Origin of the sequence: Streptomyces sp. NPDC001410 (assembly GCF_042895235.1) — a bacterium.
Classification (GTDB): domain Bacteria; phylum Actinomycetota; class Actinomycetes; order Streptomycetales; family Streptomycetaceae; genus Streptomyces.
Genome location: NZ_JBIAWE010000008.1, coordinates 204096 through 261766, shown reverse-complemented (window position 1 = coordinate 261766; position 57671 = coordinate 204096). Strand labels below are relative to the sequence as shown.

Here is a 57671-nt window from a genome sequence, read left to right as displayed (position 1 = left end):
GCGGATCAACGTCACCTTCCTCGCCGGCGAGGACCCGGACATGCGGCTGGCGGCCGCCCGCGCCGTCAAACGGCTCGGCTTCGTCCCCGTCCCGCACATCTCCGCCCGCCGGCTGCCCTCCCGGCGGCACCTGGAGGAGTTCCTGGCCGGCCTGGCGGCGGACGGCACCGCCGAGAACGTCTTCGTCGTCGGCGGCGACCCCGCCCGCCCCGAGGGCCCGTACGAGGACGCCCTCGCCGTCATCCGCACCGGGCTGCTCGAACGCCACGGCGTACGGCACGTCGGCATCAGCGGCTACCCGGAGGGCCACCCGGCGATCACCGAGCACACCCTCTGGTCGGCGCTCGGCGACAAGAGCGCCGTGCTCGGGGCACAGCGGATCGCGGGCGACGTCATCACCCAGTTCGGCTTCGACGCCGACCGGGTGCTCGGCTGGGTGGCGGACGTCCGCGCCCGGGGCGTCGCCCTGCCCGTCCGCATCGGCGTCCCCGGCCCGGCCGGCGTGCGCCGGCTGGTGACCTACGCCACCCGCTTCGGCGTCGGCACCAGCGCCTCCATCGCCCGCAAGTACGGCTTCTCGCTGACCAACCTCATGGGCACGGCCGGCCCCGACCGCTTCCTGCACGCGCTCGCCCAGGGGTACGACCCCGCACGGCACGGCGAGGTGAAGGTGCACTTCTACACCTTCGGCGGCCTGCGCACCACGGCGGAGTGGATTGCCCGCTTCCGGCGGGGAGACCGGGAGGTCTGACAGGTGGACGGCCTTCCGCTTCCGTTCGATATCTCGACGGCATGCCGGTGGGTCGGTGGCCAATTCTGATCGGTGGGCGCGTGGCCCGGCCGGACGCCCGGGACCCGCCTACCGCCCTGCTTGTTGCTCTTGCGCTGGTCATGCCAGAGCTCTATAACGTCTCCAGCAGGTATCGGCGGGGATGGCCGGAAATGGCAGTTGCCGCCGGCCAGGGGGGATCCTCGGCTCCGCCGCGATCGGCATCAGTGCCCGCAGACCGACGGAGACCGAACCATGACCGACGACGCCTATCGTGCTGCCCTGACCCGCCTGGCCGTGGACCCGGCCTTCCGCGCCGAACTCGACGGCGACACCGACGAGGTGGCGCGAAGACTCGACCTGTCGCCCGCGCAGGTCACCGAACTCCGCTCCCTCCGCGTCGAGTCCGGAACCGACGGGGGACCGGCCGCACTCGACCCCCGGCTGTCCAAGTCGTCCCTGTTCTTCGGCGGCGGGGCGCATGCGCTGGCACACCACGACGTCCCGGCCGATCACGCCGTATCGACCGATCACGTCTCCGGGGCCACGCACGACGTCTCCACGACCCACGCCGTCCCGGCGGACCAGATCTCCGGCGATCACGATGCCGGTGGCCCGGCCTCCGCCGGCCACTCGTCGGAGCTGCCGGATCCCGCCGCGGGTCAGGAGGGCGTCGGCGGCGTCGACGTGGCGTCGACCGGCCCCCACAGCCTGCTCGGCGGCCCACTGCTTGACCGGTCGCCCGCTGAACTGGCAGGCGGGCCGGGCGAGTTCGGCAACTTCGGTGACTTCGGAGGCTTCGGCGACCACGGGAACGAGGGGATTGGCGCGGACCTCGGCGGGCAGGCCGGCGGGGGTGCCGAAGGGGGCTTCGGTGACTTCGGCGCCGGGGGTGACGGCGGGTTCGGCGGAGCCGAGGGAGGCTTCGGCGGCTTCGGCGGCGGTGCCGACGGCGGCTTCGGTGACGGGGGTCCGGGCGCCGGCGGCTTCGGCGACGGTGGGTTCGGTGGCGCGGACGGTGGCTTCGGCGACGGCGGTCTGGGCACCGGCGGCTTCGGTGACGGCGGCTTCGGCCATGGCGGCTTCGGGAATGGTGGGTTCGGTGACGGCGGCCTCGGTGGTGGCGGCGTCGGTGACGGTGGGTTCGGCGACCTCGGTGGCCATGGCGGCTTCGGCGGTGCCGGTGGGGACGGCGGCTTCGGCGGTGTAGGCGGTGAAGGCGGCGGGGACGCCGGTCACTTCGGTCACGGAGGCATCTACGACCGCGACGGCGGCGATGGCGGCGGTGACAGCGGCGGCGGCGGTGGTGAGGGTGGTGGTGACCCGGAGAACACCAATCGTCCTAGTGGCGGTGGTGGCCATGGTGGTGGTGAGGGCGGTGACAGCGGCGGTGGCGGTGGTGAGGGTGGTGGCGATCCGGAGAACACCAACCGTCCCAGTGGCGGTGGTGGCCATGGCGGCGGTGGTGAAGGTGGCGGCGGCGGTGGTGAGGGTGGTGGCGATCCGGAGAACACCAACCGTCCCAGTGGCGGTGGTGGCCATGGCGGCGGTGGTGAAGGTGGCGGCGGCGGTGAGGGCGGTGGCGATCCGGAGAACACCAACCGTCCCAGTGGCGGTGGTGGCCATGGCGGCGGTGACAGTGGCGGCGACGGAAACGGCGGAAGCAGCCAGGAGAACATCGGTCGGCGTCCCGGCGGTGTCGGTGAGCCCGGCGGTGGTAACCGCATCATCGTCCAGGGCGGCCTGCCCTCGGGCGAGGGCGGCAGCGGTGATCACATCATCGTCCAGGGCGGCCTGACCGCCTCCGGCCTTGGAAACGCCGCCACGCACCTGCCGGACTCCGGCCCAGCCGCGGAAGGCGGCGCAGGCTTCGACGGCGGAACGTTCGCCAGCGGTTCCGGCGGGGGCTGAGCCACCGCATGCTCTGCCATGTCTGCCGCGTCCACGTGCGACGCGACTTCCCGTACTGCCTGCACTGCGGCACCCCGCGCCGGGGTGCCGCGCCGACGTCGTACGCCGCGCCCCAGTTGCGCGGCCTCGACGACCCCACGCTGCTCGTCCCGCTGACCGGCCCGGTCACCACGCTGGGCCGCGGCGAGGACAACGACGTGGTCCTGGCCGACGGCAGCGTCTCGCGCCGCCACGCCCGTGTCGTCCGCACCGCCGAGGGTTTCCGGATCGAGGATCTGGACTCCTTCAACGGCACCGCCGTCGCCGGCGTCGACCTGCACGGCGGCGCGGCCCGGCTCGCCGACGGCACCGAGTTGTCCGTGGGCGACGTACGCCTGGTGTTCGAGCAGCCCCGCGACGCCCGGATCGGCTCCCGCACGATGGTCGTCGGCACCCAGCTGACCCAACTGCCCACCGCCGGACAGGAGGACGCCCCGGAGGCGGGCGGCCCGCTCACCGCGCGCCCGCGCCGCCGTTCCGGCTGGGCCCTCAAGCAGATCCCCACCGAACGCGGCGCACCCCGCTGGGTGCTCAGCTCCACCCGTACCGGCCGCTATCTGGAACTGGACGAGCGCCAGGTCTTCCTGTGGCACGCCGTCGACGGCGAGAACACCGTACGGGACCTGCTGTTCGCCTACGCCGAGCGCTACGGCGAACTCGCCCTGCCCCGCATCGAGTCCGCGCTGGCCGCGTTCGCGGACGCCGGCCTCCTGCGTGGTCTGCCCGGCCGGCCGGAGCAGGAGCGGCCGAAGGGCTGGCGCCGGGCGGCGCGCGCGGTGTACCGGGCGCTGCTCAAGCTGGAGGTGTCCGTTCCCGGCCTCGACGGGCTGGTGACCCGGCTCTACCAGGGCTTCGGCTGGCGGCTGTTCACCCGCACCGGGGTGCTGCTCGCCTGGCTGTCGATGGCCGGCGGCCTGGTCGCGTTCTTCGCCGCCCAGGGCCGGCACCACCTGCTGGACTTCGACGGGGCGGGCGTGTGGGGCCCGGTCCTGCTGGCCGCCGGGTACATCACCGCGCTGCTCGTGCACGAACTGACGCACGCGCTGGCCGTGAAGTCGTACGGGCGCAAGGTCCGGCGCGGCGGGTTCCTGCTGATGATGGGCATGCCGTTCGCGTTCGTGGACACCAGCGACATGTGGTTCGGCTCCCGCTGGTCCCGGGTCGTCGTGGCCCTGTCCGGGCCGCTGTCCACGGCGGCGCTGGCCGGCTGGTGCGCCACGGGCGCGGCCCTGCTGCCCGCCGGACCCGCCTCGGCCGTCCTCTACCACCTGGCCTTCGGCCTCTACCTGAACACCCTCTACAACTTCAACCCGCTGATGCCGCTGGACGGTTACCAGGCGCTGACCGACGCGCTGCGGGTGCCCCGGCTGCGCGAGGAGGCGAGCGCCTACTTCCGTACCGGCCTGTGGCGCGACCTGCGCGCGGGCAACCGGCCGGGGCCCCGCCAGGCGGGCATGGCCGCCTACGGCCTCGCGGTCGTCGTGGGCACCTACGGCTTCCTCGCCCTCGCCCTGCTGGCCTGGCGCTCCCGGATCGGCGACCTGCTGGAAGGCCGGCTGGCCGAGCCGTGGACCACGGTGATCGAGGCGGCCGTCGTCGCCCTGGTCGCCTTCCCGGTGTGGGCCGCCCCCGTGCGCTGGGTGCTGCGCCGGGTGCGCCGCCGGCCGGACGCCGAGGACGACGTACCGCAGGGCACCCGGACCGCCGCGCCCGTCGAGGGGACGGCATGACCGACGACGCCGGCTGGGCCGTACCCGGCTACGAGACCGTCCGCACGCTCGGCGAGGGAGCCGGAGGCCGGGTCGTCCTCGCCCGGCACACCGCGACCGGCGTGCCCGTCGCGGTCAAGTACCTGGGCGAACGTCTGCGCACGGACCGCGAGTTCCTGGCCAGGTTCCGGGCCGAGGCCCGGCTGCTCGGTGAGCTGCGGCACCCGTGCGTGGTGCGGCTGTACGAGTACGTCGAGGCACGCGCCGGTGCCGCGATCGTGATGGAGGCGGTGGACGGCGTCAGCCTGCGCCACCTGCTGCGCCGGCACGGGGCGACCGGCCCCGAGGCCGCGCTCGTCCTGCTCAAGGGCTCCCTGCTCGGGCTGGGCGCGGCCCACACCGCCGGGGTGGTGCACCGCGACTACAAGCCGGAGAACGTCCTGGTGCGCGCCGACGGCACCAGCGCGCTGGCCGACTTCGGCATCGCGGTGCGCAGCGGCCGGGAGACCGAGGCCGCCGGCACGCCCGCCTACATGGCGCCCGAGCAGTGGGACGGCGAGCCGGCCGGCCCGGCCGCCGACGTCTACGCGGCCTCCGTGGTGTTCTTCGAGTGCCTGACCGGACGGCGCCCGTTCCCCGCCGACGACCTGATGGCCCTGCGCCTGCAGCACCTGCGCGCACCGGCCCCGCTGGACGACGTGCCCGCACCGGTGCGGGGGCTGCTGCGCGCGGGCCTGGCGAAGGACCCGGCGGACCGGCCCGGCGTCGAGGCCTTCCTCGCCGACCTGGAACGGGCCGCCACCGAGGGATACGGCGCGGGCTGGGAGGAGCGCGGCCGCCGTCGGCTCGCCGAACTCGCCGCGCTGCTCGCCCTGTTGTTCCCGTTCACCACGACCGCGACGCTCGACGGCTCGGCCACCGCACTCACCCTGCTGGGCCGGTTGAAGCGCGGCGGATGGAAGGTGGCGACCGGCGGGGTGGCCGCGCTGGCGGTCGTCGCGGGCGGAGCGACGTATGCGACGGGCCGCCCGCACGAGACGTCGACGACGGTGGCGAGTTCGACCCCCACACCACTCAACTCGCCCACAAAACCCAGTACCTCCCCGTTCCCTTCCTCGTCCACTTCGCCGAGCAGCCTCCCGCCCACGGCCGACACCACCCCCTCGGCCAGCCCGTCGTCCTCGCCCACACCATCCACGGACACGACCGCACCGGCCGGGACCCCGACCACCGCGGCTCCCAGCGCGGCCACGCCCGGCGACATCACCATCACCATCGGCTCATGGCAGCGCGGGCAGAAACCGGGCACGCTCGTCGCGTCCGTGACCGTCGAGACGACGGGTACCGGACCGCTGACCGTCACCGCGAACTACTACGTCGACACCCCCGCCGACCCGTACGGCTCCCAGTCCCAGCCCCTGTCCGGGAGCACCTGGTACGACCTGACCTTCGAGGCGGACTTCTCCAACCACCCGTGCCGGGGGACCTGGGACGTCACGCTCAGCAGCGACCCGGCGGCCGCCAACGGCCCCCAGACGGCCTCCCTGGACGCACCGCCGTGCTGAACTCCGCCCGACGAGAACGGATACGGATCGACATGACGACAGCCACCACAGTGGCCGGCCGGCCCCTGTCCGGCTGGTCACGGGACACACGCTTCGGCACCTGGCACGTCTTGCTCCCGGATGCTTCCGGCGATCCGGTGCTTGGGGCGCTGCGCATCGACCCGGCCCTGTTCGAACCGCACGGCACCCGCGAACGTCTGGCGGCCACGGTGCTCGCAACGGCGAAGCTCCGGCTGCCCGGGCTGCTCGGCACGGTCGACCTCGTGGCCGAGGCCGGCGAGGTGTGGCTGCTCACGGCCCGCCCACCGGCCCCCGCGCTCGCCGACGTCCTGTCCGCCGACGGCCCCCGCGCGGACGCGGGCAGCGTGGCGAGCATCCTCAACGAGACCGCACAGACCCTGCTGGCCCTGCACACGGCAGGCCTCGCCCACGGCTCCCTCGGCCCGGAGACCGTGGTCCTCACACCGGACGGCGTGGCCCTGCTGTCCGAGGCGGGACTGAGCGCAGTACTGGGCGACGCGCCGCACACCGAACCCCTGGCGGCGGACAGGGGTGGCGCAGCGGTCGTGCCCTTGTCGGGTGATCTTCAGCGCCCGGTCCGGGCGGACACGGGCGCGGCGGTCGTTCCCCTGCCGGGCGATCTTCAGCGCCCGGACCGGGCGGACACCGACGCGGTGGTCGTGCCCCTGCCGGGCGGCGTCCTTCCGCACCCGGACCGCCGGGCAGCCGACACCGCGGCCTGGGCCGGCCTGGCCCGCACCCTCGGCGCCGCCTGGACGCAGGCCGGAACCCCCGCGGCGGCGCTCTTCGCCCACTGCGCCACCATCGCCGAGTCCGAGGGTCTTGCGGCGGCCCGGGCCGCGCTCGTGGCCGGGCGCGCGGCACTCCCGGCGGACTTCCTGCGTCGTACGGCACTGCGCGCGGCGGCAGCAGCATCGACTCCGCGGTTCGCCGCACCGGCCGCACCACCGCCACCCCCGACTCCAGCGGCTCCTGAGAGCCCGGCCCCACCGGAGGACCGTCACCCGGCGCCGAAGCTCACGACGCCCCCCGCTCCACGCCCGGCAGCCGGAGAGCCCACTGCCCCCACATCAGACACGACAGCCCCGGACCAGCGAGCCACGGCACCTCACCCCTCGGCAGCGGCCGGGCGTCTCACCGCCGCAGCAGCCGCCGACCAATTGGCTGCTTCGGCAGTCGCCGAGCAACTCACCGCTTCGGCAGCCGCCAGGCACCTCACCGCCCCAGCCGCCACCGACCAGCTCACCACCTTGGCAGCCGCCGACCAGCTCACCCCTTCGGGGGCCGCCGAGCATCTCACCGCCGCAGCAGCGGCCGAGCAACTCGCCACGTCGGCGCTTGCCGAGCAACTGGCCACCTCGGCACCCACCGACCAGTTCACTACGTCAGCCGCCACCGACCAGCTCACCGCCCCAGCCGCCGCCGACCAGCTCACCCCTTCGGCAGTCGCCGAGCATCTCACCGCCGCAGTAGCGGCCGAGCAACTGGCCACGTCGGCACCCACCGACCAGCTCATCGCCTCAGCAGCGGCCAAGAAGCTCTCTACGCCAGCCGCCGCCGACCAGCTCACCACCCCCGGCCGCGCCCACCGCTCCACCACCCCCGACACCCAAGCCACCACCCCCGACACTCAGGCCACCGTCCTAGGCGAGCGCCACCGTGTCACCTCGCCCCCGGTACCCGTCGGGGAGGACTCCGGCGAGATCCTGCTCCGTTTCGGACCCGGGGTGCCTGCCGACGAGCAGGACGTGCTGCGAGCCCGGTGGCGTACCGAAGCCGCCGTACCCGCGCGGCAGCGCCCGCGGCGAAGACGCCGGGGCTGGGTCATCAGCACCGGAGTCGTGGCGATCGCCGCCGTCCTGCTCTGGCTCCTGCTGCGCCCGACCCCCGCCCCCGCGGTCGTCGCCGTCCGGGTCCAGGCACCCGCAGGGACGCTGCACTGCGGTCAGACGGCCGACCTGGTCGGTGTCGTCACCACCGACGGACAGGGCGGACCCGTCACGTACCGATGGCTGCGCGGGGACGGCCAGGACTCGGGCGAGCTGGTCCGCGTCGCCCATCGAGGTGAGCGCCGGTTCCGGGTGCACCTGCGCTGGACGGTCCGCGGTTCCGGCCGCTTCCAGGGCACCGCCCGGCTGCGGATCGCGCACCAGCGGACCCCGATGGAGGCCAAGGCGAGCTTCACCTACGTCTGTCCCTGAGGCCCCTGAAGCCTCCGGACGCCAGGCCTGCCGTGGCGAGGGACGGCCAGGGCACGCCGTCGGATCCCTGGCCGGCCCCAGGTACGTGTCGGATTTTCGCCAGCGGACGCGCCCCGCGCTGGTCGATCCTGGACGCATGCAGACAGGGACGCACATCGACCGGGAGCACTGCGTGCGCGCCGTGCAGTCCAAGGACGCGCGGTTCGACGGGTGGTTCTTCACGGCCGTCCTGACCACCCGCATCTACTGCCGGCCCAGCTGCCCGGCCGTCCCGCCCAAGCCGGAGAACATGACCTTCTACCCGAGCGCGGCCGCCTGCCAGCAGGCCGGGTTCCGGGCCTGCAAGCGCTGCCGTCCCGACACCAGCCCCGGCTCCCCGGAGTGGAACCAGCGCGCCGACCTGGTGGCCCGGGCCATGCGGCTGATCGCCGACGGGGTGGTGGACCGCGAGGGAGTCCCCGGGCTCGCCGCCCGCCTCGGCTACAGCACCCGGCAGGTGGAGCGGCAGCTGCTCGCCGAGCTGGGCGCCGGCCCCCTCGCGCTGGCCCGTGCCCAGCGCGCCCAGACCGCCCGGATCCTCGTGGAGACGACCCCGCTGCCCATGGCGGACATCGCCTTCGCGGCCGGCTTCTCCTCCATCCGCACCTTCAACGACACCGTCCGCGAGGTCTTCGCCCTGTCCCCGAGCGAGCTGCGCACCCGGGCGCCGAAGGGCCGGACCAATGCCCCGGGCACCCCAGGGACCCTCGCGCTGCGGCTGCCGTTCCGGGCACCGCTCAACCCCGACAACCTCTTCGGCCACCTGGCCGCCACGGCCGTACCGGGCGTGGAGGAGTGGCGGGACGGCGCGTACCGGCGCACGCTGCGGCTGCCGTACGGACACGGAATCGTCGCCCTCACCCCGAAGCCCGACCACATCGCCTGCCGCCTCACGCTCAGCGACCTGCGTGATCTGACCGTGGCCGGCAGCCGCTGCCGGCGCATGCTCGACCTGGACGCCGACCCGGTGGCGGTCGACGACCACCTGCGCACGGACCCGTTCCTCGCGCCCCTGGTCGACAAGGCGCCGGGCCGCCGGGTGCCGCGCACGGTCGACGAGGCCGAGTTCGCCGTCCGGGCCGTGCTCGGGCAGCAGGTCTCCACGGCGGCCGCCCGTACCCATGCGGCCCGCCTGGTCGCCGCCCACGGCAAGCCGCTGGACGATCCCGAGGGCGGGCTCACCCACCTCTTCCCGTCCCCCGAGGCGCTGGCCGCCGTGGACCCGGAGACCCTGGCCATGCCCCGTACCCGGCGCACCACCTTCACCACCCTCGTCCGTCAACTGGCCGACGGCACACTCCACCTGGGTGTGGAGTCCGACTGGGCAGAAGCCCGCGCACGCCTGCTCGACCTGCCCGGCTTCGGTCCCTGGACGGTCGACGTCATCGCCATGCGCGCCCTCGGCGACCCCGACGCCTTCCTCGCCACCGACCTGGGAATCCGGCGCGCCGCGGGGGAGTTGGGCCTGCCCGCCACTCCGGCCGCGCTCACCGCCCGCGCCGAGGCCTGGCGCCCCTGGCGGGCCTACGCGGTCCAGTACCTGTGGGCGACCGACAGCCACCCGATCAATTTCCTGCCCGTGTAAGGATCTCCGCGAGATGAGCGACATGAGCGACATGAGCGAGACGAAACGGCACACCGTCGTCGACAGCCCCTACGGCCCCCTCACCCTCGTCGCCGACGACGGCGTCCTGTGCGGCCTGTACATGACCGACCAGCGCCACCGCCCGCCGGAGGAGACCTTCGGCAGCCTCGACGACACCCCCTTCGCGGACGCCGAGAAGCAGCTGGCTGCCTACTTCGCGGGCGAGTTGACCGAGTTCACTCTCGAACTCCGTCTGAACGGAACCCCGTTCCAGCGCAGCGTGTGGGACCAGCTGACCCGCATCCCGTACGGCGAGACCCGCTCCTACGGCGAACTCGCCGAGGCCCTCGGCAACCCCGGGGCGTCTCGCGCGGTCGGCCTCGCCAACGGCAAGAACCCGATCGGCATCATCGTGCCCTGCCACCGCGTCATCGGAGCGGGCGGCGACCTCACCGGCTACGGCGGCGGCCTGGACCGCAAGCGCCGCCTGCTGGACTTCGAGCGGGGGACGGCCCTGTTCTAGCTGTCACCCGGTCCAGCCGGAGATGCCGCCCAGCGGGCTGCAGTTGTTCGGGCGGGCAAGTCGTGGCCAGGTCGTCGCTTTCGGATCGCCGCGCGGGCCCCACACGCTGGACACCCGCAACATTCCGCGCACGTTGGATCCACGCGGCAATACCGGCGAACAACCGCTCCATCTCCGGAGTGGCAGGACCGTTGGGCAACTTGCCCTTGTCGGCAGGCTGCCGGAACACGGTCCCCTCACCCCATATGAACCACGTCTCGGGCTCGTCGTCCGACATCCCGTCCCATTCCTCGTGGCGTTCCGGCTCTACAGGGTGCGCAGCAGTACGGGCAGCGCGGTGCCGATGGGTTCGCGGATCACCTCGTCGGCGACTTCGTCGTACGGTGTCGGCTCGGCGTTGACGATGACGAGCCGTGCCCCGTGGTCGGCGGCGATGCCGGCGAGTCCGGCGGCGGGCTGCACCTGGAGACTGGTTCCGACGGCGATGAACACGGTGCAGGCCTTGGCGATGGAGAGTGCCTCCCCGAGGACGACGGGGTCCAGCCTCTGGCCGAACATGACGGTCGCCGACTTGAGGATCCCGCCGCACTCCAGGCAGGGCGGGTCCTCCTCCCCGGCCTCCACCCGGGCCAGCGCGTCCTCCATCGACCCACGGACGTGACACTTCGTGCACACAACGCCGCGCGCAGTGCCGTGCAGCTCCAGCACCTTGCGGGCGGGCATCCCGGCGAGCTGGTGCAGCCCGTCCACGTTCTGCGTGATCACCCGCACCGGGATCCCGGACTTCTCCAGCTCGGCAACGGCGAGGTGCGCGGCGTTCGGCTCGGCCTTCAGGGTCCGGTTCTTGCGCCGCATCTGCCAAGAGCGTCGGCGGATCTCCGGGTCGCGCATGTAGTACTCGTACGTCACGAGCTTCTCGGCTTCCGGATCCCGCCGCCACAAACCGTTGGGACCGCGGTAATCAGGGATGCCGGAGTCAGTGGAGATGCCGGCACCACTGAGGATGGCGACGAGTGGCCTGCTCATGCGCCGAGAGTAGAACGCCTGCCTGGTCGGAGCGAGTGGATATCGGGTGGCTCCTCGGACGACCGTCGACTGCGCCGCCTGCCCCCGTGCCGCGTGGAACAGCCTGGAAACAGCTACTTCGGGGTGGGGCAGACCCTCCCGAGGTATTCAGAACGTCGAGGGGGGACGTGAAACAGGGAGGAAGCATGCCCTGGAATCTGAGCGGTACATACCTGGAGAGCTGCAACTGCGACGTGGTGTGCCCCTGCACCACCTCGGGCCTCACCGCACCGGGCGACCACGAGCGTTGCCAGGTGACCTTGGCGTTCCACGTGGGCAGCGGGAGCGTGGACGACGTGGACGTCTCCGACCACAGCGTCGCCGTCTTCATCGACGCACCCCAGGTGATGGCCGAGGGCGGCTGGCAGGTCGCGCTCTACGTCGACGCTTCGGCCGACGAGAGTCAGGCGGAGGCGCTGGGCAAGGTCTTCTCCGGCCAGGCCGGTGGGCCGACGGCGGCGCTCACTCCGCTCATCGGCGAGGTCCTCGGCGTGGAGCGCGCCCCCATCGACTACCGCGACGACGGCCGCCGCCACGCCGCGCGGGTGGGCGACGTCATCGACATCGAGATCGAGGACCAGGTCGCCCCGCAGTTCGGCGAGGACGGTCCGGTGATGGGCCTGACCGGCATGTTCCACCCTGCGAACAGCACGCTGACGGTCGCCCGGTCCACCCGGGCGACGGGCGACGGCGTGTACGGCCGGTCCTGGGACTTCACCGGCGGCAACGGACACTCGGCCCCCTTCACGTGGTGAGCATGACCGATGGGCCGGTCACCGGCCGCCGCTGGGCGCGCCCTGCCGGGCTTGTGCTGGTCGCTGCGGCCATCGCGTGGATCTGGGTGGTGACGCGCTGGGGAGGTATGCAGGCGACGGCCGGCACCATGGGCCTTGGGCTGCCCGCTTTTCTGGTCGTGTGGACGCTGATGATGGCCGCGATGATGCTGCCCTCAACGGCGCCCGTCGCTGGGCTGTATGCGCGCACCATCACGGTGCACCGGTCGAGGCGCATGCTCGTTTTCACTGTCGCCTACCTGCTCGTCTGGGCCGCGGCCGGGCTGCCGGCGTACACGCTGGCCGTGGGCCTGGGCCGGGCGGCGACCCTCCCCGCGGCGGCAGGGACCGCAGTGGCCGCGGCCGTGTTCGCCGTCGGTGGCGTCTACCAGCTCACGCCCCTCAAAGACCGCTGTCTGGCGAGGTGCCGCTCGCCGATCGGGCTGATGCTTCGCTACGCCTCGTACCCAGGGCCCTCTCGCGATCTGCGTGCCGGAGCCCACCACGGTGCCTTCTGCCTGGGCTGCTGCTGGTCGCTCATGCTGCTGTTGTCGGCGTTCGGTCTGATGAACCTGTGGGCCATGGTGGCACTGGCCGCCGTGATCACCGCTGAGAAGCTCGCTCCGGCCGGCCGCATGGTGGCCCGTGTGGTGGGCATCGCCTCGATCGCTCTGGCAGTCGCCGTCTTCTGGGTCCCGGCGCTGGCTCCGGGGCTCACCGACGGCGGTATGGCCGGTATGTGAAGAGTGCTGCGCCTGCGCTACGTCACCCTCGTTCAGTGTGTCAGTGGGACGCAATCACGCATGACCTTGCGGGCCAGCGCCTGTTTGGGAAGGCGGAGTTCGTCTTCGATGCGGCTTCGGTCGGGCTCGTCGAGCGTGATCGTCGCGCTGCGTGTCGGGGCATGGGCCAGTCGTGCCATGCGCAGGGTTTCGGACGGGAAGCCGGCAGCGCCGACCACGGTCCCCATGCCCTCGAAGTCGGTGTCCTCGTCACGGCCCCGCTGTTCGCGCAGGCTCTCGGCATAGCGGGCGGCCTTGTCCCAGAGTTCCTCCTGTGCGGCTGTCGTGGAACGGTGGCCCGTGAGCGTCCGGGTCTCGATGGCCAGGCGATGCACTTCCATGCCGACCGCGGCCGCCAGGCGCCGGTCCTGCAATGCGGCGATGGCTGCCTCGGTGGAAGCCGTACGAGCGGCCACGTCGTCCGCATCGAACTCCGCACGGCGTGTGACCGGCAGGGTGAGCCACAGCAGCAGGTGGGCCGTCGCGGTCGCCGCCGCCCTCGGGAGCCACAGCACCCACTCACCCGTCCGGGTCCGGGCGTTGAAGCGCGCTGCGCCCCCTTCCACTTTGCCCGCGTTCCAGGAAAGAGCAGAGACACTCGACGTGATGGATGCGTTGTTTCTGGCTCGCATCGTCAGGGCTGCAGTGTTGAGAGACTCGAGTGCGGTACCGACAAATGCGTTGCGTCGAAGATCGTGACCAGCGAGGTGCCCCAGAGCGTGGGCAACGGCGGCAATCGGCTGCTGGGCGGGGTGGGCGGCCCAGAGCGGGAGACCGAGGACAAGGCACCGCTTGCGGCGTACACCGTAGTGGGTGACGGTCACGGAGAATTCCGGACCGAGCTGGACCGCGTCGAAGCGTCGCACCCCGGCTGCGTCCGCCATGCGGTCCAACAGATCGAACAGGACGGGGGCGTCCGCGTGCCGCAGCGTGGGCAGTTCAGCATCCAACCTGCCGGGACGCGGGCGCAGCGGAAGAGCCAGGCCCAGCAATACCAAGCCCAGCATTGGCTGAATGACCGTGCGGAACCCGAGCACGATCAGCAGCACGCCGCCGATGAACAGTCCCGCCGTCACGAGATGGACCATGGCGGCGACGGCGTACGCGGCGACAGTCGCACACCTGACCAGGGCAGGGCTTTCGGGTGGAGTCTGTCGGGCACTGTCCACGGGTCCCCCTTCGGCGATGAGCGCTCGGTGTCGCTCAGACGTGCGTCGAGCTGACCAGTACGGCGGCCGACCGGCAAGCCGTCTGAGCAAGATCTGAGCTGTGCCCCGAACACCCCACCACGACGTCACCCAGCTGCTGCCGCTGCCGGACGCGGTCCCGCCCATCAGGGGCCTACGGGGGTGCCGCGTCGCAAGCCCCGGCGCCTGTACGCCCCCTCAGCCGAGCCAAGCCCACCGCACCCCCGCCACCACCCCCAGCGCCAGCGCCGGCGTCATCCAGCCCCACCCCGCCAACCGCCGTACAGACGGCAGCAGTCGCAGGGCCGGTACCGCGGCGGCGGCCGTGAGCGTCAGGACGCAGGACAGCTCGATCGCGGCGTACGCCTGGTCGTCCCAGGGGCCCGACGGGCGGATGGTCAGCGCGGTCCAGCAGAAGAGCGCGGCGGTGAGGGTGAGCAGGGTCAGGGGCACGGCGAGGACCAGGCGGACGCAGCCGCGGTCGTCGTCCGGGTGGGCGGGGTGGGGCATCGGTGTGGCGCGTTCCTTGCGGGCGGTGGAGTGGACCATTTCGGTGCGGGGCTCCGGATGCTAGCGTCCCGCATGGCCCGGGTGGCCGTCGTACAAGTACCGCCAAGTACCGCCGGAACGGGAACGACCGACGCGTGCCTCGTCCTACTGCCGTGCTCGCATTCCGAGTTCGGCCAGGTGGGCGAGAACGGGGAGGGCCGCGGCGATCGTGTGCTGCTCCTCGGGCGTCAACTCGCCGATCAGGGGCCGTAGATGACGGGCCCGGTCCTTGTGCCGGGCCTGGCCGATCTTCCGGCCCTCCTCGGTGATGTGCACGAGGACGGCACGGCCGTCGGTCGGGTCGGGGCGGCGTTCCACGAGTCCGTCCCGTTCCAGCCGGGTCACCAGCTGGGTGATGCCCGGCTGGCTCAACTGCTCCGTCCTGACCAGGTCCGTCAGCCGTGTCGGACCCCTGAAGGCCAGCGTGTCCAGCACCGACAGCGTCGTGAACGACAGCTTCTGCACGGAGGCGAGCCGGATGTAGAAGCGGTTGAAGTTCTCGATCGCCCTGGTGAGGTCGTCGACGTCCAAGTCGGCTTCGTGGCTGGTGTTCTGAGGAGAGGTCACCCTGGAAATGTATCCCATGCTTATATAAGGTCGTGATGCACCACGTCCCCGCCCCGCGGTGATGTGTGGTCCGGCATCGCACCTCGGCGCAACGGCGCGTCAACCACCCAGCAGCGCAAGGTGAGGGACACATCTATGACTGTGCGCATCGGCATCAACGGTTTTGGACGCATCGGCCGCAACGTCTTCCGCGCGATGGCCGCGCGCGGCTCGGAGTTGGAGATCGTCGCCGTCAACGACCTCGGTGACGTCGACACCATGGCCCATCTGCTGGCCTACGACTCGATCCTGGGCCGCTTCCCGGAAGAGATCGCCGCCGAACCGGGCGCGATCCGGGTGGGCAGCCGGACGATCAAGGTGCTGGCCGAGCGGGACCCGGGCGCCCTGCCCTGGGGCGACCTCGGCGTGGACATCGTGATCGAGTCCACCGGCATCTTCACCGACGCCGCCCGGGCGCGCGCCCACGTCGACGGCGGTGCGAAGAAGGTCATCATCGCGGCCCCGGCCAGCGGTGAGGACATCACGGTCGTGCTCGGAGTCAACGAGGACGCCTATGACCCGGAGCGCCACACGATCATCTCCAACGCCTCCTGCACCACCAACTGCCTCGCCGTGCTGGCCAAGGTGCTGCACGAGAGCGTCGGCATCGAGGCGGGCATGATGACCACCGTCCACGCCTACACCCAGGACCAGAACCTCCAGGACGCCCCGCACAAGGACCTGCGCCGTGCGCGCGCCGCAGGCCTGAACATCGTGCCGACCTCCAGCGGCGCCGCCAAGGCCATCGGCCTGGTGCTGCCCGAACTGGCCGGCCGCCTAGACGCGTTCGCCCTGCGCGTGCCCGTGCCCACCGGCTCGGTCACCGACCTGACGGTGACCCCGAGCCGGCGCACCTCCGTGGCCGAGGTGAAGGAGGCGTACGCGGCGGCCGCGGCCGGTGCCTACAAGGGCCTGCTGTCGTACACCGAGGCGCCCCTCGTCAGCACCGACATCGTGGGCGACCCCGCCTCCTGCGTCTTCGACGCCGAACTGACCCGCGTCACCGACCAGCAGGTCAAGGTGGTCGGCTGGTACGACAACGAGTGGGGTTATTCGAACCGTCTCATCGACCTCGCCCTGCTGGTCGGCGCCACCCTCTGACGCGTCGGCCGGCCACCGACGCCACCGCCGTCGTCGGCCTCCCGCGTGCCGGGCGGGACACGTCTCACGCCCCTTCGGACCATGCCACCAGGCCATGTCACAAGGACGGGAACCCATGACGTACGTGACCGGGGAATACACGGACTGCGCGCCCCTGCTCGACGACCGCGAGGCGCTCGACGGCTTCTTCGAGGAGCACGGCTACCTGTATCTGCGCGGCGTCCTCGACCGCGACCTCGTCCGGACCGCCGCGGAGCAGATGCTGGAGGGTCTGATCGCGCTGGGCGCGGCGGACCCGAAGGCCACGCTGGACGACGTCGGCATCGACTCCTTCGAGGAGGTCGACGAGGTGGCGATGCACAAGTACGTGAAGTACGACGAGTTCTGGAACCACCCCTCGACCCTCAGGGTGTTCGAGCAGGTCTTCGGCGAGCCCGTCTTCGTCTTCCGCTCCACGACCATCCGCTACTACCCCTCGGCCGCGGGCACGGAGAACCCGTCGTTCGCCCACTTGACGCCGTTCCACCAGGACGGCTTCTACATAGGCCCCAACAAGGACTTCCGCCCCACCTGGATACCGCTCATCGCGACGACCAAGGAGTCCGGCGGAGTCGCGCTCGCGGACGGCAGCCACCGGCGCGGCCCGCGCGAGCACGTCGTGCACGAGTCCTTCCGCAGGTTCGGCCACCCGGTGCGCGGCATACCCGCCGATCTGATCGGCGAGGACGAGACCCTGCGGCACTCCGCCATGGAGCCGGGCGACGTCCTGTTCCTGCACGCCTACACCTGCCACAGGTCGGTCCCGAACCTGTCCTCCCCGCCCGTCATGCGGATGTCGATGGACACCCGTGTGCAGCCGGCCGCGTCGGAGCGCGGCTTCAACGCGCTGACGCCGTGGACGGAGTCGGCGAAGGACCCCGCCAAGGGAATCATGTCCAAGATCACCGGAACCCCCAGCTCGGTTGAATAGATGACTCATCGCGAAGCACCCCCCACCGGCGCTCCCGGAACCCAGGAGCAGCCGTCCCCGCAGGAAGCCGACGGGCCCGCCGGCTTATCCACGACCGGACTGGTCGTGGTGCTCACCGGGTTCGCCCTGTCCATCGTCGACTTCTTCATCGTCAACGTGGCGCTGACCACGATCGGCCACGACCTGAACGGCGGCGAGACCGCGCTGGAGCTGGTGGTGTCCGGCTACGGCATCGCCTACGCGCTCGGGCTCGTGCTCGGCGGGCGCCTGGGCGACGCCTACGGCAGACGCCGGCTCTTCGTGTGGGGCCTGATCGCCTTCACCCTCAGCTCCGCGCTGTGCGGTGTGGCCCCGAGCGTCGGCTTCCTCATCGCCGCCCGGCTCCTGCAGGGCGCGGCCGCGGCCATGCTCGTACCGCAAGTCCTCGCGACCATCCAGGCGGCCACCGAGGGCCAGGCTCGTGCCCGCGCCATCAGCCTCTACGGCGCGACCGCGGGACTCGCGGCAGTGGCCGGGCAGATCCTCGGCGGACTGCTGGTCTCGCTGGACATCGCCGGGGTCGGCTGGCGGTCGGTCTTCCTGATCAACGTGCCCGTCGGGGTGGCCGCGCTACTCGCCGTGCGGCACATGCCGGACACCAGGGCCGAGCGCAGGCCGGGCTTCGACCTGACCGGCACCCTGCTGTTCGGGGTGGCCCTGGTCTGCGTCCTGCTGGTGATCGTGGAGGGGCAGGCGCTGGGCTGGCCGCCGTGGCTGTGGGCGCTGCCCGTGGTCGCGGCCGCCGCGGTGGTGGCGCTGGTCCGGGTCGAGCGGCGGCTGGAGGCGGAGGGCGGTTCGCCGCTGCTGCCTCCGTCGGTCCTCTCGCAGTCCGGGATGCGCAGGGGGTTGCTCGCGATGGTGCCGTTCTCGATCGGGTTCGGCAGTTTCATGTTCGTCTACGCCCTGGTCGCCCAGGACGACTTCGGTCTGGGCGGGCTGGGCTCGGGAGCGGTGCTGTCCCCGTTCGCCTCCGCCTTCTTCGTGGTCGCGCTGTTCACCCCGAAGATCGCGGCGGTCCTCGGCCGGCGCATCGTGACCCTCGGGGCCACCGTCCAGGGAGCCGGACTGCTGCTGATGGCGCTGCTGATCGGGGTCACCTGGCCGGACGTCCCGGTCGTCCTGGTGCTGGCCGTGCTGGCCCTCACCGGCGTCGGACAGGCCCTGATCGGGCCCACCCTGTTCCGGATGATCCTCGCCGACGTCCCGCCCGCCCAGGCCGGCATGGGCAGCGGTGTGCTGGTCACCAGCCAGCAGACGGCCACCGCCCTGGGCGCGACCGTGGGCGGCACCCTCTACCTCGCCCTCGGCGACTCGATGGGCCACTCCTCGGCCGCGGTGATCGTCCTCGCCCTGCTCGCCGTCTTCTCGGTGACCATCTTCGCCATCAGCCTCAGACTGCCCGACCCCGCCTGAACCACCGGTGGCCTCCGTCCGGCTCCCCACGGGGTGGAGGCCACCGGGACCAGGGCGTACGCCCGCCCCGCACACCCCCTCCGGGTCGCAAGGACGCGGCCCGTGCCTTGCCCGCCCCAGGATGCGAGGAACGGACGGTCCCGTGCACCTACACCCCAGGACGGCCGTGGTCACCGGCGCCGCGAGCGGTATCGGTCTCGCCCTCACCGCCCGCCTCACCCGGTCCGGAGCCGAGGTGGTCATGGCGGACATCCAGGATGCCGCCCTGCACCGCCGGGCCGCCGAACTCACCGCGCGCGGCGCGCGGGTGCGCGCCGAGACCGTGGACCTCACCGACCCCCACGCGGTGACGGCCCTGGCCGAGACGGCGTACGACACGCTCGGCGATATCGACGTGGTCTGCAACAACGCCGGTGTCGTCGGCCCCGTGGGGATGCCGCTGTGGTCCGTGCCGCTGGACCGGATGCGCGAGGTGTTCGAGGTGAACCACTGGGCGCACGTCCATGTCGCCCGCGCCTTCGTGCCCCGGCTGCTGGCGAGCGGGCGGCCCGCGCACCTGGTGCACACCGCCTCCATGTCGGCGTTCGTCGTGGGCAGCGGCAGCGCGGCCTACGCCGCCTCCAAGCACGCCGACCTGGCCGTGGCCCGCAGCCTGCGGGCCGACCTCGCCGGGACCCCCGTACGGGTCTCGGTGCTCTGCCCCGGCCGGGTCGACACCCCGATGGTCTGCGGGCTCGCCGCGCCACGGGACGCGACCGGCGACACGACGGTCTCGGCCGAGCTGGTGGCCGAGACCGTGTGGGACGCGCTGGGCTCCGACCGCTTCTACCTGTTCACGAACGCCGACGCGCCCACCCGGCTGCGCGACCAGTTCGACGACGTACGGCGCCACCTGACCTCACCTGTCCACCCCATGCAGGAGACGCTGTGGAACGCTCCGGAACAGACTCCATAGACCCCTTAGCCGACGGCGGGTCAGGTCCCGCCGATCCCGACGACCCCGCCGGCACCGTCGACATCGAGACGGTGCGGGCGAAGTACCGCGAGGAGCGCGACAAGCGCCTGACCGCGGCCGCCGGCCGGACGTACCGGTCCGCGCGCGGGGGGCTGTCCCGCTACGCCGCCGACCCCTGCACCGAGCCGGTCGACCGGGACCCCGTCACCGACGAGGTCGACGTCGCCGTCGTCGGCGCCGGCATCGGCGGTCTGTTGGTGGGCGCACGGCTGAGCGAGACGTGCGGCTTCGAGCGGATCCGCCTGATCGACGCGGCCGGTGACGTGGGCGGGACCTGGTACTGGAACCGGTTCCCCGGGCTCCGGTGCGACGTCGAGAGCTACGTCTACCTGCCGCTGCTCGAAGAGCTGGGCACCGTGCCGACCGAGAAGTACGTGACCGGCGCAGAGATCCTCGCGCACTGCCAGGCCGTCGCCCGGCACTACGGCCTCTACCGGGACGCGCTGCTGCGGACCTCGGTCACCGAGCTGCGCTGGGACGAGGACACGGCGCACTGGCTGGTGCGCACCGACCGCGGCGACCGCTTCCGGGCCCGGTACGTGTGCATGGCGATCGGCTCGCTGCACCGGCCCAAACTCCCCTCCGTCGAGGGCATCGAGACCTTCCGCGGGCACTCCTTCCACGCCGCCCGCTGGGACTACGGCTACACCGGCGGGGGAGTCCCGGGCAGCCTCGCAAAGCTCCGGGACAAGCGGGTCGGGATCGTCGGGACGGGCGCGACGGCCGTCCAGGTGATTCCGCACCTGGCGAAGGCCGCCGCGCACACGTACGTCTTCCAGCGCACCCCGCCCGCGGTGGGCGTACGGGCCAACCGGCCGACCGACCCGGACTGGGCGAAGGGGCTCGAACCGGGCTGGCAGCAGCGGCGCATGGACAACTTCCACGCGCTGACCTCGGGAGCCGCCGCGCAGGAGGATCTCGTCGCGGACGGCTGGACGGAGATCACCGCCAGGCTCGCGGCGATCCTGCCGAAGTCCGCAGGGGCCGGCCCCGAGGACGCGGCCGACGCCGTCGAGCGCGCCGACTTCCGCAAGATGGAGGAGCTGCGGGCCCGCGTCGACGCCGTCGTCCACGACCCCGCCACCGCGGCCGCCCTGAAGCCGTACTACCGGCTGTTCTGCAAGCGGCCCTGTTTCCACGACGGTTACCTGGAGACCTTCAACCGGCCCGACGTCACCCTGGTGGACACCGAGGGCCGCGGAATCGAGCGGCTCACCGAGCACGCGGTGGTCGCGGCCGGCCGGGAGTACCCGGTGGACTGCCTGGTCTTCGCCTCGGGTTACGAGTCCGAGTACGCGGTGCCGTACACCGCCCGGGCCGGTTACGAGGTCGTGGGGCGGGACGGGCTGCGACTGTCGGAGAAGTGGGCGGACGGGGCGCGAACACTGCACGGACTGATGGTGAATCGTTTCCCTAACTGCTTCGTCCTCTCCAAGGTCCAGTCGGGCCTGCACGTCAACGTCCCGTACATGCTGGGCGAGCAGAGCCGGCACGTCGCCCACATCCTCAAGGCCGTCCAGGACCGGGGCCGGCACGTCGTGGAGGCGTCCGCCACGGGCGAGAAGGAGTGGGTCGAGGAGATCCTCCGGCTCGCGCACCGCAACCTCGACTACGCCGAGTCGTGCACCCCGGGCCTGTTCAACAACGAGGGCCGCCCGAGCGAGCTGCACGTCCTCAACGGCAGCTACGGCGGCGGCTCGATGGAGTTCGTGAACGTCCTGCGCACCTGGCGCGAGGCCGGTGACCTCGCCCATCTCGAACTGAGCGACTGACCCACCCGTCCACGCAGCAACCACGCAGCAACCACGAAGGGGGACGCAAGGCCATGGACGTCTCGCCGATACCAGGCTCCTCCGTCGGAGCCGTCGTGCACGGCGCCGACATCACCCCGGACCTCGACGACACCACCGTCGAGCGGATCTGGGCCGCACTCGACCGGCACCTGGTGCTGGTCTTCCGCGGCCACCGGGACCCCTCGAACGACGAACTGCTCGGCTTCGGGCGCCGCTTCGGGCACATCCCCAAGACCGGGCTCACCACCGGCGCCAGCCCCGACCACAACGAGATCCTGATCATCTCCAACATCGTGGAGAACGGACGGAAGATCGGCGTCGGCGACGCCGGCTGGATGGACTGGCACACCGACTACTCCTTCCGGCCCCGGGTGTCCCGGATCGGCTTCCTCGCGGCCGTGGAACTCCCCGTCTCGGGCGGCGGACAGACCCTGTTCACCGACATGTACGCGGTCTACGACTCCCTGCCCGCGCAGCTGCGCCGGCGGCTGCACGGCTACCGGGCCCGGCACGCCCTGCGCTCCGGCTACGAGGAGACCATCGAGGAGAGCTACCAGGGCGAGGTCTCCCTCGCCGGCCCCGAGGGCGGCACCGGACCGGCCGGCGCCACCGCGATCCTGCCCGAGGACGGCACCTCCACCGTCCACCCGATGATCGCCCGCAACCCGCGCACCGGCCGCCACGCCGTCTACGTCAACTCGCTCAACACCAAGCGCGTCCTGGAACTCGACCCCACCGCCGGCAAGGAACTGCTCCAGGAACTGTGCGGCTACGCCGGCGCCCCCGGGCTGACCTACGCCCACACCTGGCAGCCCGGCGACATCGTCATGTGGGACCAGCTCGGCACCATCCACGCGAAGACGCCCTTCGACCCGGCGGACCGGCGCATCCTGCGCAAGGTGGTGGCCATCTTCGACGACCCGGCGGAGCCCTGGCGAGCGGAGGCCATGGCGTGACCGTCACCCCCGCGAGCCTGCACCGCGGCCGGGACGTCACCACGCCCGGACTGCGCACTGCCCTTGACCTGCTCGACCGCCGGACCCGCCACCAGGCCGCCTACCACCTCGGCTGGATCACCGCCGCCGGCGCGCCGACCGCGGCCGACGGCGGCAAGGCCGTACGTCCCGCCCTCGCCCTCCTGTCGGCCGAGGCGGTCGGCGCGCGACCCGAGACCGCGCTGCCCGGCGCGGTCGCCGTCGAGCTGGTGCACAACTTCTCCCTGCTGCACGACGACCTGATGGACGGTGACGAGGAGCGCCGCCACCGCCGTACCGTCTGGTCGCTGTGGGGCGCCTCCAGCGCGATCCTCACCGGCGACGCGCTGCTCGCCCTCGCCCAGGAGGTGCTGCTCGACTGCGGGCTGCCCACCGCGGCACCCGCGGCCGGACTCCTCGCCCGCACCACCCGGCGGCTGATCCACGGTCAGGTCCAGGACATGGCCTTCGAACAGCGCCGGCACGTCACGGTCGAGGAATGCCTGGAGATGGCCGGCGGCAAGACCGGCGCGCTGCTGGCGGCGAGCGCCGCGATCGGTGCCCTGCTGGCCGGGGCACCGCAGTCCGCCGTGGACGCCCTCACGCTCTACGGCGAGCAGGTCGGCCTCGCCTTCCAGCTCACCGACGACGTCCTCGGCATCTGGGGCGACCCGGACACCACCGGCAAGTCGGTGCACTCCGATCTGCGCGCCCGCAAGAAGTCCCTCCCGGTCGCCTACGCGCTGGGCCAGGGCGGCACCCTCGGCGTCGAACTCGCCGCGTGGCTGGCCGCGCCCGGCGACCCCGACCCGGCGGAGCTGCGCCGCGCGGCCGACCTGATCGAGGCCGCCGGCGGCCGCGCCTGGGCCCAGGCCGAGGCGGCCCGCCGGATGGCGCTGGGCGAGGCGGCACTGCGCGGCGTCGGTCTGGAGGCCGGTGCGCGTGAGGAGCTGCTCGCGGTCGGGCGGTTCATCGTCCGCCGCGAGGTGTGAGAAGTCCGGCCGGACCAGTCCCCGTAAGCGATCTGTCAGCACTGCCGAGGACCGTGGGGGACACGGGCCGAGGCCCCGCCGCCACCCCCGAGGGCGACGGTGCCGGCAGGCAGGCCCCGGCTCCGCGGGCAGCGTCGCCCCGGAGCCCGCCTCCCGCCGTGGGCAGCGTCGCCCGCGGTCTCCCGCCACCCGTCCGCATCCGCCGTAGGGCAGCGCCGCCCGGTCGTCGTCCCGAGGGACTTGACCCGCCGCCCCACGCCACCGCCGTTTTCCCCAGCGCCCCACCACGGAGATCACCATGCCGCAGGACGTCGACTTCCGAATACCGCTGCCCGGGCGGCAGAGCCCCGACCACCGCCGCGCCGACGCCCACCAGTTGAAGTGGCCGCGTTCCCTCGGCCTCATCACCACCGAGGCCGCCGCCGCACGCCATCTGCGCGGCGCCTACGCCGACCTGGCCTCGCGCTTCTACCCGCACACCACCGGCGCCGACCTCGACCTGGGCGTCGACCTGATGTCGTGGTTCTTCCTCTTCGACGACCTCTTCGACGGACCGCGCGGCGAGGACCCGGAGGAGACCCGCAGCCTCACCGACGCGGTGGCGGCCGCCCTCGACGGCCCGCTGCCCGACACCGCACCGCCCATCGCGCACGGCTTCGCCGACATCTGGCACCGCAGCTGCGCCGACATGTCCCCCTCCTGGCGCGCACGCAGCGCACGGCACTGGCGCAACTACTTCACCGGATACGTCGACGAGGCCCTCAGCCGCTTCCACGACACCCCCTACGACTGCGCCGCCCAGTACCTGGCCGTACGCCGGCAGACCATCGGCGTCCAGCCCACCGTGGACATGGCCGAGGCCGCCGGGCACTTCGAGGTGCCCCAGCGGGTCTTCGACAGCGCGGTGCTCTCCGCGATGCTGCAGATCGCCATCGACGTCAACCTGATGTTCAACGACATCGCGTCACTGGAGAAGGAGGAGGCCCGGGGCGAGCGAAACAACCTGGTCTTCATCCTGCAGCGGGAACACGGCTGGCCGAAGGGCCGCAGCATCGCCCACCTCCAGGACGAGGTGCACGCCCGCCTCTCCCAGTACCTCCTGCTGGAGAGCTGCCTGTCCAAGGTGTGCGACATCTACGACCTCGACGCCGCCGAGCGCGAGGCCGTGGAGCGGTACCGCACCGACGCCGTGCGCACGGTGATCCGCGGCTCCTACGACTGGCACCGCTCCTCGGGCCGCTACGACGCCGAGTTCGCGGTGGCCGCCAGCGTCCAGGGCTACCTCGAAGAACTCGGCAGCAGCCGCTAGGACCCAGCCCCCCAACCACCCACCCGATGTGAGGTTGCGATGCCCCAGCAGACCTACAGCGCCGGGACGGCCCCCGGGGCGGTCCCGGTCGTCGGCCACGCCCTGCAGATGATGCGCCAGCCCGTCCGCTTCATGTCCTCGCTGTCCGCCCACGGCGACCTGGTGAAGATCAAGATAGGCCCGACCTCCGCCTACGTCCCCTGCCACCCCGGACTGCTGCGCGACGTACTGACCAATGACCGCACCTACGACAAGGGCGGCGTCTTCTACGACCGGGCCCGTGACATCGCCGGAAACGGGCTGGTCACCTGCCCGTTCAAGGACCACCGCCGACAGCGCCGGCTGATGCAGTCGGCCTTCCAGCGCTCCCAGCTCAAGCGCTACGCCACCGCCATGCACGCAGAGATCGAGGCCACCTCCGGCCGCTGGCACGACGGCATGGTCGTCGACGCCTTCCAGGAGCTGTACGGCATGGCCCTGCGCACGGTGGCCCGCACCCTGTACTCCACCCCCGTCAGCAAGGAACTCGCCGACGGTGTGGAGCGCGCCTTCGACACCGTGCTCAACGGGCTGTTCCGGCAGATGTTCCTGCCCCGCTTCCTGCGCCGCCTGCCCACCCCGGCCAACCGTCGCTACCGCCGCAACCTGGACTACCTGCACGCGACCACCCAGCGGCTCATCGACGACTACCGCCGCGACGACGCCGAACACGACGACCTGCTCTCCGCCCTGCTCGCCTCGCGCGACGAGGACGGCGGCCGGCTGGACGACACCGAGATCCACGACCAGGTCATCACCGTCATGGCGGCCGGCACCGAGACCGTCGCCGGCACCCTCACCTGGATCTTCCACCTGCTCTCCCAGCACCCCGACATCGAGGCAGCGCTGTACGAGGAGATCGACACCGTCCTCGGCGGCCGGGCACCGCAGTGGGACGACCTGCCGAACCTCTCGCTGACCGACCGGATCATCAGCGAGACCCTCCGACTGCACCCGCCGGCCTGGCTGTTCACCCGGCTCACCGCCGCCGACACCGAACTGGCGGGCCGGCACCTGCCGAAGGGGACCACCGTCGTCTTCAGCCCCGCCGCGGTGGCGCTGAACGAGGAGGCCTACCCCGACGAGCACCGCTTCGACCCCGACCGCTGGCTGCCCGACCGGGTCAACCCGCTCGCCCGGCAGGCGTTCATGCCGTTCGGCACCGGCGCCCGCAAATGCATCGGCGACCTGTACGCCCGCACCGAGGCCACCCTCGGACTCGCCACCATCCTCAGCAAGTGGCGGATCACCTGCGAGCCCGGCGCCGACGTCCGGCCGGTCCCGCTGGCCACCGTCTACCACCCCCGCAGGCTGCGGCTGCGCATCAACACCCGCACCGAGCGCCCCACGGCGGGAGCGGTCCCCTCGCCCCGCTTCGGCGGGGGTGACGCCGCGTGAGCGGGGCCGGGAAGGTCGTCCTGGCCCAGCCGCGCGGCTTCTGCGCCGGTGTACGGCGGGCGATCGGCATCGTGGAGCGGGCCCTGGACCTGCACGGCGCACCGGTGTACGTGCGCAAGGAGATCGTGCACAACCACTACATCGTCTCCGAACTGGAGAAGCGCGGCGCGGTCTTCGTGGACAGCGAGGAGGACGTCCCGCACGGCGCCGTGTGCGTCTTCTCCGCGCACGGCGTGGCCCCGGCGGTCCGGGCCGGCGCGGACCGGCGGCGGCTGGAGGTCATCGACGCCACCTGCCCGCTGGTGGCCAAGGTGCACCAGGAGGCGCTGCGCTTCGCCCGCGACGGCCGCACCATCCTGCTGGTCGGCCACGCCGGCCACGAGGAGGTCGACGGCGTCCTCGGCGAGGCGCCCGAACGCACCGTCGTGGTCGAGACGGTGGACGACGTGGCCCGGCTCGACCTCCCGGACGACACCCCGGTGGCCTTCCTGACCCAGACCACCCTGTCCTTCGACGAGACCGCCAAGGTGGTCGAGGCGCTCCGCGCGCGGTTCCGGGACATCGTCGCCCCCGGCGGTGACGACATCTGCTACGCGAGCCAGAACCGGCAGAACGCCGTCAAGGACCTGGCACACCGTCACGACCTGGTCCTCGTCGTGGGATCCGGCAACTCCAGCAACTCGCTGCGCATGGTCGAGGTGGCGCGCGAGCACGGCTGCCGGGCCCATCTCGTCCCCGACCGGGACCACTTCAAGGAGGCCTGGCTGGACGGTGTGGCGAGCATCGGCGTCAGCGCCGGGGCCAGCGCGCCCGAGGTCCTCGTCCGCGGGCTCCTCGCCCTGCTGGCCGAACTCGGCTACGGCGACGTCGAGTTGCAGCAGGCGATGCCCGAGGACGTGGTCTTCGCCATGCCGGCCCGGCTGGCCGACCCGGTCACCGGCCGGATCCCGCGCACCCCGTTGGCCGACGAGGCGCAGGTGCGATGAACCGATGGACGCAAGCGAGGAGACCCGCGTGACGACGAAGACACGCGCGCCGGAGACCAGCACCGAGAAGAGCATCGTCGAGGAGGTACGGGGCCCCGAGGATCTGCGGGCCATGTCCGTGCACCAGGTCCACCGGCTCGTACCGGAGATCCGGCGGCTGCTGGTGGACACCGTCACCCGCACCGGCGGACACCTCGGCCCCAACCTCGGGGTCGTCGAACTGTCCGTCGCCCTGCACCGCGTGTTCGAGTCCCCCCGCGACCGCATCCTGTGGGACACCAGCCACCAGTCCTACGTCCACAAGATCCTCACCGGCCGGGCCGGCGCCCTCGGCTCGCTGCGGCAGGGCGGCGGACTGTCCGGGTACCCGTGCCGGGCCGAGTCCCCGCACGACGTCATCGAGAACTCGCACGCCTCCACCGTGCTGTCCTGGGCGGCCGGCGCGGCCCGCGCGTACGGGCTGCGCGGGGACACGGACCGCGCCGTGGTGGCCGTCCTCGGCGACGGGGCGCTCACCGGGGGCATGGCCTGGGAGGCGCTGAACAACATCGCGACCGCACCCGGCCACCCGGTGATCGTGGTGCTCAACGACAACACCCGTTCCTACGGCCCCACCACCGGCGGCATCGCCGAGCACCTGGCCGCGCTGCGCACCGAGACCACCCCGGAGTGCCTGTTCGAGACCCTGGGCCTCGCGTACCTGGGTCCCGTGGACGGGCACGACATCACGGCCGTGGAGACGGCCCTGCGCCGGGCGCGACAGCTCGGCCGGTCCGTCGTCGTGCACTGCGTCACCGAGAAGGGCCGCGGGCACGCCCCGGCCGAACAGGACGAGGCGGACCGGCAGCACGCCGTGCGTCCGCTGCGCTCCGGCCGGCCGAGGGGTGACGGTTCGCCCTCCTGGACCGAAGTGTTCGGCCGGGAACTGGCCGAACTCGGCGCACAGCGGCCGGACCTGGTGGCCGTCACCGCGGCCATGCTCCACCCGACCGGCCTGACCGAGTTCGCCGCCCGCCACCCGGAGCGCACCCTCGACGTGGGCATCGCCGAACAGCACGCGGTCACCGCCGCCGCGGGCCTGGCCCTGGGCGGGATGCACCCGGTGGTGGCGATCTACGCCACCTTCCTCAACCGCGCCTTCGACCAGCTGCTCATGGACGCCGCCCTGCACCGCGCCCCGGTCACCCTGGTCCTGGACCGGGCGGGCGTCACCGGCGACGACGGCCCCTCGCACCACGGCATGTGGGACCTGTCGCTGCTGAACCTCGTCCCCGGGCTGCGGCTCGCGGCGCCCCGCGACGCCGCCACCCTGCGCCGCGCCCTGCGCGAGGCCGTCGCCGTCCACGACGGCCCGACCGCCCTGCGCTTCCCCAAGGGCACGACGGGCGAGGACATACCCGCCGTGCGCAGCGTCGGCGGGGTCGACGTGCTCCGGCGGGGGGAGCACGCGGACCTGCTCCTGGTCTCCGTCGGGGCCATGGCCGGCACCTGCCTGGAGGTCGCCGCCCTGCTCGCCCCGCAGGGCGTCGGCGTCACCGTCGTCGACCCGCGCTGGATCAAACCGGTGCCACCGGGCCTGGTCGAACTGAGCCTCGGACACCGGCTGGTCGCCACGGTCGAGGACAACGGCCGGGCCGGCGGAGCCGGGGCCGCGGTCGCCCAGGCGCTGAGCGACGCGGGCGCGCCCGCCCCGGTGCGCGTCTTCGGCCTGCCCCAGCGGTTCCTCGCCCACGGCTCCCGGCCCGAGATCCTCGAGTCCGCCGGACTCACCGCCCCCCGCATAGCCGCCGACCTGGCGGCGGCGCTGACCTACAGCCGCGCCGCCGTGCGCCCCACCCACGGTGCCGTACCCCACCCAGCCGTACCCCCACACTGAGGAGAAACGTGCCATGTCCGTCTCGCTCGGGGTGCCGACCGTGCCGCCCCGCCTCGCCCCACGCCGCGCCAGCCGGCAGATCAGGGTCGGCTCCGTCGCCGTCGGCGGCGACGCACCCGTCTCGGTCCAGTCCATGACCACGACCCCGACCGCCGACGTCGGGGCCACCCTCCAGCAGATCGCCGAACTGACCGCGGCCGGCTGCCAGATCGTCCGGGTGGCCTGCCCCTCGCAGGACGACGCGGACGCCCTGCCGGCCATCGCCCGCAAGTCCCCGATCCCCGTCGTCGCCGACATCCACTTCCAGCCCCGCTACGTCTTCGCCGCCATCGACGCCGGATGCGCGGGGGTCCGTGTCAACCCGGGCAATATCCGGCAGTTCGACGACAAGGTCAAGGAGATCGCGCGGGCTGCCGGGGACGCGGGCGTCCCGATCCGGATCGGGGTGAACGCGGGTTCCCTCGACCGGCGCCTGCTCGCCAAGTACGGCAGGGCCACTCCGCAGGCGTTGGTGGAGTCCGCGCTGTGGGAGTGCTCGCTGTTCGAGGAGCACGGCTTCCGGGACCTCAAGATCTCGGTCAAGCACAACGATCCGGTGGTCATGGTCAGCGCCTACCGGCTGCTCGCCGAGCAGTGCGACTACCCGCTCCACCTGGGCGTCACCGAGGCCGGCCCCGCCTTCCAGGGCACGATCAAGTCGGCGGTGGCCTTCGGCGCGCTGCTGAGCGAGGGCATCGGGGACACCATCCGCGTGTCGCTGTCGGCCCCGCCCGCCGAGGAGGCCAAGGTGGGCATCCAGATCCTGGAGTCGCTGAACCTGAGGCAGCGCCGGCTGGAGATCGTGTCGTGCCCGTCCTGCGGCCGCGCCCAGGTCGACGTCTACCGGCTCGCCGACGAGGTGACCGCCGGCCTGGAGGGCATGGAGGTGCCGCTGCGCGTCGCCGTCATGGGGTGTGTGGTGAACGGCCCGGGCGAGGCCCGCGAAGCCGACCTCGGCGTCGCCTCCGGCAACGGCAAGGGGCAGATCTTCGTCAAGGGAGAGGTTATCCGGATCGTGCCCGAATCGAAGATCGTGGAGACCCTCATCGACGAGGCACTCAAGCTCGCCGAGCAGAGGGAGAGGGACCAGATGAAGAGGGAGCTTCCATGACCTACGTGATCGCCCAGCCCTGCGTCGACGTCAAGGACAAGGCCTGCATCGAGGAGTGCCCCGTCGACTGCATCTACGAAGGACAGCGCGCCCTGTACATCCACCCCGACGAGTGCGTGGACTGCGGAGCCTGCGAGCCGGTCTGCCCGGTCGAGGCGATCTTCTACGAGGACGACACCCCTGCGGAGTGGGCCGAGTACAAGGCGGCGAACGCCGAGTTCTTCGACGACCTCGGCTCGCCCGGGGGCGCCGCGGCCCACGGACTGATCGACCGCGACCACCCGGTCGTCGCCGGGCAGCCGGTCCGTACGGCCTGAGTTCCGTACGGCCGGAGCGCGACCGCCGCCGGGAACGCACGGCACCCCGGCGGCGCCTAGGCCACCCGGTGGCCGTTCTCCAGCTCCGTCGTGCCCGTGCCCTGAGACAGGACGTCCAGCGCGGCCAGGACGCGGCGGCCGAGGGCGCCGGGCAGGTACTCGGGGATCTCCTCGGGGGCCACCAGACGCCAGGACAGCAGCTCCTCCTCCTGCAGCCGGATGGCCTTGAACTCGGTCTCGGGCAGGACACCCCCGTCGTACAGGTAGGCGACCAGCGGCGGCCGGCCGGTGCCGTGCACCCAGTCGACCGCCAGCAGCCGGCCGAGTTCCCGGTCCAGGCCGATCTCCTCAAGGGTCTCGCGGCGCGCCCCCTGACGGGGCGTCTCGCCGTCGTCCGACTCGATCGTGCCGCCCGGAAGGGCCCAGCCCTCACGGTAGTTGGGCTCGACGAGCAGCACGCGCCCCTCGTCGTCCCGGAAGAGCGCGGCGGCACCGGCCAGCACGCGGGGGAGGCTTGCGATGTACGTGGCGAAATCACTGGTCGTGGTCACCCAGGAAGGGTAACCAGGCACCGGACGGCTACGGCGCAGGCGACGCCAGGCGCAGGGTGCGCTCGGCCAGCGCACTGATTCGCACCCCGTCGAAACCGAACACCGCGCTCCGCACGGTGTCCTCCAGCGGGTCCTTCCACTGGGCCGGGACGGCCGCCGCACCGGTGAGCACCCCGGCCACCGAACCGGCCGTGGCGCCGTTGGAGTCGGTGTCCAGGCCGCCGCGGACGGTGAGGGCGAGGGTCCGGGTGAAGTCGCCGTCGCCGTACAGCAGCCCGGCCGTGAGGACGGCCGCGTTCGGGACGGTGTGGATCCAGCCGAGGCCGGCGGTCTCCGCGGACACCGTGGCCAGCGTCTCCTCCCAGGGCAGCCGGGTCTCGTGCAGGGACACGACCCGGCGCACGGTCCGGGCCAGCCGGCTGCTCGCCGGGATCACGGCGAGCGCGGTCTCCAGCGCCTCCCGCACCCCCGGCGCGGTGAACGCCGCCGAGATCAGCGCGGCCGCGAACATCGCGCCGTACACGCCGTTGCCGGTGTGCGAGAGCACCGCGTCCCGGCGGGCCAGCGAGGCCGCCCGGGGCGGGTCGCCGGGGCAGGTCCAGCCGTAGACGTCGGCACGGATCAGCGCGCCGATCCACTCCTGGTACGGGTTGTCGTACGTCGCCGTCAGCGGCGGCTTCAGACCGTTCGCGAGGTTGCGGTACGCCGCCCGTTCCGCGGTGAAGGTCTGCAGGTACGGCAGCCTGAGCAGCCACAGGTCGCCGACCTGCTCGGTGCTGAAGTCGAACCCGTGGGTCTCCAGCAGGTGCAGGCCGAGGACGGCGTAGTCGACGTCGTCGTCGCGGCAGCTGCCGTGGACACGGCCGCGCACGCACTGCCGCCACTCCGGGCGCAGTACGGCACTGTCGGCCGCGTCGGCGGGCTCGGGCAGGTAGTCGGTGAGCGGCAGGGCGGCGGCCTTCCGCAGATAGCCGTCGATGCGCTCGCGGGTCCACACCTCGCCCTGTTCGACCGGTTTGCCGAGCATGTTGCCCGCGATCCGGCCGAGCCAGCCCCCGTGGATGCGGTCGGCGAGGTCCGGCCCGGTGCCCTGAGTGCTCATGGCTGGGGTCTACCCGTTTTCCCAGCCGGCTCCCAGGTGCTGCCCAGGGTTCGGTCGGGGCATGACGGCGGGGGTGTCCTCCGGTTAAGGTCGCAGCGGCGCGACTGGCCCTGACGTGCGCGGGGCCCGGAGAGCAAGGGGAAAGCAAGGTGGCGGACGCTGCAGTGAACGAGACCCGCAGGGTGCTCATCGCCGCGGACAAGTTCAAGGGCTCGCTGACGGCCGTGCAGGTTGCCGAGCGGGTGACGGCCGGGCTGCGCCGGGTCGTGCCCGGCCTCGACGTCGAGGCGCTGCCCGTGGCCGACGGCGGCGACGGCACCGTGGACGCGGCGGTCGCGGCCGGTTTCGAGCGCCGGGAGATCCGGGTCGCCGGGCCGCTCGGCCAGGAGGTGACGGCCGCGTTCGCGCTGCGCGGCACCACCGCGGTGGTGGAGATGGCCGAGGCGAGCGGCCTGCAGCGGCTGCCGGCCGGTGTCTTCGCGCCGCTGACCTCCTCCACGTACGGCTCGGGAGAGCTGCTGCGGGCCGCGCTGGACGCGGGCGCGCGGACGATCGTGTTCGGCGTCGGCGGGAGCGCCACGACGGACGGCGGCGCCGGGATGCTGTCGGCGCTGGGCGCCCGGTTCCTGGACGCGGACGGGGAGCCGGTCTCGCCGGGCGGCGGCGGTCTCGCCGAGCTGGCACGCGCGGACCTGTCCGGTCTCGACCCGCGTCTGTCGGCCGTGGAGCTGGTGCTCGCCAGCGACGTCGACAACCCGCTGACCGGGCCGAAGGGCGCGCCCGCTGTGTACGGCCCGCAGAAGGGCGCCTCACCGGACGACGTGGCGACCCTGGACGCGGCGCTCGCGCACTTCGCCAAGGTCCTGGAGGCGGCCGTGGGGCCGCGTGCCGCCGAGCACGCGGCGGCACCGGGCGCCGGGGCGGCCGGCGGCATCGGCTACGGCGCGCTCCTCCTGGGCGCCCGCTTCCGGCCCGGCATCGAGGTCATGCTGGACGTGCTCGGCTTCGCTCCGGCGCTGGACCGGGCCGATCTGGTGATCACTGGCGAGGGCTCGCTGGACGAGCAGACCCTGCACGGGAAGGCGCCGGCGGGGGTCGCCGCGGCGGCCCGGGCGGCCGGCAAGGACGTCGTCGCGGTGTGCGGGCGGCTCGCTCTGCCCGAGGAGGCGCTGCACAGGGCCGGGATCGGCCGGGCGTACCCGCTGACGTCCGTGGAGCCGGACGTGGCGAAGTGCATCGCGGACGCCGGGCCGATCCTGGAGCGGGTCGCTGAGCGGATCGGTCAGGACTTCCTGCGCTGAGCGGTCGCCGCACGGCCCGTGCTACTCCAGCTCAGTCAGCTCCCCGTCCAGGTCCCGGTAGTAGCTGCCGCTGGTGAGGCCCCACACCTTCCGGTGGGCCAGCCACTGCTTCGTGATCTGGTGCAGGATCTTGGCGGGGCGCTCCCAGACCATGGAGTGTCCCGCGCCTGCCAGCTGGAACATCAGCTTGTCCGGCCCCGGGACGGCCTTGTAGAGGGCCGGGACGGAGAAGCGCAGGACCGCCGGCACCGGGAGGGCCGGCGGGGTGTTGGCCGTCCTGTCCAGTTCGCCGTGGACGATGGCGATGGGGACCTGGTTGCCGAGCACGCCGTTGTACGTCGCGGTCTGGTTGTTCCAGCCCCACCAGAAGGAGTTCCGGAACCGGTGGACGCCCTCGTGCGTGTCGTCCGGCAGCAGGGGACCCCACTTGGCGCCGACGGGGTCGCTGTCCATCATGGCGGCCCACACGGTGTCCTCGATGCCGGGTTCCCGCTGGAGCGGGCTGCCCGTCTCGCGGTCCCATGCGGTCTCGAAGCCGGTCCTGCTGTTGACGTGCATCGGGAAACCGAACATGGCCTGTGGCGGGGACACGGGCAGGTCCGTGACCCCTTTGGGGAGCCCGAACGGGTCCATGGGCTTCTCCGACCACCGTCCCAGCGGCGCGAAGACCGGGGCGAGGAAGAACAGGCTCCTGACCTCCGTGGGGTGCAGAAGGGCGTACGGACCCATGAGCGGCCCCGCGGCGGACCAGCCGATGAAGTGGATCGGCTTGTTCATGCACCGTGACCTGACGAACCTGACGACGGTGGCCAGCTCCGACCATTCGCTCTGCGAGGTGCCGAACTCGTGCGGGTACGGGGGCGTCCCGCACGCGGCCGCGAGCGGGCCCAGGACGTCGTCCCGCTGGGACGGGTTGGCGTTGCACGGGTCGTCCATCGTCAGGCGTGGCGATTTCCCGTTGCCCTGCACGTCCATCATGTACACGTCGTAGTGCTCCTTGGCCAGCTGCTGGGCCCAGCTGTACCTGATGGCGTCGTCCCCGGGCACTCCGGGAAGCACGAGGTCGTATCCGGCGAGCACCGGCACGCTTCTGCCGTGGAGCATGAGCACCGGCTCGGGGTCGTGGCCCGGTTGGGTGCCGTTCCACTCCCGGACGAAGAGGTCCACCTGCTTGTTCGGGTTGGCCGGATTGATCGACTTGTGCGCGACGGGGTAGTCCGTCTGCACGGGTCCGGGCATGGCCGTCCTCCCCTCCGCATGTCGGGATGAATGTCCGCAAATGCCCCTGTTTCTACCGTCCTCCTACCCCTGAACCGCTGCACCTCGGCAGGGAGCAGGGGTAGTTGACGGGGCAAAGGGGAGCCGAACGCAGCCCTTGAACGCGAAACGGGTGTGGCCCGAACCTCAGAGGCTCGGGCCACACCCGGTGTGTCGGTGCGGAGGGTCAGGGCAGCTGCGCCGCCCGTGCCTCCCGACGGTTGTCGCGGAAGTTGTTCACCCGGCGTGCCGTGGCGAACAGCGGGATCACCGCGCCCATGACCAGCTGCAGGGCGCAGCCCGTCTGGAGGAGCAGCTGGCCGCCCGGGGCGTCGAAGGCCCAGGCGGTCAGGAGGCCCATGGACAGGACGATCCAGGACAGCATGGCCACGGCGAGACGGCCACGCGGCTTCGGGTACTCGACCCGGCTCACCATCAGCCACGCCGTGCCCAGGATCGCCAGGAGCGTCGCCACGAAGGGCAGCTCCAGGAGCACGATCGAGACGACCGTCAGCGCGCCGAACGGGGAGGGCATGCCCTGGAACATGCCGTTCGGCACGGTCACGCACGAGAAGCGCGCCAGACGCAGCACCACCGCCAGGAGCACCACGATTGCCCCGACCGCCGCCACCTTCTGGTACGCGTCGTCCGCGACCATGCCGTAGACCAGCACGAAGTACGCGGGTGCCAGGCCGAAGCTGATCAGGTCCGAGAGGTTGTCCAGCTCGGCGCCCATGGGGGAGGAGCGGAGCTTGCGCGCCACCAGGCCGTCGAACAGGTCGAACACCGCTGCGCACAGCATCAGGATGACCGCCGTGGCCGCGCTGTTGCGCGCCATGCCGGACTCCTGGCTGTCGGTGAGGTGCGGGATCAGGATGCCGGTGGTGGTGAAGTACACCGCCATGAAGCCGCACGTGGCGTTGCCCAGCGTGAGGGTGTCCGCTATTGAGAGGCGGAGAGAGAGGGGCATCTCCTCCTCTTCGTCCACCTCGTCCGCCTCGGGCACCCAGCCCGCCTGGGTCTCCGGATCAATCACGGTCAATGCGAGTCACCCCAGCCACGGTCTTCTGGCCGACCTCGACCGCGACCTCCACGCCCTCGGGCAGGTAGAGGTCGACACGCGAGCCGAAGCGGATCAGACCGATTCGGTCGCCCTGCTCGACCTTCGTGCCCTCCGGGAGGTAGGGCACGATGCGGCGGGCCACCGCGCCGGCGATCTGGATCATCTCGATGTCGCCGAGTTCGGTGTCGAAATGCCAGACTACGCGCTCGTTGTTCTCGCTCTCCTTATTGAAAGCCGGAACAAAGCCGCCGGGGATGTGCTCGACCGACGTCACCGTGCCCGCGAGGGGCGCGCGGTTGACGTGGACGTTGAGCGGGCTCATGAAGATCGCGACCCGGGTGCGGCCGTCCTTCCAGGGCATGATGCTCTGCACCACACCGTCGGCGGGCGAGATGACGCGGCCCTGGGCGATCTCGCGCTCGGGGTCGCGGAAGAACCACAGCATGCCCGCCGCGAGCGCGGTGGCGGGCACGGCCACGGCCTTGGCGGCGCCGGAACGGCGGGCGCGGGCGAGGCTGAGGGCTGCGGTGGCGACGGTCGGGAGAAGCCACGGCGATGCTCCGCGCGCGAGGCGTACGCCGACCTGGCGGTCGCGAGGTGCAGAGGTTTGGCTGTGGGGCATGGATGACCTTCGTAGCGGATGATGCCGCGCTCTGACGGGGGACGGCGGCTTTCCCGGGATCGTACCGGGCGGGGGCTACAACTGGGCAAGCCAGGAAGCCGAGTCGGCGGCTGAAGAGTGTCTACGGGGTGTGATCTTCTTCTCGAAGAAAACACCCCGTATCCGGACAATCAGCCCTGGAATCGATACTCTTCGAGCAGCCTGCGCCCGATGATCATTTTCTGGATCTCGGCGGTACCTTCACCGATGAGCAGCATCGGAGCCTCCCGGTAGAGGCGCTCGATCTCGTACTCCTTGGAGAAGCCGTAGCCGCCGTGGATCCGGAAGGCATCCTCCACGACCTCCTTGCAGTACTCGGAGGCGAGGTACTTCGCCATCCCTGCTTCGAGGTCGTTTCTTTCCCCGGAGTCCTTTTTGCGTGCCGCGTTCACCATCATGGCATGCGCGGCCTCGACCTTGGTGCCCATCTCGGCCAGCTTGAACTGGATGGCCTGGTGCTGGGCGATCGGCTTGCCGAAGGTGTGCCGCTGCTGGGCGTACTGGACACCCAGCTCGAAGGCGCGCTGAGCGACGCCGCAGCCACGCGCCGCCACATTGACGCGGCCGACCTCCACGCCGTCCATCATTTGGTAAAAACCTCGGCCGGTGACGCCGCCGAGCACCCGGTCGGCCGGAATGCGCAGGCCGTCCATGATCAGCTCGGTGGTGTCGACGCCCTTGTAGCCCATCTTGTCGATCTTGCCCGGGATGGTGAGGCCGGGGCGGACCTCGCCGAAGCCGGGCTCCTTCTCGATCAGGAAGGTCGTCATCGACTTGTGGGGCGCCGTGCCCTCGGGGTGTCCTTCGTCACTTCGGACGAGAACGGCCACCAGGGACGAGGTGCCGCCGTTCGTCAGCCACATCTTCTGACCGTTCAGGACGTACTCGTCGCCGTCCTTGACCGCCTTCGATGTGATGGCCGACACATCGGAGCCCAGGCCCGGCTCCGACATCGAGAACGCGCCCCGGATGTCGCCGGCCGCCATGCGCGGAAGGAAGTGGTCCTTCTGCTCCTGCGTGCCGTGCTGCTTGAGCATGTACGCGACGATGAAGTGCGTGTTGATGATGCCGGACACCGACATCCAGCCGCGGGCGATCTCCTCCACGCACAGCGCGTAGGTGAGGAGCGACTCGCCCAGGCCCCCGTACTCCTCGGGGATCATCAGACCGAACAGGCCGAGTTCCTTCAGGCCGTCCACGATCTGCTGCGGGTACTCGTCGCGGTGCTCCAGCTCGGTCGCGACAGGAATGATCTCCTTGTCGACGAAGTCCCGAACCGTGGAGAGGATCTCCTGCTGGACGTCGGTCAGACCGGCGGTCTGGGCGAGACGGGCCATGGCCTACTTCTCCTGCTGCTTCAGTTCCGGGCGGCCGGGCTGCTCGCCGCCGCGCTCCTTGATGTACGTCTCGGTGGGCACCATGACCTTGCGGCGGAAGACGCACACCAGGGTGCCGTCCTGCTTGTAGCCCTTGGTCTCGACGTAGACGATGCCGCGGTCGTTCTTCGACTTCGACGGCCACTTGTCGAGGACGGTCGTCTCGCCGTAGATGGTGTCGCCGTGGAAGGTCGGCGCCACGTGCTTGAGCGACTCGATCTCCAGGTTGGCGATCGCCTTGCCGGAGATGTCCGGCACGCTCATGCCGAGCAGCAGCGAGTAGATGTAGTTCCCGACGACGACGTTCTTGCCGAAGTCCGTCGTCTTCTCCGCATAGTTGGTGTCCATGTGGAGCGGGTGGTGGTTCATGGTGAGGAGACAGAACAGGTGGTCGTCGTACTCCGTGACCGTCTTGCCCGGCCAGTGCTTGTACGTCGCCCCGACCTCGAACTCCTCGTAGGTGCGTCCGAACTGCATCGCGCTCAGGCCTCCGGGATCTCGAACTTGCTGGTGCGCTGCATGCCGGCGGCGCGTCCCTTGCCGGAGATGACCAGGGCCATCTTGCGGCTGGCCTCGTCGATCATCTCGTCGCCGAGCATCGCCGAGCCCTTCTTGCCGCCCGCCTCGGACGTGTAGTAGTCGTACGCGTCCAGGATCAGCTCGGCGTGGTCGAAGTCCTCCTGGGAGGGCGAGAAGATCTCGTTGGCCGCCTCGACCTGGCCCGGGTGCAGCACCCACTTGCCGTCGAAGCCGAGGGCCGCGGCGCGCTGGGCGACCTCGCGGTAGCCCTCGACGTTGCGGATCTGCAGGTAGGGGCCGTCGATCGCCTGGAGGTTGTTGGCGCGGGCGGCCATCAGGATCTTCATCAGGATGAAGTGGTAGGCGTCCGCCGGGTAGCCGGGCGGCTGCTCGCCCACGACGAGCGACTTCATGTTGATGGAGGCCATGAAGTCGGCCGGGCCGAAGATGATCGTCTCGACGCGCGGGGAGGCCTGCGCGATCGCGTTGACGTTGTTGAGGCCCTGCGCGTTCTCGATCTGCGCCTCGATGCCGATCTTGCCGACCTCGAAGCCCATGGTCTTCTCGATCTGCGTCAGCAGCAGGTCCAGGGCGACGATCTGCTCGGCGTTCTGGACCTTCGGCAGCATGATGCAGTCGAGGTTCTGGCCCGCGCCCTCGACGACGGTCACGACGTCGCGGTACGTCCACTCGGTCGTCCAGTCGTTGACGCGCACGACCCGCGTCTTGCCCGTCCAGTCACCCTCGTTGAGGAACTTGACGATGGTGTGCCGCGCCTCGGGCTTGGCGAGCGGTGCGCACGCGTCCTCCAGGTCCAGGAACACCTGGTCGGCCGGGAGACCCTGCGCCTTCTCCAGGAAGCGGGGGTTGCTCCCCGGCACGGCGAGGCAGGAACGCCGCGGACGAAGACGGTTGAAAGGGTGTGCGGCGGAGCCGCTCGCTGCAAGGGCGGCGGTGGGAGACGGGTGGGCGGTCATGCGGGGACCTCCAGGGGGTCGAGCTTGTTCGCTTTCCGGATCTCGTCGACGATGCGGCCGATGATCCCGGTGATGTCGAAGTCCTTCGGGGTGAAGACCGCGGCCACTCCTGCGGCCCGCAGCTGGTCGGCGTCACCATTCGGGATGATGCCACCAGCGATCACGGGTATATCTGTGGCACCGGCCACACGGAGCCGCTGAAGTACGTCCGGCACCAGCTGGGCGTGCGAGCCGGAGAGGATCGACAGGCCCACGGCGTGCACGTCCTCCGCCAGGGCGGCGTCCACGATCTGCTCGGGCGTCAGCCGGATGCCCTGGTAGACCACCTCGAAGCCGGCGTCACGCGCGCGGACGGCGATCTGCTCGGCGCCGTTGGAGTGCCCGTCCAGGCCGGGCTTGCCGACCAGGAAGCGGAGCTTGCCGACGCCCAGCTCACGGGCGGTGTCGTCCACCTTGGTGCGGACCTCGGCGAGTGCCGAGCCCGCCTCGACGGGAACGGCGATGGGAGCGGAGGAGACACCGGTCGGCGCGCGGAACTCGCCGAACACCTCCCGCAGCGCGCCCGCCCACTCGCCGGTCGTGACCCCGGCACGGGCGCACTCCAGGGTGGCCTCCATCAGGTTGTCGGTGCCCTTGGCGGCCTCCTTCAGCCGCTCCAGCGCCTTGCAGGGGCGCGGGTGGTTGAAGGGCGGCTGGTAGCGGGTGTCGCGCCAGCCTCCGATCGCCTCGACGACCCGGGCCTCGACCGCCGGGTCGACCGTCTGGATCGCGGTGTCCAGGTCGGCCGTGAGCGGGTTGGGCTCGGTGGTCTCGAAGATGTTGACGCCGACGATCTTCTCCTGGCCGGACTCGATCCGGGCCCGGCGCTCGGCGTGCGAGGAGACCAGCTGCGACTTGAGGTAGCCGGACTCGACGGCGGCCATCGCGCCGCCCATCTCCTGGATCCGGTCGATCTCGGCGAGGGACTCCTCGACGAGGGCGTTCACCTTCGCCTCGATGACGTGCGAGCCCTCGAAGATGTCCTCGTACTCCAGCAGGTCGCTCTCGTGCGCGAGGACCTGCTGGATGCGCAGCGACCACTGCTGGTCCCAGGGGCGGGGCAGGCCGAGCGCCTCGTTCCAGGCCGGCAGCTGCACGGCACGCGCGCGTGCGTCCTTGGAGAGGGTCACGGCCAGCATCTCGAGGACGATCCGCTGGACGTTGTTCTCCGGCTGGGCCTCGGTCAGGCCGAGCGAGTTGACCTGGACGCCGTAGCGGAACCGGCGCTGCTTGGGGTTCTCGATGCCGTACCGCTCACGCGTGACCTTGTCCCAGATGCGGCCGAACGCCCGCATCTTGCACATCTCCTCGACGAAGCGGACGCCCGCGTTCACGAAGAAGGAGATACGCGCGACGACGTCGCCCATGCGCTCCTGGGGCACCTGGCCGCTGTCGCGCACGGCGTCGAGGACGGCGATCGCGGTGGACATCGCGTACGCGATCTCCTGCACCGGCGTGGCCCCGGCCTCCTGCAGGTGGTAGCTGCAGATGTTGATCGGGTTCCACTTCGGGATGTGGGAGACCGTGTACGCGATCATGTCCGTCGTCAGGCGGAGCGACGGCCCGGGCGGGAAGACGTGCGTCCCCCGGGACAGGTACTCCTTGACGATGTCGTTCTGGGTCGTGCCCTGGAGCTTGGTGATGTCCGCGCCCTGCTCCTCGGCGACGACCTGGTAGAGCGCCAGCAGCCACATGGCGGTGGCGTTGATCGTCATCGAGGTGTTCATCTGCTCCAGGGGGATGTCCTGGAACAGCCGGCGCATGTCACCGAGGTGCGAGACGGGCACGCCGACCCGGCCGACCTCGCCGCGGGCGAGGATGTGGTCGGGGTCGTAGCCGGTCTGCGTCGGCAGGTCGAACGCCACCGACAGACCGGTCTGGCCCTTGGCGAGGTTGCGCCGGTACAGCTCGTTGGACGCCTCGGCCGTGGAGTGGCCGGCGTACGTCCGCATGAGCCACGGACGGTCCTTCTGACGCTCTGTCATCTAAGGCCCTCAGACGTTCCGGAAGCGGTTGATGGCGTCGATGTGCTTGGCGCGCATCTCCTCGTCGCGCACGCCCAGTCCCTCCTCGGGGGCCAGGCAGAGCACGCCGACCTTGCCCTGGTGGAGGTTGCGGTGCACGTCGTACGCGGCCTGGCCGGTCTGTTCCAGGGAGTAGACCTTCGACAGGGTCGGGTGGATCTTGCCCTTCGCGATGAGCCGGTTGGCTTCCCAGGCCTCGCGGTAGTTGGCGAAGTGCGAGCCGATGATCCGCTTCAGGGACATCCACAGGTAGCGGTTGTCGTACTCGTGGTTGTAGCCCGAGGTCGAGGCGCAGGTGACGATGGTGCCGCCCTTGCGCGTGACGTAGACCGAGGCGCCGAAGGTCTCGCGGCCGGGGTGCTCGAAGACGATGTCGACGTCCTCGCCGCCGGTGAGTTCACGGATGCGCTTGCCGAAGCGCTTCCACTCCTTGGGGTCCTGGGTGTGCTCGTCCTTCCAGAACTTGTAGCCCTCGGCGTTGCGGTCGATGATCGCCTCGGCGCCCATGGACCGGCAGATGTCCGCCTTCTGGTCGCTGGAGACGACACAGATCGGGTTGGCGCCGCCCGCGAGCGCGAACTGCGTGGCGTACGAGCCGAGTCCGCCGCTCGCGCCCCAGATCAGGACGTTGTCGCCCTGCTTCATGCCGGCGCCGTTGCGGGAGACCAGCTGGCGGTAGGCGGTCGAGTTGACCAGGCCCGGGGCCGCGGCCTCCTCCCAGCTGAGGTGCTTGGGCTTCGGCATCAGCTGGTTGGACTTGACAAGGGCGATCTCTGCCAGGCCGCCGAAGTTGGTCTCGAAGCCCCAGATGCGCTGCTCGGGGTCGAGCATCGTGTCGTTGTGGCCGTCGCTGGACTCCAGCTCGACGGACAGGCAGTGCGCGACGACCTCGTCACCGGGGTTCCAGGCGTTCACGCCGGGGCCGGTGCGCAGGACGACGCCCGCGAGGTCGGAGCCGATGATGTGGTACGGCAGGTCGTGGCGCTTGGTCAGCTCGCTGAGCCGGCCGTAGCGCTCCAGGAACCCGAAGGTGGACAGCGGCTCGAAGATCGAGGTCCACACCGAGTTGTAGTTGACCGAGGAGGCCATGACGGCCACCAGGGCCTCGCCCGGGCCCAGTTCGGGCACCGGCACCTCGTCCAGGTGGATCGACTTGCGCGGGTCCTTGTCGCGGGTCTCCAGGCCCGCGAACATCTCCGTCTCGTCCTTGTGCACGGTGATCGCGCGGTACGACTCGGGGAGCTGCAGGGCTGCGAAGTCGGCCGGCGTCGATTCCGGCGACTGGATCGCGTCCAGGATATCCTTCACGGTCACGGTATTGCCTCCGGCGGTGAGCGCCCTGAGGGAGGGGCGCTGAGGGTTCGTCGGTGCTGCTGGGAGTGCTGCTGAGGGTTTTGGGTGATGCCGTCGGTTCGGCGGGGTGGTGCTTCGGCAGCGCTTTGTGGCGCGGAAGGTTGCCTGTGACGCAGGCGTCCGGGCGCGCAGGCCATGAGCTTGCGGGGACAGCCGGCGAGCGAACGGTCTCTGCTCGCCGGCCGCCCGGACACCTTCAACGTATGACACCGCGTGTCAGGTGGCAAGGCACTGAGTGCCATGACTTCGCCTCAGATGAAATCTTTACGTAACAAATGAGCGATGATCGATCGAACGGCCTCTGAAATCTGCCGGAAAAGGGCCTCTGACATGCCAAAACGGCCACCCCGTGGGGTGGCCGTCGTCACAGCGGGAACGCGCGCCCGGAAGCGTCTCGGAGACGTCTCGGAGCGTCTCGGCGGGCCTCAGCGTTCCTTGAGTGCCTCTTCGATGGTGCGCATGACCTCGTCCAGCGGGGCGTCCGTGCGGGCGACCGTCACGAGCACCTCGCCGTGCGCGGACACCGTCGCCGGTGCCGTGGTGGCGGCCGGCCTGGCCGCCGAGCCGCGTCCGGCGCCGATGCCCGTGCCGAAGGTCTTGCGCACGATCGCGAAGGCGTGGTCGAGCTGGGCCTCCACGTCGCCCTGGCCGCCGGCCCGCAGCCAGCGCCGCAGGACGTGGTTGTGGGCCGTGACGACGGCGGAGGCGGCGACCTCGGCGAGCAGCGGGTCGTCGTTGGCGTCGTCGGCGTGCGCGTGCTCGTCGAAGTGGCCGAGCAGATAGCGGGTGAACAGTCGCTCGTAGCGGGCCACCGAGGCGATCTCCGCCTCGCGCAGGGTGGGCACCTCGCGCGTGAGCTTGTAGCGGGCGACCGAGATCTCCGGCCGGGCCGCGTACATCTTCATGACTTCCTTGATGCCACGGCACACGGTGTCGAGCGGGTGCTCGTGCGCCGGGGCGGCGTTGAGGACCGCCTCGGCACGGACGAGCGTGTCGTCGTGGTCGGGGAAGATCGCCTCTTCCTTGGAGCGGAAGTGGCGGAAGAAGGTGCGGCGGGCGACCCCGGCCGCGGCCGCGATCTCGTCGACGGTGGTCGCCTCGTACCCCTTGGTCGCGAACAGTTCCATCGCTGCGGCCGCCAGTTCTCGGCGCATTTTCAGCCGCTGGGCGGCGGCGCGACTGCCTGCGGCACTTTCCGGCGCGTCGGGCGTGGCTGGTGTACGTGAGGACTTGGCGGGCTGGGACATGACCCGAACGTACTGCATGTCCGCAGCTGGATGCGCAGGTCCGGGGTTTCCCCCGCCCGTGGAGGGCGGGGGAGTGCCGGGTCCGAAGAGCGCGGGAAAGGCCACCGGGTCCAGCAGCCCGCCCCAGTCCGCGCCCTCGGAGGCACCGTCGAACCAGTCACCGACCCCGTCAGCGGCGGGCATACTCGCGGAAGCCGCGGCCGGTCTTGCGGCCGAGGCAGCCCGCCGCCACCAGGTGCTCCAGCAGCGGGGCCGGGGCCAGGCCCGGGTCGCGGAACTCGCGGTGCAGCACCTTCTCGATCGCGAGCGAGACGTCCAGACCGACGACGTCCAGCAGCTCGAAGGGGCCCATCGGGTAGCCGCCGCCGAGCTTCATCGCGGCGTCGATGTCGTCGAGCGACGCGTAGTGCTCCTGGACCATCTTGACCGCGTTGTTCAGGTACGGGAACAGCAGCGCGTTCACGATGAACCCGGCCCGGTCGCCGCAGTCCACGGCGTGCTTCCTGACCTTCGCGCAGACCTCGCGGACGGTGGCGTGGACGTCGTCGGCCGTCAGGACGGTGCGGACGACCTCGACCAGCTTCATCGCCGGGGCCGGGTTGAAGAAGTGCATGCCGATCACGTCCTGCGGGCGCGAGGTGGCGCGGGCGCAGGCGACCACGGGCAGCGAGGAGGTGGTGGTGGCGAGGACCGCGCCCGGCTTGCAGACCTTGTCCAGCGCCGCGAACAGCTGCTGCTTGACCGCCAGGTCCTCGGCGACCGCCTCGACGGCCAGGTCGACGTCGGCGAAGGCGTCGTAGGAGCCCGCCGGGGTGATCAGGTCCAGGGTCTGGGCGGCGGCCTCGGCGGTCATCCGGCCCTTGTCGACGGAGCGCGCGAGCGACTTGCCGATCCGCGCCTTGGCGGCCTGGGCCTTCTCCTCGCTGCGGGCGGCGAGGACGACCTCGTACCCGGCCTTGGCGAAGACCTCGGCGATGCCGGAGGCCATCGTGCCCGAGCCCGCGACCCCGACGGAGCGCACGGAACGGCCCGCGACCTGGGTGTTCCCCTCGACCGGGGTCAGCGCGTCCGGCACGGTGGTGGCGCTGCCCGGCGCCTCGTACGTGTAGAAGCCGCGCCCCGACTTGCGGCCGGTCAGGCCCGCCTCGCTGAGCTGCTTCAGGATCGGGGCGGGGGCGTGCAGCCGGTCGCCGGACTCGGCGTACATGGCCTCCAGGACCGTACGCGCGGTGTCGATGCCGATGAGGTCCAGCAGGGCGAGGGGGCCCATGGGCAGGCCGCAGCCGAGCCGCATGGCCGCGTCGATGTCCTCGCGGGAGGCGTACCGGGCCTCGTACATCGCGGCGGCCTGGTTGAGGTAGCCGAACAGCAGCCCGTCCGCGACGAAGCCGGGACGGTCGCCGACCGCGACCGGCTCCTTGCCCAGCTCGATCGCGAGGTCGGTGACCGCGGCGACGGCCGGCGGCGCGGTCAGCACCGAGGAGACGACCTCGACCAGCTTCATCGCCGGGGCCGGGTTGAAGAAGTGCAGGCCGAGCACGCGCTCCGGGCGGGCCGAGTCGGCGGCGAGCCGGGTGACCGACAGGGCGTTCGTGCCGGTCGCGAGGATCGTCTCGGGGCGGACGACGGCGTCCAGGTCGCGGAAGATCTGGTGCTTGATCTCGTACGACTCCGGGGCCACCTCGATGACCAGGTCGGCGTCGGCGGCCGCGCCGATGTCGGTGGACGTGCGGACCCGGGCCAGGACGTCCGCGCGCTCCTGCTCGGTCAGCCGGCCGCGCTCCACGGCGCGGGCGGTGGCGGCCTCCAGGGCGGCGACGGACTTCGCGGCCTGGGCCTCGCTGATGTCGATGCCGATCACCTCGCGGCCGGCCTTCGCGAGGACCTCGGTGATGCCGGTGCCCATGGTGCCGAGGCCGACGACGGCGATCGTCTTGAGCGGGGACAGGGTGGTGTCGGACAGGGGAGTGGCCATCGCGGGACTCCAGGAATGAGGGTGACGACTGGGAACGCGCCGGGTGCGCCCGAAGGCGCACACCGGGGCGGAAGAGATGCGGGTGTTGTCGGGCTGCAAGCGCACACGCCCGGGAACCGTCGCCGCAGGCGTGCACACGCCCGGGAGAGGCTGATTCCGACCGGCCCTGTCCCGGAACCGGGTCGTACTGCGGTACCGATGTACCGAACCGACCATCTCACGACGGCTGCGTCACCAAACCGTCGCCAGTGGATGTGCGAGTGGGTAACTCGCTCGTCTGAGCTTAACCGGCGAGTAACGAGCGCGCCAGACCTGAGCCGGACCGAGTTTGTGATGTAGCTCCCTGCACGGGTGCGGCCCGCCTACGCTGGTCGTCGTGGACGAAGAGTTGCGATCGCTCACGGAACGCATGCGGCAGGAGTCGCACGGCTCGGCGGCGTACGAGCAGCTGGCGGCGACCGAGGACCATGACGAACTGGCGGAGGTGCTCATCGCGCCCGGACAGCCACTGTGGGCCAGGGAGCTGGCCGCGTTCCGGCTGGGCGTCGCCGGCGACCGGCGCGCCTTCGAGTCGCTGGTGCTGCTGCTCAACCACCGCGACCCGCCGCGCTGCGCCTCCGCCGCCTACGCGCTCGCCCGCCTCGGCGACCCGCGCACCGCGCGCGCGGCCGCCGCGCTCGCCACCAACGAACTGCGCGTCGCCTACGCCCTGCACCCGGTACGGCTCCTGGTCGAGCTGCACGCCCCCGAGTCCGTGCCCGCGCTGATCACCACCCTGGAGCGGCGGCTGCGCCCGCACGACCCGTACCGGCGGGTGGCGCTGGCCTGCGTGGAGGGACTCGGCACCCTGGGCGACGGCCGCGCGCGCCGGGTCCTGAACGAGGCCCTCGCGCATCCGGCGCTCGCCGAGGCGGCGGTGCACGCGCTGGCCCGCATCCCGCAGCAGAGGCAGAGGTGACGCCCGCTCACAGCTCCCTGACGTACCGCACCTCGGGGACGGCCACGCCGTCCACGTCGAAGGGCTCCTCGGCGCCGTCCGCACGGAAACCGGCCTGCTCGTAGAAGCGGCGGGCGCGCGTGTTCTCCTTCAGGACCCACAAGAACATGCGCGGGTACCCGGAGCACCGCTCGACCGACGCGGCCAGCAGCGCCCGCCCGATCCCGCTGCCCATGTGTCCGGGGTCGAGGTAGAGGGCGTACAACTCGCAGTCCCCGGTGCGCACCTCACCGTCCCGGTACGGCCCGTGCGCCGCCCACCCGACGATCCGGCCGTCCTGCTCGGCGACCAGGTTCGCCACCGTGCCGTCCCCCTGCCCGAACCATGCCCGCCGCTTCTCGGCGTCCCGCGCCACGCTGAGCGCGTCGAGGTACGGCTGCGGCATGAGCCCCCGATAGGCGTGCTGCCAGCCGCGGACACGGATCTCCGAGACGCGGTCGCAGTCGTCGAGGGTCATCGGACGTATGTGCGGAAGCGGGTTGTCCATGGCGGCACCCTAGAGACCCGCTCCCGCAGCGCGCCCCTGTTTATCCGCCCGCCACCTTCATCCGCCCACCACCGCGAGCGCCTCGACCTCCATCAGGAACTCCGGGGCGACCAAGGCGGCCACCTGGACGGCCGAGGCCGCCGGAAGGCGGTCGTCGGGTATGTGTGCGGCGCGGGCCGCGCGGATCGCCGGCAGGTGGGCGATGTCCGTGACGAAGTAGGTCAGTTTGACGACGTCCTGGAAGCCGGCCCCCGCGGCGGCCAGACAGCGCCTCAGGTTCTCGAACACCTGCCGGGCCTGCGCGGCCGGATCGCCCTCGCCGACGAGCTTGCCGTCCTCGTCCAGGGCGAGCTGGCCGGAGACGGCGACGAGGCGGCCGGTCGCGCTGACCACGTGGCTGTACTGGGCCGCGGGCGCGACCCCGTCGGGGGCGGGGATGCGGGTCGGTTCGCTCATGCGTCCCATGGTGGACCACGGGTCCGACAACGCCCCCGGTCATGCCCCCGGCCCTGCCCCCGACGGGCCGTCAGGAGCCGTTCAACGGCGGAAGCGCAGCAGGCCGTGCAGGGTCGAGCCGCGCGACGACGTCGAGGCCGCCTTGGCCTTGAGCGGCTTCGGGTCCGGGGACTTCTTGCACACCGCGTCGGCCGTGCCGGTGCCGTGCGGGACCTTGCCGCTCGTCAGATAGTCGGCCAGATACTTGTCCAGGCAGCTGTTGCCGCTCAGCGTGATGCCGTGGTTGCCGCCGCCGTCCTCGACCACCAGGCTGGAGCGGGCCAGCAGGTGATGGGCCGTCACACCGCCGGGGTACGGGGTCGCCGCGTCGTTCGTCGCCTGGAACAGCAGCGTCGGCGGCAGCTTGCCGTTGGCGATGTTCACCCGCTTCAGGGTGCCGGCCGGCCAGTATGCGCAGGGTGCATTGTACCAGGCGTTGTTCCAGGCCATGAACGGTGCCTTCGCGTACACCCCCCAGGCGTCCGTCCGCCAGCGGGTCCACGAGTGCGGCCAGGAGGCGTCACGGCACTGCACCGCCGTGTAGACGCTGTAGCCGTTGTCGCCCGAGGAGTCCACGGCGGCGAAGTGCTGGTACACCTCCACCAGCGGCTCGGCGTTCTTGTCACGGACGTAGGCCGAGAACGCCTGGGCCAGATAGGGCCAGTACCCGTTGTAGTAGCCGCCGGGGATGAAGGTGTCCTCCAGTTCGGAGGCGCCGACCTTGCCGCCGGCCGGCTTCTTCGCCAGGGCCGCCCGCATCGCGTACCACGCGGCCTCGACCTTCGCGGGGTCCTTGCCGAGCCGGTACGTGGAGTCGTACTTGGCGATCCACGCCATCAGCGCCCGGTGGCGGTCGTTGAAGGCGTAGTCCTGGGCGAGGTTGTCCTCGTACCAGATGCCGGTCGGGTTCACGATCGAGTCCAGCACCAGGCGGCGGACCCGCTCGGGGAAGAGCTTGCCGTAGACCGCGCCGAGGTAGGTGCCGTAGGAGTAGCCGAAGTAGCTGATCTTCTGCGCGCCGAGGGCCCGCCGGACCGAGTCCATGTCCTGGACCGCTTCGACGGTGTTGATGTACGGCAGCACGCTCGCGTACTTGCGGCCGCAGGCGGCGGCGAAGGACTGCGCGCGCTGCAGGTTCTTCTGCTCCAGTGCGGCCGTGGCGGGCACGGTGTCGGGACGCACCGTCCGGAAGTGGCGGGGCGAGCAGTCGAGGGCCGGGGTGCTGCGGCCCACTCCGCGCGGGTCGAAGCCGATCACGTCGTACTGCGCCGCCACGCTCTTGGGCAGCGCGGACGCGACGAACCCGGCGAGCGTCAGACCGCTGCCGCCGGGGCCGCCGGGGTTGACCAGCAGCGGGCCCTGGGACGTCGCCGCGGTGTGCGGGACGCGGGACAGGGCGAGGGTGATCTGGGTGCCGGACGGGTGCGTGTGGTCCAGCGGCACCTTCAGGGACGCGCACTGGAGCTTCGGGTAGTCGCTGGTACCGCAGGTCTTCCAGGTGAGCTTCGCCGCCGGAGCGGTGGGGGCCGCCTGCGCGGGCACGGCCGTGACCGAGCCCGCCGTCATGACGGCGGCTGCGCACAGCATCGCTGCGCGTGTCCTCATGGGTCCTCCCGGGACGGAGGGTGACGCGAACCGCGAGGGTCACGGTTCTCGCCGCATCGTCCCGAAGAGAGCGCCCTGAAGAACCCATTATGTCAATAGTTGACCCAATTGGGTCGAGGGATGCCCTCTAACGCTCTCAAAGAAGGGTGAGTTGGGTCGGCTCGGACACGGCCGGAGGCTCGGCGGCCGGCGGGGCCTCGGCCGGCCTGATCCGCCGGGCCATGCCCGCGCGGGTGGGCCCGATGCCGTACTCCTGGGCCAGCTCGTGCACCTGACGGGTGATCCGGCGCTGGTACCACTTGGGCGCGTAGGCGCCCTCCGCGTACAGCCGCTCGTAGCGGCGCACCAGGTGCGGGTGGTGCCGGCCGAGCCAGGCCATGAACCACTCCCGGGCGCCCGGCCGCAGATGCAGCACCAGAGGAGTGACCGAGGTGGCCCCGGCCGCCGCGATCGCCCGTACGGTGTCCCGAAGTTGGGCCGGGTGGTCGCTCAGGAACGGGACGACCGGCGCCATCAGCACCCCGCAGCCGATGCCGTGCTCGCCGAGGGTGCGGACGACGTCGAGGCGGCGCTCGGGCGCCGGTGTGCCCGGCTCCACCGTGCGCCACAGCTCGGTGTCCGTGAAGCCGACCGAGACCGAGATCCCCACGTCCGTCACCGCGGCCGCGCGGACCAGCAGCTCCAGATCGCGCAGGATCAGCGTGCCCTTGGTCAGGATCGAGAACGGGTTAGCGTGCTCCGTGAGGGCCGAGATGATGCCCGGCATCAGCCGGTAGCGGCCCTCGGCGCGCTGGTAGCAGTCGACGTTGGTGCCCATCGCCACGTGGTCGCCCTGCCAGCGGCGCGAGGACAGCTGGCGGCGCAGCACCTCGGGCGCGTTCACCTTCACCACGATCTGGGTGTCGAAGCCGATCCCCGTGTCGAGGTCCAGGTAGCCGTGCGTCTTGCGGGCGAAGCAGTACACGCACGCGTGCGTGCAGCCGCGGTAGGGATTGACCGTCCATTCGAACGGCATGCGCGAGGCGCCCGGCACCCGGTTCAGGACCGAGCGGGCCCGCACCTCGTGGAAGGTGATCCCGCGGAACTCCGGTGTGTCGAAGGTGCGGGTGACGACGGCGTCCGCACCGAACAGCGCGGCATCGGCGGCCCGGCCGTGACCGACCGACTCTCCGGGCCCCCCGGATTCCACGATGAGGTTCTCCCAGCGCATGACGCCTCCTCGGTAGCGCTCGCGCACAGAATAGAACATACGTTCCCATGATCGTGCGACCCCGATTTGGGTGGCCGGGCGCCGGGGTGGTTGGCTTGCTCCAACCCCGAGAAACCAGGTCCTGGAGGAACGCAATGGCGCAGGTCGAAGCCACCACGGAGCGGGTCGTCGCGGCGAACGCGGAGCAGGTGTTCGACACGCTCGCCGACTACAGCGGCACGCGGCAGCAGCTGCTGCCCGAGCACTTCAGCGAGTACGAGGTGCGCGAGGGCGGCGACGGCGAGGGCACCCTCGTCCACTGGAAGCTCCAGGCCACCAGCAAGCGCGTGCGCGACTGCCTCCTGGAGGTCACCGAGCCCAGCGACGGCGAACTCGTCGAGAAGGACCGCAACTCCTCCATGGTCACCACCTGGCGCGTCACCCCGGCCGGCGAGGGCAGCTCCCGGGTCGTCGTCACCACCACCTGGAAGGGCGCCGGCGGCATCGGCGGCTTCTTCGAGAGGACCTTCGCGCCCAAGGGTCTCGGCCGCATCTACGACGCGATCCTCGCCAACCTCGCCGCCCAGGTGGAGAAGTAAGGCCAAACTCCGGCCGGTGAAGGGGTGTTGCGCCGGCGTTGCGCCCCCTCACCGGTTCGAGTGGAACTCCGTCCCGTCCGGGATTGCACCGTAACTCGCCGTACTTGTTCGCAGTTGTCGCCTTACGCGGGAAATGTGACAGGCGCGACGAGGGGAGCCGTACGTGGGCGGGACGACTCTGGTGCAGCACGAGCCGGCCGCGACACCGGCCCCGGCGGAGACCGGCGGCGAACCTCCGACCCCCGCCCCGGCCGCCGAACTCGGCGCGCGGTGGGTGCGGTTGGTCTTCTTCGGGCTCATGCTCGCCCTGCTCCTCGCCGCGCTGGACCAGATGATCGTCGCCACCGCGCTGCCGAAGATCGTCGGCGAGCTGCACGGCCTGGACCGGATGTCCTGGGCGATCACCGCCTATCTGCTCACCTCCACCATCGGCCTGCCCGTGTACGGCAAGCTGGGCGACCTCGTCGGCCGCAAGGGCGTCTTCCAGTTCGCCATCCTGGTCTTCGTCGTCGGCTCCGCGCTCGCCGGGCGCGCGCAGAACATGGACCAGCTGATCGCCTTCCGCGCCCTCCAGGGCGTGGGCGCGGGCGGGCTCATGATCGGCGTCCAGGCGATCATCGCCGACATCGTGCCGTCCCGGCAGCGCGGCCGCTACATGGGCCTGATCGGCGCCGCCTTCGGCCTCGCCTCCGTCGCCGGACCGCTCCTCGGCGGCTACTTCACCGACCATCTCTCCTGGCGCTGGTGCTTCTACGTCAACGTCCCCTTCGGCCTGGTCACCCTGGCCGTCGTCACCGTCGTCCTCAAGCTGCCGAGGCCGCGGGTCCGCGCCCGGCTCGACGTCCTCGGAGCGCTGCTGCTCGCCGCGGCCTCCACCTGCCTGGTACTGCTGACGAGTTGGGGCGGCACCGAGTACGCCTGGCACTCCCGGGAGATCCTCGGCCTCGGCGCGGGCGCCCTCGCCGCCACCGTCCTCTTCCTCGTCGCCGAGCGCTTCGCCGCCGAACCCCTCATCCCGCTCAGGCTGTTCCGGGACTCCGTCTTCAACGTCACCGCTCTGGTCGGCCTGGTGATCGGTGTCGCCCTGTTCGGCGCGGCCAGCTATCTGCCGACCTTTCTGCAGATGGTCGACGGGGCCAGCGCCACCGAGTCCGGGCTGCTGATGCTGCCCATGATGGCCGGCATCGTCGGCGCCTCCGTCGTCGGCGGGCAGCTCATCACCGTCACCGGCCGCTACAGACTCCTCCCGCTCCTCGGCGGCGCCCTCGCCGCCGTCGGCATGTGGCTGCTCTCCCGCCTGGAGACCGACACGCCCCGGCTGCACTACAGCATCTGGATGGCCGTCCTCGGCGCCGGCATCGGCCTGGTGATGCCCGTCCTCGTCCTCGCCGTGCAGAACTCCGTGCGCCTCGCCGACCTCGGCACCGCCACCAGCGCCAACACCTACTTCCGGCAGATCGGCGGCAGCGTCGGCGCCGCCGTCTTCGGCACCCTCTTCGCGGACCGGCTGACCGACGCCCTGCACCGGGAACTGCCCCCGCGCGCGGGCGGCCGGCTGCCCGACCCCGAGTCGCTCACCCCGCAGCTCGTCCACGCGCTGCCACCGGCCCTGCGCGACGCCTACATCCGCGCCTACGCCGACGCGATGCCCCGGATCTTCCTCTACCTCGTCCCGGTGCTCGTCCTCGGCCTGCTCATCGCCTTCTTCCTCAAGGAGAAACCGCTGGTGTCCCACCACGCCACCGAGACGGAGCCCCCCGCCGTGAACGCCCAGATCCCACAGGCCCGTTCGCCGCACACCGCCGGAATCCCGGTGTGCGGCACGGTGCAGCACCCCGACGGGACCGTGGTGCCCCGCGCGGCGCTCACCCTCATCGACGTCTGCGGACAGCAGATCGGGCGCGGCGCGAGCGGCGAGGACGGACGGTACGCGCTCGCCACCCCCGGCACCGGCTCGTACGTGCTCATCGCCGCGGCGGGCGGCCACCAGCCACAGGCCGTCTCCGTCACCGTCGGCGAGCGCCCCGTCGAACTCGACGTCGTGCTCGGCGGCGCCGGACGCCTCGCGGGCAGCGTGCTCACCGCCGACGGCAGCGCCGTCCGGGACGCCACCGTCACCCTCACCAACGTGCAGGGCGAGGTCGTCGCGGCCACCCGCAGCGGCCGCGAGGGCGGTTACGTCATCACCGAACTGGTCGCCGGCGAGTACACCCTCGCCGCCAGCGCCCCCGCCTTCCGCCCCGCCGCCCTCCCGGTCACCGTCCAGGCCGCCCGGGAGACCCGGCAGGACATCGAACTCGCGGGCGGCGCCGTCCTGAAGGGCACCGTCCGGGCGAACGGCGGCCGCCCCGTGGAGGACGCCCGGGTGACGCTGCTCGACGCCGCGGGCAACGTCGTGGACACCCTTACCACAGGAGCGGACGGAACGTTCCGATTCGTGGACCTGTCCTCCGGCGAGTACACCGTCATCGCCGCAGGTTACCCACCGGTCGCAACGGTCCTCCAGGTCGCCCGCGGCGGCCGCACCGAGCGCGACCTGCAGCTGGGCCACGAAGACTGAGGGGGGCGCCCGCAGGGCGCTGAGCTGCGCGCCGGGGCGATCTGGTGAAACAAATTCCAGGATTGCCACACATCGCGACCGGCCGCCCCCGTACCGTAGTGACTGGGCGGTACAGATCGTTTGCGAACAGCCGTGGGGAGAGAGGGCCTGGGCCATGGACCGTGGCAGCGAGCGGGACGAACCTCCCGGCCGCGGCGCCGGCGACGCGGCAGCGGGCCGGGTTCCGCTGGGCGTGGTCGTCGTCGACCGTGACGGCTTGGTGTCCCACTGGAGCAGTGGCGCGCGCCGCCTGTTCGGCGTGGACCGGGAGGACGCGATCGGGCGTCCCGCAGCCGATCTGCTCCCCGTCTCCGGCGCACTGTCCGACGACCTCCCCGACGACGCGCTGCCGGACACCTACGGTCTCCACCAGGCGCGCGACAGGCACGGCCCCGACCTGGAGTCCTCCCTCGACGGCCGCACCGGCTACGCGACCGCGGGCCGCGCCCGGCTGTACCCGGACGAGGACGACCGGACCCGCATCGACGTGCTGTGGTGGGCCTACCCGCTGGTCGGCCCGGAACCCGCCCGGCTGCTGGTCCTCGCCGCCGACGCCACCCGGCTGCGCGACGAGCGCGGCTACGACGACGAGACCGCCGAACGCATCTCACCCGGCTTCGCCCGCCACACCGAACTGCCCGCCTCCGAGGAGCTGGAGCGCCGGCTCCCCGAGATCCTGCCCAACATGGGCCCGGGACTCAGCGGCCGCATCGTCTCCCAGGTCCTCGAACTCGGCTACCCCGTCCTGGAGTTCAGCCAGTACGACCGGGTGCCCGTCACCCCGTACTGGGGCGTCCCGCGCCGCCCCGGCCGCGGCCCCGCCGAACCCGTCGTACCGCAGCAGCGCACCGCCCCCGTGATCCCCACCGGCGCCGAGTACGACCTCGAGTACGCCGCCGTGCGCGAGCGGCTGGAGTTCCTCAACGAGGTCAGCTCCGGCATCGGCACCTCGCTCGACCTCGGCGAGACCATCCGCGAGGTCACCAGCGCCGCCGTACCGCGCTTCGCGGACTTCGCCGGCACCCACCTGCGCGCCGCCGTCCTGGCCGGCGAGGGCTTCCCGGACGGCCCACCGGACGCCAGCACCGTGATGTTCCGGGTGTGGGTCGAGCACAACGACGAACCGGGCCGCTGGGACGACACCGTGCCGGTCGGCGAGGCCTTCGCCTTCCCCGAGCACACCCCGTTCTACAAGTGCATGGTCACGGGCGAACCGGTCCTCATCCCGAGGGTCACCGAGGAGCTGTCCAACCGCATCTCCGGCGAGTTCGAGAAGCGCGACCTCAGGCCGCTCATCACCGACCGCTCCCTGCTCATCGTGCCGCTCAAGGCGCGCAACGTCGTGCTCGGCTTCATGGTGCTCATGCGCCGCCCCGACCGCCCGGCGTTCGACGACATGGACCGCACCACCGGCGCCGAACTCGCCGCCCGCGCGGGCCTCGTGCTCGACAACGCCCGCATGTACACGTACCAGGAGAACGTCGCCGACACCCTCCAGGACAGCATGCTGCCGCAGGTGAGCCCGCGGATGGCCGGCTGTGACGTCGCGACCCGCTATCTGCCCGGCACCCGGCTCGGCCGGATCGGCGGCGACTGGTTCGACACCATCAAGCTGCCCGGCTCGCGCACCGCCCTCGTGGTCGGCGACGTCATGGGCCACGGCCTCAACTCGGCCGCCATGATGGGCCAGTTGCGCACCGCCGTACAGACCATGGCCACCATGGAGACTCCGCCGGCCCAACTGCTGCGCAACCTGGACGACCTGGCCCGGCGGCTCGGCGAGAACTACCTCGCCACCTGCCTGTACGCGGTCTACGACCCGATCCGCGGCGAACTGCACCTCGCCAACGCCGGACACATCCCGCCCGTCCTGGTGCGCGCCGAGGACGGCCGCAGCGAACTGCTCGACCTGCCCACCGGCGCGCCCATAGGAGTCGGCGGCGTCGCGTTCGAGTCCACCGTCGTCCGCGTCTCGCCCGGCGACCGGCTGGTGCTGTGCACCGACGGACTGGTCGAGGTGCGCGGCTCCGACATCGGCGAGGGCCTCGCCGCGCTCTGCGAGTCCGCCGCCCACCCCGCGGCCTCCATGGACGTCGCCTGCGACACCATCATCCGCGCCTTCAACACCCGCGGCGGCCGCAAGGACGACGTCGCCCTGCTCATGGCCCGGCTCAACGGCATCCCCGACGACCACGTCGCCGAGTGGCACCTCGACGCCGCCCCGCACGAGGTGGCCCGGGCCCGGCGCCTGGTCCGCGACCGGCTGCTGGAGTGGGGCCTGCCGCAGACGGTGGAGACGGCGCAGTTGCTGGTCAGCGAGGTCGTCACCAACGCCGTCCAGCACGGCTCGGGCGGCCTGATCGGACTGCGGGTGGTCCGCACCGACGCCCTGCTCTTCGAGGTCACGGACGAGGAACCGGGCCTGCCCGCGATGCTCAGCACCGGACCGTACGACGAGTCGGGCCGCGGTCTGCGCGTGGTCAGCCGGCTGGCCCGCGAGTGGGGCGCCACCGCGACCGGGCACCGCAAGACCGTCTGGTTCGAACAGGCCGTCAACGGAAGGCAGTGAACCGGGGGCGCCCGCGTCCCTGGGGGTTGCCGCGGTCGGTACTTCCGGTGAAGGCGGCCTCCGGCCTCTTGCCCGACCCACTGCCGCCGCGATATCCCGATCACGGAACCGACCGTGGGGAGATCGTCATGAACGTCTCGGACAACTACCGTAACGCGTGGGAGAGTTACTGGCGCGAGACCTCCGATGCGACGGGCGAGGCGATCTGGGACTCCGATCCCTCCCTCACCGCGCAGCCGCACAGCGAGCTGCTCCTGCCGTACGCGGACACCGCGCGCACCATCGTCGACCTGGGCTGCGGCAACGGCACCCAGACCCGCTACCTCGCCACCCGGTTCGCCCGTGCCGTCGGCGTCGACCTCTCGCACGCCGCCGTCGAGCACGCCCGCCACGCCGAGAACGCCGACACCGTCGAGTTCCAGCAGCTCGACCTGACCGACACCGGCGCCGTTCGGGCCCTGCACGAGCGGCTCGGCGACAGCCATGTGTACATGAGGGCCGTCATCCACCAGAGCGAGCCGGACGCACGCGCCGCGGTGGCCGCCGCGGTCGCCGAGATCATCGGCACCGAGGGACGCGCCTTCGTCATCGAACTGACCTCCGGCTCGCGGGACGTCCTCAAACGTGCGGCCACCGGCCCGGAGGGCCCGCCGCCCAAGCTGCGCCGTGTCTTCCAGCACGGCCTCAAGCCTGCCGACGCCGACGACGAGGAGATCCCGCGGCTGCTGGGCGAGGCCGGCCTGGACGTGCTCGCGACCGGCGAGTCGGCCCTGCCGCAGACCGAGTACCTCGGCGACGGCACCCGCATCGACCTGCCGGCGCGCTGGTTCGTCCTGGCCGGGAAGTGAGCGGGCCCCAGGCCCAGGAGCACCCTCCGGCGCGGGGGGGGGGGGGGGGGGGGGCCCCCCGCCCCCCCCCCCCCCCCCCGGGCCGGGGGGGGGGGGGGGGGGGGCGCCGGCGGGGGGGGGGGGGGGGGGGAGTGGGGGGCAG

General features: G+C 71.7%; 48 protein-coding genes and 1 pseudogene (1 of these 49 only partly in view). 28 read left to right on the top strand and 21 right to left on the bottom strand.

All coding sequences use genetic code 11. The annotated features are described in order from the left end of the window. Window positions 1-751 carry the 3' portion of a methylenetetrahydrofolate reductase gene (locus tag ACFY3C_RS19475; RefSeq protein WP_390771613.1) on the top strand. Its footprint begins 125 nt before the window's first position, so only the last 751 of its 876 coding nucleotides appear in the window; its start codon lies beyond the left edge, outside the window; the stop codon is at window positions 749-751. Window positions 752-889: 138 nt separating this feature from the next. Here ACFY3C_RS19475 and ACFY3C_RS19470 read toward each other — a convergent pair whose 3' ends face one another. Next, window positions 890-2599 carry a hypothetical protein gene (locus ACFY3C_RS19470; protein WP_390771612.1) on the bottom strand — a complete coding sequence of 570 codons (1710 nt, stop codon included), beginning with the start codon at window positions 2597-2599 and terminating at the stop codon, window positions 890-892. Window positions 2600-2715: 116 nt separating this feature from the next. On the opposite strand from ACFY3C_RS19470, the gene ACFY3C_RS19465 reads away from it, so the two are divergent. The 5 genes from ACFY3C_RS19465 (at window position 2716) to ACFY3C_RS19445 (ending at window position 10362) form a co-directional block, all read left to right on the top strand. Continuing rightward, window positions 2716-4449 carry an FHA domain-containing protein gene (locus ACFY3C_RS19465; protein ID WP_390771611.1) on the top strand — a complete coding sequence of 578 codons (1734 nt, stop codon included), beginning with the start codon at window positions 2716-2718 and terminating at the stop codon, window positions 4447-4449. Further along, on the top strand, window positions 4446-5993 hold the full coding sequence (locus ACFY3C_RS19460; RefSeq protein ID WP_386576112.1) for a serine/threonine-protein kinase: 1548 nt from the start codon (window positions 4446-4448) through the stop codon (window positions 5991-5993). The genes ACFY3C_RS19465 and ACFY3C_RS19460 overlap by 4 nt, the downstream gene beginning before the upstream one ends. 32 nt (window positions 5994-6025) lie before the next feature. Beyond that, window positions 6026-8215 carry a hypothetical protein gene (locus tag ACFY3C_RS19455; protein WP_390771610.1) on the top strand — a complete coding sequence of 730 codons (2190 nt, stop codon included), beginning with the start codon at window positions 6026-6028 and terminating at the stop codon, window positions 8213-8215. Window positions 8216-8351: 136 nt separating this feature from the next. Then, a complete protein-coding gene (locus ACFY3C_RS19450) occupies window positions 8352-9839 on the top strand; it encodes an AlkA N-terminal domain-containing protein (protein ID WP_390771609.1) in 1488 nt (495 codons plus the stop codon). A 31-nt stretch (window positions 9840-9870) separates the two neighbouring features. Beyond that, a complete protein-coding gene (locus tag ACFY3C_RS19445; RefSeq protein WP_390771749.1) occupies window positions 9871-10362 on the top strand; it encodes a methylated-DNA--[protein]-cysteine S-methyltransferase in 492 nt (163 codons plus the stop codon). A 306-nt stretch (window positions 10363-10668) separates the two neighbouring features. On the opposite strand, the gene ACFY3C_RS19440 is transcribed toward ACFY3C_RS19445, so the two are convergent. Then, entirely contained in the window at window positions 10669-11388 is a 720-nt protein-coding gene (locus tag ACFY3C_RS19440) for an NAD-dependent deacetylase (protein WP_386576105.1), read from the bottom strand. Window positions 11389-11573: 185 nt separating this feature from the next. Here ACFY3C_RS19440 and ACFY3C_RS19435 point away from each other — a divergent pair, with 185 nt between their 5' ends. Both ACFY3C_RS19435 and ACFY3C_RS19430 read left to right on the top strand, forming a co-directional pair. Further along, complete coding sequence (locus ACFY3C_RS19435) at window positions 11574-12182, top strand: DUF1326 domain-containing protein (protein ID WP_390771608.1); 609 nt, start codon at window positions 11574-11576, stop codon at window positions 12180-12182. 2 nt (window positions 12183-12184) lie between these two features. Further along, entirely contained in the window at window positions 12185-12943 is a 759-nt protein-coding gene (locus ACFY3C_RS19430) for a DUF2182 domain-containing protein (RefSeq protein WP_390771607.1), read from the top strand. A 32-nt stretch (window positions 12944-12975) separates the two neighbouring features. Here ACFY3C_RS19430 and ACFY3C_RS19425 read toward each other — a convergent pair whose 3' ends face one another. Further along, window positions 12976-14070: a M48 family metallopeptidase gene (locus ACFY3C_RS19425; RefSeq protein ID WP_390771606.1), complete on the bottom strand. Its 1095-nt coding sequence runs from the start codon at window positions 14068-14070 to the stop codon at window positions 12976-12978. 199 nt (window positions 14071-14269) lie between these two features. Here ACFY3C_RS19425 and ACFY3C_RS19420 point away from each other — a divergent pair. After that, window positions 14270-14397, top strand: a pseudogene (locus ACFY3C_RS19420) (IS5/IS1182 family transposase); the annotation flags it as partial. On the opposite strand, the gene ACFY3C_RS19415 reads toward ACFY3C_RS19420, so the two are convergent. After that, window positions 14368-14718 (bottom strand): hypothetical protein, encoded by a 351-nt coding sequence (locus tag ACFY3C_RS19415; RefSeq protein ID WP_390771605.1) that lies wholly within the window; start codon window positions 14716-14718, stop codon window positions 14368-14370. The pseudogene ACFY3C_RS19420 and the gene ACFY3C_RS19415 sit on opposite strands and share 30 nt — an antisense overlap. Window positions 14719-14823: 105 nt before the next feature. Continuing rightward, complete coding sequence (locus ACFY3C_RS19410) at window positions 14824-15285, bottom strand: MarR family winged helix-turn-helix transcriptional regulator (protein WP_390771604.1); 462 nt, start codon at window positions 15283-15285, stop codon at window positions 14824-14826. 135 nt (window positions 15286-15420) lie between these two features. Here ACFY3C_RS19410 and gap point away from each other — a divergent pair, with 135 nt between their 5' ends. From gap to fdxA, 13 genes are all read left to right on the top strand, one after another. Next, window positions 15421-16425 carry a type I glyceraldehyde-3-phosphate dehydrogenase gene (gap, locus tag ACFY3C_RS19405; protein ID WP_390771603.1) on the top strand — a complete coding sequence of 335 codons (1005 nt, stop codon included), beginning with the start codon at window positions 15421-15423 and terminating at the stop codon, window positions 16423-16425. Between the two features lie 115 nt (window positions 16426-16540). Beyond that, window positions 16541-17395 (top strand): 1-deoxypentalenic acid 11-beta-hydroxylase, encoded by an 855-nt coding sequence (gene ptlH, locus ACFY3C_RS19400; RefSeq protein WP_390771602.1) that lies wholly within the window; start codon window positions 16541-16543, stop codon window positions 17393-17395. Then, the gene (locus tag ACFY3C_RS19395) at window positions 17396-18847 is read left to right on the top strand and encodes an MFS transporter (protein ID WP_390771601.1); all 1452 of its coding nucleotides are present in this window, start codon (window positions 17396-17398) and stop codon (window positions 18845-18847) included. A gap of 142 nt (window positions 18848-18989) precedes the next feature. Then, window positions 18990-19802 (top strand): 1-deoxy-11-beta-hydroxypentalenate dehydrogenase, encoded by an 813-nt coding sequence (gene ptlF / locus ACFY3C_RS19390; RefSeq protein ID WP_390771600.1) that lies wholly within the window; start codon window positions 18990-18992, stop codon window positions 19800-19802. 71 nt (window positions 19803-19873) lie between these two features. Continuing rightward, window positions 19874-21634 (top strand): neopentalenolactone/pentalenolactone D synthase, encoded by a 1761-nt coding sequence (gene ptlE / locus ACFY3C_RS19385; RefSeq protein ID WP_390771748.1) that lies wholly within the window; start codon window positions 19874-19876, stop codon window positions 21632-21634. Window positions 21635-21687: 53 nt separating this feature from the next. Further along, window positions 21688-22611, top strand: coding sequence for a neopentalenolactone/pentalenolactone F synthase (gene ptlD / locus ACFY3C_RS19380; protein WP_390771599.1), 924 nt, complete (start codon window positions 21688-21690; stop codon window positions 22609-22611). Then, window positions 22608-23621, top strand: coding sequence for a polyprenyl synthetase family protein (locus ACFY3C_RS19375; RefSeq protein WP_390771598.1), 1014 nt, complete (start codon window positions 22608-22610; stop codon window positions 23619-23621). Before ptlD ends, ACFY3C_RS19375 begins: the two co-directional genes overlap by 4 nt. Before the next feature lie 298 nt (window positions 23622-23919). Next, the gene (gene ptlA, locus ACFY3C_RS19370; protein ID WP_390771597.1) at window positions 23920-24930 is read left to right on the top strand and encodes a pentalenene synthase; all 1011 of its coding nucleotides are present in this window, start codon (window positions 23920-23922) and stop codon (window positions 24928-24930) included. Between the two features lie 39 nt (window positions 24931-24969). Next, the gene (ptlI, locus tag ACFY3C_RS19365) at window positions 24970-26367 is read left to right on the top strand and encodes a pentalenene oxygenase (protein WP_390771596.1); all 1398 of its coding nucleotides are present in this window, start codon (window positions 24970-24972) and stop codon (window positions 26365-26367) included. Then, window positions 26364-27353 carry a 4-hydroxy-3-methylbut-2-enyl diphosphate reductase gene (locus ACFY3C_RS19360; RefSeq protein ID WP_390771595.1) on the top strand — a complete coding sequence of 330 codons (990 nt, stop codon included), beginning with the start codon at window positions 26364-26366 and terminating at the stop codon, window positions 27351-27353. The genes ptlI and ACFY3C_RS19360 overlap by 4 nt, the downstream gene beginning before the upstream one ends. Window positions 27354-27381: 28 nt before the next feature. Next, window positions 27382-29229, top strand: a complete 1848-nt coding sequence (locus ACFY3C_RS19355; protein WP_390771594.1) for a 1-deoxy-D-xylulose-5-phosphate synthase — start codon at window positions 27382-27384, stop codon at window positions 29227-29229. 13 nt (window positions 29230-29242) lie between these two features. Further along, window positions 29243-30379, top strand: a complete 1137-nt coding sequence (ispG, locus tag ACFY3C_RS19350) for a flavodoxin-dependent (E)-4-hydroxy-3-methylbut-2-enyl-diphosphate synthase (RefSeq protein WP_386576090.1) — start codon at window positions 29243-29245, stop codon at window positions 30377-30379. Beyond that, window positions 30376-30696: a ferredoxin gene (gene fdxA / locus ACFY3C_RS19345; RefSeq protein ID WP_390771593.1), complete on the top strand. Its 321-nt coding sequence runs from the start codon at window positions 30376-30378 to the stop codon at window positions 30694-30696. Before ispG ends, fdxA begins: the two co-directional genes overlap by 4 nt. Before the next feature lie 56 nt (window positions 30697-30752). Here the strand turns inward: fdxA and ACFY3C_RS19340 are convergent, their stop codons facing one another. After that, a complete protein-coding gene (locus ACFY3C_RS19340) occupies window positions 30753-31247 on the bottom strand; it encodes an NUDIX domain-containing protein (RefSeq protein WP_390771592.1) in 495 nt (164 codons plus the stop codon). Window positions 31248-31275: 28 nt separating this feature from the next. Then, on the bottom strand, window positions 31276-32349 hold the full coding sequence (locus ACFY3C_RS19335; protein WP_386576087.1) for an ADP-ribosylglycohydrolase family protein: 1074 nt from the start codon (window positions 32347-32349) through the stop codon (window positions 31276-31278). Window positions 32350-32498: 149 nt separating this feature from the next. Here ACFY3C_RS19335 and ACFY3C_RS19330 point away from each other — a divergent pair, with 149 nt between their 5' ends. Further along, entirely contained in the window at window positions 32499-33650 is a 1152-nt protein-coding gene (locus ACFY3C_RS19330) for a glycerate kinase (RefSeq protein ID WP_390771591.1), read from the top strand. A gap of 21 nt (window positions 33651-33671) precedes the next feature. Here the strand turns inward: ACFY3C_RS19330 and ACFY3C_RS19325 are convergent, their stop codons facing one another. The 10 genes from ACFY3C_RS19325 to ACFY3C_RS19280 form a co-directional block, all read right to left on the bottom strand. Continuing rightward, window positions 33672-34889, bottom strand: coding sequence for an alpha/beta fold hydrolase (locus ACFY3C_RS19325; RefSeq protein ID WP_390771590.1), 1218 nt, complete (start codon window positions 34887-34889; stop codon window positions 33672-33674). Between the two features lie 205 nt (window positions 34890-35094). Then, the gene (gene pssA / locus ACFY3C_RS19320; protein ID WP_386576353.1) at window positions 35095-35913 is read right to left on the bottom strand and encodes a CDP-diacylglycerol--serine O-phosphatidyltransferase; all 819 of its coding nucleotides are present in this window, start codon (window positions 35911-35913) and stop codon (window positions 35095-35097) included. Between the two features lie 22 nt (window positions 35914-35935). Next, the gene (locus ACFY3C_RS19315) at window positions 35936-36592 is read right to left on the bottom strand and encodes a phosphatidylserine decarboxylase (protein ID WP_094220828.1); all 657 of its coding nucleotides are present in this window, start codon (window positions 36590-36592) and stop codon (window positions 35936-35938) included. A 170-nt stretch (window positions 36593-36762) separates the two neighbouring features. Further along, the gene (locus ACFY3C_RS19310) at window positions 36763-37968 is read right to left on the bottom strand and encodes an acyl-CoA dehydrogenase family protein (protein WP_386576085.1); all 1206 of its coding nucleotides are present in this window, start codon (window positions 37966-37968) and stop codon (window positions 36763-36765) included. Window positions 37969-37971: 3 nt separating this feature from the next. Further along, window positions 37972-38484, bottom strand: coding sequence for a MaoC family dehydratase (locus ACFY3C_RS19305; protein WP_019757884.1), 513 nt, complete (start codon window positions 38482-38484; stop codon window positions 37972-37974). A 5-nt stretch (window positions 38485-38489) separates the two neighbouring features. Then, on the bottom strand, window positions 38490-39503 hold the full coding sequence (locus tag ACFY3C_RS19300) for an HpcH/HpaI aldolase/citrate lyase family protein (RefSeq protein ID WP_390771589.1): 1014 nt from the start codon (window positions 39501-39503) through the stop codon (window positions 38490-38492). Further along, window positions 39500-41527, bottom strand: coding sequence for a protein meaA (locus ACFY3C_RS19295; RefSeq protein ID WP_390771588.1), 2028 nt, complete (start codon window positions 41525-41527; stop codon window positions 39500-39502). The genes ACFY3C_RS19300 and ACFY3C_RS19295 overlap by 4 nt, the downstream gene beginning before the upstream one ends. A 9-nt stretch (window positions 41528-41536) precedes the next feature. Then, window positions 41537-42874 (bottom strand): crotonyl-CoA carboxylase/reductase, encoded by a 1338-nt coding sequence (ccrA, locus tag ACFY3C_RS19290; protein WP_386576352.1) that lies wholly within the window; start codon window positions 42872-42874, stop codon window positions 41537-41539. 470 nt (window positions 42875-43344) lie between these two features. Beyond that, window positions 43345-44166, bottom strand: coding sequence for a TetR family transcriptional regulator (locus tag ACFY3C_RS19285; protein ID WP_390771587.1), 822 nt, complete (start codon window positions 44164-44166; stop codon window positions 43345-43347). Window positions 44167-44335: 169 nt separating this feature from the next. Then, window positions 44336-46141 carry a 3-hydroxyacyl-CoA dehydrogenase family protein gene (locus tag ACFY3C_RS19280; RefSeq protein ID WP_390771586.1) on the bottom strand — a complete coding sequence of 602 codons (1806 nt, stop codon included), beginning with the start codon at window positions 46139-46141 and terminating at the stop codon, window positions 44336-44338. 376 nt (window positions 46142-46517) lie between these two features. On the opposite strand from ACFY3C_RS19280, the gene ACFY3C_RS19275 reads away from it, so the two are divergent. Continuing rightward, window positions 46518-47099 (top strand): adenylosuccinate lyase, encoded by a 582-nt coding sequence (locus ACFY3C_RS19275; protein WP_390771585.1) that lies wholly within the window; start codon window positions 46518-46520, stop codon window positions 47097-47099. Between the two features lie 7 nt (window positions 47100-47106). On the opposite strand, the gene ACFY3C_RS19270 is transcribed toward ACFY3C_RS19275, so the two are convergent. From ACFY3C_RS19270 to ACFY3C_RS19255, 4 genes are all read right to left on the bottom strand, one after another. After that, the gene (locus ACFY3C_RS19270) at window positions 47107-47625 is read right to left on the bottom strand and encodes a GNAT family N-acetyltransferase (protein WP_386576078.1); all 519 of its coding nucleotides are present in this window, start codon (window positions 47623-47625) and stop codon (window positions 47107-47109) included. Between the two features lie 57 nt (window positions 47626-47682). Beyond that, window positions 47683-48081, bottom strand: a complete 399-nt coding sequence (locus ACFY3C_RS19265; protein WP_389171518.1) for a RidA family protein — start codon at window positions 48079-48081, stop codon at window positions 47683-47685. Window positions 48082-48162: 81 nt separating this feature from the next. Beyond that, the gene (locus ACFY3C_RS19260) at window positions 48163-49725 is read right to left on the bottom strand and encodes an alpha/beta hydrolase (RefSeq protein WP_390771584.1); all 1563 of its coding nucleotides are present in this window, start codon (window positions 49723-49725) and stop codon (window positions 48163-48165) included. Window positions 49726-49861: 136 nt separating this feature from the next. Next, window positions 49862-50935, bottom strand: a complete 1074-nt coding sequence (locus tag ACFY3C_RS19255) for an Rv2578c family radical SAM protein (protein WP_386576351.1) — start codon at window positions 50933-50935, stop codon at window positions 49862-49864. A gap of 134 nt (window positions 50936-51069) precedes the next feature. Between ACFY3C_RS19255 and ACFY3C_RS19250 the strand changes: the two genes are divergently transcribed. The 4 genes from ACFY3C_RS19250 (at window position 51070) to ACFY3C_RS19235 (ending at window position 57529) form a co-directional block, all read left to right on the top strand. Beyond that, complete coding sequence (locus ACFY3C_RS19250) at window positions 51070-51513, top strand: SRPBCC family protein (protein WP_386576075.1); 444 nt, start codon at window positions 51070-51072, stop codon at window positions 51511-51513. A 163-nt stretch (window positions 51514-51676) separates the two neighbouring features. Further along, window positions 51677-54073, top strand: coding sequence for an MFS transporter (locus ACFY3C_RS19245; protein ID WP_390771583.1), 2397 nt, complete (start codon window positions 51677-51679; stop codon window positions 54071-54073). A 154-nt stretch (window positions 54074-54227) separates the two neighbouring features. Continuing rightward, on the top strand, window positions 54228-56681 hold the full coding sequence (locus ACFY3C_RS19240; RefSeq protein WP_390771582.1) for a SpoIIE family protein phosphatase: 2454 nt from the start codon (window positions 54228-54230) through the stop codon (window positions 56679-56681). A 128-nt stretch (window positions 56682-56809) separates the two neighbouring features. Then, window positions 56810-57529 carry a class I SAM-dependent methyltransferase gene (locus ACFY3C_RS19235; protein ID WP_386576072.1) on the top strand — a complete coding sequence of 240 codons (720 nt, stop codon included), beginning with the start codon at window positions 56810-56812 and terminating at the stop codon, window positions 57527-57529. Window positions 57530-57671: the final 142 nt, after the last annotated feature.

Coding starts and splice junctions, on each gene's coding strand:
- ACFY3C_RS19450 (WP_390771609.1), top strand. CDS start 8,352: ATGCAGACAGGGACGCACATCGACCGGGAGCACTGCGTGCGCGCCGTG.
- ACFY3C_RS19255 (WP_386576351.1), bottom strand. CDS start 50,935: ATGCGCTGGGAGAACCTCATCGTGGAATCCGGGGGGCCCGGAGAGTCG.
- ACFY3C_RS19455 (WP_390771610.1), top strand. CDS start 6,026: ATGACGACAGCCACCACAGTGGCCGGCCGGCCCCTGTCCGGCTGGTCA.
- ACFY3C_RS19260 (WP_390771584.1), bottom strand. CDS start 49,725: ATGAGGACACGCGCAGCGATGCTGTGCGCAGCCGCCGTCATGACGGCG.
- ACFY3C_RS19310 (WP_386576085.1), bottom strand. CDS start 37,968: ATGGCCCGTCTCGCCCAGACCGCCGGTCTGACCGACGTCCAGCAGGAG.
- gap (WP_390771603.1), top strand. CDS start 15,421: ATGACTGTGCGCATCGGCATCAACGGTTTTGGACGCATCGGCCGCAAC.
- ptlD (WP_390771599.1), top strand. CDS start 21,688: ATGGACGTCTCGCCGATACCAGGCTCCTCCGTCGGAGCCGTCGTGCAC.
- ispG (WP_386576090.1), top strand. CDS start 29,243: ATGTCCGTCTCGCTCGGGGTGCCGACCGTGCCGCCCCGCCTCGCCCCA.
- fdxA (WP_390771593.1), top strand. CDS start 30,376: ATGACCTACGTGATCGCCCAGCCCTGCGTCGACGTCAAGGACAAGGCC.
- ptlH (WP_390771602.1), top strand. CDS start 16,541: ATGACGTACGTGACCGGGGAATACACGGACTGCGCGCCCCTGCTCGAC.
- ACFY3C_RS19445 (WP_390771749.1), top strand. CDS start 9,871: ATGAGCGAGACGAAACGGCACACCGTCGTCGACAGCCCCTACGGCCCC.
- ACFY3C_RS19295 (WP_390771588.1), bottom strand. CDS start 41,527: ATGACAGAGCGTCAGAAGGACCGTCCGTGGCTCATGCGGACGTACGCC.
- ACFY3C_RS19315 (WP_094220828.1), bottom strand. CDS start 36,592: ATGCCCCACAGCCAAACCTCTGCACCTCGCGACCGCCAGGTCGGCGTA.
- ACFY3C_RS19305 (WP_019757884.1), bottom strand. CDS start 38,484: ATGCAGTTCGGACGCACCTACGAGGAGTTCGAGGTCGGGGCGACGTAC.
- ACFY3C_RS19325 (WP_390771590.1), bottom strand. CDS start 34,889: ATGCCCGGACCCGTGCAGACGGACTACCCCGTCGCGCACAAGTCGATC.
- ACFY3C_RS19250 (WP_386576075.1), top strand. CDS start 51,070: ATGGCGCAGGTCGAAGCCACCACGGAGCGGGTCGTCGCGGCGAACGCG.
- ACFY3C_RS19240 (WP_390771582.1), top strand. CDS start 54,228: ATGGACCGTGGCAGCGAGCGGGACGAACCTCCCGGCCGCGGCGCCGGC.
- ACFY3C_RS19430 (WP_390771607.1), top strand. CDS start 12,185: ATGACCGATGGGCCGGTCACCGGCCGCCGCTGGGCGCGCCCTGCCGGG.
- ACFY3C_RS19440 (WP_386576105.1), bottom strand. CDS start 11,388: ATGAGCAGGCCACTCGTCGCCATCCTCAGTGGTGCCGGCATCTCCACT.
- ptlA (WP_390771597.1), top strand. CDS start 23,920: ATGCCGCAGGACGTCGACTTCCGAATACCGCTGCCCGGGCGGCAGAGC.
- ptlI (WP_390771596.1), top strand. CDS start 24,970: ATGCCCCAGCAGACCTACAGCGCCGGGACGGCCCCCGGGGCGGTCCCG.
- ACFY3C_RS19460 (WP_386576112.1), top strand. CDS start 4,446: ATGACCGACGACGCCGGCTGGGCCGTACCCGGCTACGAGACCGTCCGC.
- ACFY3C_RS19280 (WP_390771586.1), bottom strand. CDS start 46,141: ATGGCCACTCCCCTGTCCGACACCACCCTGTCCCCGCTCAAGACGATC.
- ACFY3C_RS19270 (WP_386576078.1), bottom strand. CDS start 47,625: ATGGACAACCCGCTTCCGCACATACGTCCGATGACCCTCGACGACTGC.
- ACFY3C_RS19415 (WP_390771605.1), bottom strand. CDS start 14,718: ATGGTCCACTCCACCGCCCGCAAGGAACGCGCCACACCGATGCCCCAC.
- ACFY3C_RS19300 (WP_390771589.1), bottom strand. CDS start 39,503: ATGACCGCCCACCCGTCTCCCACCGCCGCCCTTGCAGCGAGCGGCTCC.
- ACFY3C_RS19335 (WP_386576087.1), bottom strand. CDS start 32,349: ATGAGCACTCAGGGCACCGGGCCGGACCTCGCCGACCGCATCCACGGG.
- ACFY3C_RS19235 (WP_386576072.1), top strand. CDS start 56,810: ATGAACGTCTCGGACAACTACCGTAACGCGTGGGAGAGTTACTGGCGC.
- ACFY3C_RS19435 (WP_390771608.1), top strand. CDS start 11,574: ATGCCCTGGAATCTGAGCGGTACATACCTGGAGAGCTGCAACTGCGAC.
- ACFY3C_RS19285 (WP_390771587.1), bottom strand. CDS start 44,166: ATGTCCCAGCCCGCCAAGTCCTCACGTACACCAGCCACGCCCGACGCG.
- ACFY3C_RS19425 (WP_390771606.1), bottom strand. CDS start 14,070: ATGGTCCATCTCGTGACGGCGGGACTGTTCATCGGCGGCGTGCTGCTG.
- ACFY3C_RS19265 (WP_389171518.1), bottom strand. CDS start 48,081: ATGAGCGAACCGACCCGCATCCCCGCCCCCGACGGGGTCGCGCCCGCG.
- ACFY3C_RS19395 (WP_390771601.1), top strand. CDS start 17,396: ATGACTCATCGCGAAGCACCCCCCACCGGCGCTCCCGGAACCCAGGAG.